Annotated in this window: 55 protein-coding genes and 1 tRNA gene (2 of these 56 only partly in view); 32 read left to right on the top strand and 24 right to left on the bottom strand. The window is 70.7% G+C overall.

The window, feature by feature from the left end; all coding sequences use genetic code 11:
* A protein-coding gene (gene trxB / locus BXU09_RS02050; RefSeq protein WP_078300280.1) for a thioredoxin-disulfide reductase crosses the window boundary here: on the top strand, nt 1–258 show its 3' end. It extends 726 nt beyond the left edge of the window; the window shows 258 of its 984 coding nt (coding positions 727–984); the start codon falls outside the window, past its left edge; it ends in the stop codon at nt 256–258.
* 67 nt (nt 259–325) lie between these two features.
* The gene (locus tag BXU09_RS02045) at nt 326–841 is read left to right on the top strand and encodes an HD domain-containing protein (RefSeq protein WP_078300278.1); all 516 of its coding nucleotides are present in this window, start codon (nt 326–328) and stop codon (nt 839–841) included.
* Nucleotides 842–925: 84 nt separating this feature from the next.
* On the opposite strand, the gene BXU09_RS02040 is transcribed toward BXU09_RS02045, so the two are convergent.
* Nucleotides 926–1,405 carry a peptidylprolyl isomerase gene (locus BXU09_RS02040; protein WP_055363866.1) on the bottom strand — a complete coding sequence of 160 codons (480 nt, stop codon included), beginning with the start codon at nt 1,403–1,405 and terminating at the stop codon, nt 926–928.
* Nucleotides 1,406–1,501: 96 nt separating this feature from the next.
* Nucleotides 1,502–2,635, bottom strand: coding sequence for a CAP domain-containing protein (locus BXU09_RS02035; protein ID WP_078300276.1), 1,134 nt, complete (start codon nt 2,633–2,635; stop codon nt 1,502–1,504).
* Between the two features lie 62 nt (nt 2,636–2,697).
* Here BXU09_RS02035 and glp point away from each other — a divergent pair, with 62 nt between their 5' ends.
* Nucleotides 2,698–3,894 carry a gephyrin-like molybdotransferase Glp gene (gene glp / locus BXU09_RS02030; protein ID WP_078300274.1) on the top strand — a complete coding sequence of 399 codons (1,197 nt, stop codon included), beginning with the start codon at nt 2,698–2,700 and terminating at the stop codon, nt 3,892–3,894.
* Nucleotides 3,895–3,951: 57 nt separating this feature from the next.
* Here glp and BXU09_RS02025 read toward each other — a convergent pair whose 3' ends face one another.
* Both BXU09_RS02025 and BXU09_RS02020 read right to left on the bottom strand, forming a co-directional pair.
* A complete protein-coding gene (locus tag BXU09_RS02025) occupies nt 3,952–5,418 on the bottom strand; it encodes a glycoside hydrolase family 13 protein (protein WP_078300272.1) in 1,467 nt (488 codons plus the stop codon).
* Between the two features lie 55 nt (nt 5,419–5,473).
* Nucleotides 5,474–6,787: an HD domain-containing protein gene (locus BXU09_RS02020; RefSeq protein WP_078300270.1), complete on the bottom strand. Its 1,314-nt coding sequence runs from the start codon at nt 6,785–6,787 to the stop codon at nt 5,474–5,476.
* 94 nt (nt 6,788–6,881) lie between these two features.
* Here BXU09_RS02020 and BXU09_RS02015 point away from each other — a divergent pair.
* The 11 genes from BXU09_RS02015 (at nt 6,882) to BXU09_RS01970 (ending at nt 17,867) form a co-directional block, all read left to right on the top strand.
* Nucleotides 6,882–6,956, top strand: a tRNA-Ala gene (locus tag BXU09_RS02015).
* 150 nt (nt 6,957–7,106) lie between these two features.
* A complete protein-coding gene (locus BXU09_RS02010) occupies nt 7,107–8,732 on the top strand; it encodes a GGDEF domain-containing protein (protein ID WP_078300268.1) in 1,626 nt (541 codons plus the stop codon).
* Between the two features lie 98 nt (nt 8,733–8,830).
* Nucleotides 8,831–9,586 (top strand): sulfite exporter TauE/SafE family protein, encoded by a 756-nt coding sequence (locus BXU09_RS02005; RefSeq protein ID WP_205684151.1) that lies wholly within the window; start codon nt 8,831–8,833, stop codon nt 9,584–9,586.
* Nucleotides 9,583–9,873 (top strand): hypothetical protein, encoded by a 291-nt coding sequence (locus BXU09_RS02000; protein ID WP_078300265.1) that lies wholly within the window; start codon nt 9,583–9,585, stop codon nt 9,871–9,873. The genes BXU09_RS02005 and BXU09_RS02000 overlap by 4 nt, the downstream gene beginning before the upstream one ends.
* 54 nt (nt 9,874–9,927) lie before the next feature.
* Nucleotides 9,928–10,845 (top strand): phosphotransferase, encoded by a 918-nt coding sequence (locus BXU09_RS01995; RefSeq protein WP_078300263.1) that lies wholly within the window; start codon nt 9,928–9,930, stop codon nt 10,843–10,845.
* Nucleotides 10,846–10,889: 44 nt separating this feature from the next.
* Entirely contained in the window at nt 10,890–13,235 is a 2,346-nt protein-coding gene (locus tag BXU09_RS01990; protein ID WP_078300260.1) for a 3-hydroxyacyl-CoA dehydrogenase/enoyl-CoA hydratase family protein, read from the top strand.
* Between the two features lie 17 nt (nt 13,236–13,252).
* A complete protein-coding gene (locus BXU09_RS01985) occupies nt 13,253–13,654 on the top strand; it encodes a four helix bundle protein (RefSeq protein ID WP_078300257.1) in 402 nt (133 codons plus the stop codon).
* Entirely contained in the window at nt 13,651–14,841 is a 1,191-nt protein-coding gene (locus BXU09_RS01980; protein WP_078300255.1) for an alpha/beta hydrolase, read from the top strand. Before BXU09_RS01985 ends, BXU09_RS01980 begins: the two co-directional genes overlap by 4 nt.
* Entirely contained in the window at nt 14,838–15,386 is a 549-nt protein-coding gene (locus tag BXU09_RS20040) for a hypothetical protein (RefSeq protein WP_144011934.1), read from the top strand. Before BXU09_RS01980 ends, BXU09_RS20040 begins: the two co-directional genes overlap by 4 nt.
* On the top strand, nt 15,379–16,572 hold the full coding sequence (locus BXU09_RS01975) for a thiolase family protein (RefSeq protein WP_078300253.1): 1,194 nt from the start codon (nt 15,379–15,381) through the stop codon (nt 16,570–16,572). The genes BXU09_RS20040 and BXU09_RS01975 overlap by 8 nt, the downstream gene beginning before the upstream one ends.
* Nucleotides 16,573–16,661: 89 nt before the next feature.
* Entirely contained in the window at nt 16,662–17,867 is a 1,206-nt protein-coding gene (locus tag BXU09_RS01970) for a 23S rRNA (cytosine(2499)-C(5))-methyltransferase (protein WP_078300251.1), read from the top strand.
* 21 nt (nt 17,868–17,888) lie between these two features.
* Here BXU09_RS01970 and BXU09_RS01965 read toward each other — a convergent pair whose 3' ends face one another.
* The 4 genes from BXU09_RS01965 to BXU09_RS01950 are packed head-to-tail and all read right to left on the bottom strand — an operon-like array spanning nt 17,889 to nt 19,791.
* The gene (locus BXU09_RS01965; RefSeq protein ID WP_078300249.1) at nt 17,889–18,347 is read right to left on the bottom strand and encodes a DUF6691 family protein; all 459 of its coding nucleotides are present in this window, start codon (nt 18,345–18,347) and stop codon (nt 17,889–17,891) included.
* A gap of 4 nt (nt 18,348–18,351) precedes the next feature.
* Nucleotides 18,352–18,918: a YeeE/YedE family protein gene (locus tag BXU09_RS01960; RefSeq protein ID WP_078300247.1), complete on the bottom strand. Its 567-nt coding sequence runs from the start codon at nt 18,916–18,918 to the stop codon at nt 18,352–18,354.
* Nucleotides 18,911–19,504 carry a hypothetical protein gene (locus tag BXU09_RS01955; RefSeq protein ID WP_078300245.1) on the bottom strand — a complete coding sequence of 198 codons (594 nt, stop codon included), beginning with the start codon at nt 19,502–19,504 and terminating at the stop codon, nt 18,911–18,913. Before BXU09_RS01955 ends, BXU09_RS01960 begins: the two co-directional genes overlap by 8 nt.
* Nucleotides 19,504–19,791: a hypothetical protein gene (locus BXU09_RS01950; RefSeq protein ID WP_055364617.1), complete on the bottom strand. Its 288-nt coding sequence runs from the start codon at nt 19,789–19,791 to the stop codon at nt 19,504–19,506. The genes BXU09_RS01955 and BXU09_RS01950 overlap by 1 nt, the downstream gene beginning before the upstream one ends.
* Before the next feature lie 313 nt (nt 19,792–20,104).
* Here BXU09_RS01950 and BXU09_RS01945 point away from each other — a divergent pair, with 313 nt between their 5' ends.
* Together BXU09_RS01945 and BXU09_RS01940 are read left to right on the top strand one after the other, a co-directional pair.
* Complete coding sequence (locus BXU09_RS01945) at nt 20,105–22,051, top strand: S8 family serine peptidase (RefSeq protein WP_078300243.1); 1,947 nt, start codon at nt 20,105–20,107, stop codon at nt 22,049–22,051.
* A gap of 37 nt (nt 22,052–22,088) precedes the next feature.
* Nucleotides 22,089–22,787, top strand: coding sequence for an HAD family hydrolase (locus BXU09_RS01940; protein ID WP_078300241.1), 699 nt, complete (start codon nt 22,089–22,091; stop codon nt 22,785–22,787).
* 55 nt (nt 22,788–22,842) lie between these two features.
* On the opposite strand, the gene ppsA is transcribed toward BXU09_RS01940, so the two are convergent.
* Nucleotides 22,843–25,242, bottom strand: coding sequence for a phosphoenolpyruvate synthase (gene ppsA / locus BXU09_RS01935; RefSeq protein WP_078300239.1), 2,400 nt, complete (start codon nt 25,240–25,242; stop codon nt 22,843–22,845).
* Between the two features lie 171 nt (nt 25,243–25,413).
* Between ppsA and BXU09_RS01930 the strand changes: the two genes are divergently transcribed.
* Complete coding sequence (locus tag BXU09_RS01930; protein WP_078300237.1) at nt 25,414–26,256, top strand: pyruvate, water dikinase regulatory protein; 843 nt, start codon at nt 25,414–25,416, stop codon at nt 26,254–26,256.
* A 133-nt stretch (nt 26,257–26,389) separates the two neighbouring features.
* On the opposite strand, the gene pgi is transcribed toward BXU09_RS01930, so the two are convergent.
* Nucleotides 26,390–28,024 carry a glucose-6-phosphate isomerase gene (gene pgi, locus BXU09_RS01925; RefSeq protein WP_078300235.1) on the bottom strand — a complete coding sequence of 545 codons (1,635 nt, stop codon included), beginning with the start codon at nt 28,022–28,024 and terminating at the stop codon, nt 26,390–26,392.
* 217 nt (nt 28,025–28,241) lie between these two features.
* Here pgi and BXU09_RS01920 point away from each other — a divergent pair, with 217 nt between their 5' ends.
* The 3 genes from BXU09_RS01920 to BXU09_RS01910 all read left to right on the top strand — a co-directional run bounded on the left by BXU09_RS01920 (nt 28,242) and on the right by BXU09_RS01910 (nt 31,437).
* Complete coding sequence (locus BXU09_RS01920; RefSeq protein ID WP_144011933.1) at nt 28,242–28,472, top strand: hypothetical protein; 231 nt, start codon at nt 28,242–28,244, stop codon at nt 28,470–28,472.
* A 299-nt stretch (nt 28,473–28,771) separates the two neighbouring features.
* Complete coding sequence (locus BXU09_RS01915; RefSeq protein WP_078300231.1) at nt 28,772–30,067, top strand: thiolase family protein; 1,296 nt, start codon at nt 28,772–28,774, stop codon at nt 30,065–30,067.
* A 23-nt stretch (nt 30,068–30,090) separates the two neighbouring features.
* The gene (locus BXU09_RS01910) at nt 30,091–31,437 is read left to right on the top strand and encodes a 3-oxoacid CoA-transferase (protein WP_078304587.1); all 1,347 of its coding nucleotides are present in this window, start codon (nt 30,091–30,093) and stop codon (nt 31,435–31,437) included.
* A gap of 28 nt (nt 31,438–31,465) precedes the next feature.
* Here the strand turns inward: BXU09_RS01910 and BXU09_RS01905 are convergent, their stop codons facing one another.
* A complete protein-coding gene (locus BXU09_RS01905; RefSeq protein ID WP_078304589.1) occupies nt 31,466–32,125 on the bottom strand; it encodes a TetR/AcrR family transcriptional regulator in 660 nt (219 codons plus the stop codon).
* A gap of 284 nt (nt 32,126–32,409) precedes the next feature.
* Here BXU09_RS01905 and raiA point away from each other — a divergent pair, with 284 nt between their 5' ends.
* The 4 genes from raiA to tsaD all read left to right on the top strand — a co-directional run bounded on the left by raiA (nt 32,410) and on the right by tsaD (nt 36,076).
* Nucleotides 32,410–32,979 (top strand): ribosome-associated translation inhibitor RaiA, encoded by a 570-nt coding sequence (gene raiA / locus BXU09_RS01900; protein ID WP_055362512.1) that lies wholly within the window; start codon nt 32,410–32,412, stop codon nt 32,977–32,979.
* Between the two features lie 400 nt (nt 32,980–33,379).
* Nucleotides 33,380–34,462, top strand: a complete 1,083-nt coding sequence (locus tag BXU09_RS01895) for a butyrate kinase (protein WP_078300228.1) — start codon at nt 33,380–33,382, stop codon at nt 34,460–34,462.
* A gap of 1 nt (nt 34,463) precedes the next feature.
* Nucleotides 34,464–34,838, top strand: a complete 375-nt coding sequence (locus BXU09_RS01890; RefSeq protein WP_078300226.1) for a hypothetical protein — start codon at nt 34,464–34,466, stop codon at nt 34,836–34,838.
* Nucleotides 34,839–35,041: 203 nt separating this feature from the next.
* Entirely contained in the window at nt 35,042–36,076 is a 1,035-nt protein-coding gene (gene tsaD / locus BXU09_RS01885) for a tRNA (adenosine(37)-N6)-threonylcarbamoyltransferase complex transferase subunit TsaD (protein ID WP_078300224.1), read from the top strand.
* Nucleotides 36,077–36,157: 81 nt separating this feature from the next.
* On the opposite strand, the gene BXU09_RS01880 is transcribed toward tsaD, so the two are convergent.
* Nucleotides 36,158–37,870 carry a long-chain fatty acid--CoA ligase gene (locus BXU09_RS01880; protein WP_078300222.1) on the bottom strand — a complete coding sequence of 571 codons (1,713 nt, stop codon included), beginning with the start codon at nt 37,868–37,870 and terminating at the stop codon, nt 36,158–36,160.
* A 293-nt stretch (nt 37,871–38,163) separates the two neighbouring features.
* Between BXU09_RS01880 and BXU09_RS01875 the strand changes: the two genes are divergently transcribed.
* The 4 genes from BXU09_RS01875 to BXU09_RS01860 all read left to right on the top strand — a co-directional run bounded on the left by BXU09_RS01875 (nt 38,164) and on the right by BXU09_RS01860 (nt 40,011).
* Entirely contained in the window at nt 38,164–38,706 is a 543-nt protein-coding gene (locus tag BXU09_RS01875; protein ID WP_078300220.1) for a nucleoside deaminase, read from the top strand.
* 263 nt (nt 38,707–38,969) lie between these two features.
* Nucleotides 38,970–39,467 carry a DUF1999 domain-containing protein gene (locus BXU09_RS01870; protein WP_078300218.1) on the top strand — a complete coding sequence of 166 codons (498 nt, stop codon included), beginning with the start codon at nt 38,970–38,972 and terminating at the stop codon, nt 39,465–39,467.
* Nucleotides 39,467–39,691: a heavy-metal-associated domain-containing protein gene (locus BXU09_RS01865; RefSeq protein WP_078300216.1), complete on the top strand. Its 225-nt coding sequence runs from the start codon at nt 39,467–39,469 to the stop codon at nt 39,689–39,691. Before BXU09_RS01870 ends, BXU09_RS01865 begins: the two co-directional genes overlap by 1 nt.
* A gap of 2 nt (nt 39,692–39,693) precedes the next feature.
* Complete coding sequence (locus BXU09_RS01860; RefSeq protein WP_055362108.1) at nt 39,694–40,011, top strand: DUF503 family protein; 318 nt, start codon at nt 39,694–39,696, stop codon at nt 40,009–40,011.
* A gap of 86 nt (nt 40,012–40,097) precedes the next feature.
* On the opposite strand, the gene lepB is transcribed toward BXU09_RS01860, so the two are convergent.
* Nucleotides 40,098–40,880 carry a signal peptidase I gene (lepB, locus tag BXU09_RS01855; protein ID WP_078300214.1) on the bottom strand — a complete coding sequence of 261 codons (783 nt, stop codon included), beginning with the start codon at nt 40,878–40,880 and terminating at the stop codon, nt 40,098–40,100.
* A gap of 50 nt (nt 40,881–40,930) precedes the next feature.
* Nucleotides 40,931–41,728: a patatin-like phospholipase family protein gene (locus BXU09_RS01850; protein ID WP_199084090.1), complete on the bottom strand. Its 798-nt coding sequence runs from the start codon at nt 41,726–41,728 to the stop codon at nt 40,931–40,933.
* 229 nt (nt 41,729–41,957) lie between these two features.
* On the opposite strand from BXU09_RS01850, the gene BXU09_RS01845 reads away from it, so the two are divergent.
* Entirely contained in the window at nt 41,958–42,710 is a 753-nt protein-coding gene (locus BXU09_RS01845) for a serine/threonine-protein kinase (protein WP_078300210.1), read from the top strand.
* Between the two features lie 67 nt (nt 42,711–42,777).
* Here the strand turns inward: BXU09_RS01845 and BXU09_RS01840 are convergent, their stop codons facing one another.
* The 8 genes from BXU09_RS01840 to BXU09_RS01805 form a co-directional block, all read right to left on the bottom strand.
* Complete coding sequence (locus tag BXU09_RS01840) at nt 42,778–44,373, bottom strand: alpha-amylase family glycosyl hydrolase (protein ID WP_078300208.1); 1,596 nt, start codon at nt 44,371–44,373, stop codon at nt 42,778–42,780.
* 127 nt (nt 44,374–44,500) lie between these two features.
* Entirely contained in the window at nt 44,501–45,643 is a 1,143-nt protein-coding gene (locus tag BXU09_RS01835; RefSeq protein WP_078304585.1) for an LCP family protein, read from the bottom strand.
* 231 nt (nt 45,644–45,874) lie between these two features.
* Nucleotides 45,875–46,063: a GNAT family N-acetyltransferase gene (locus tag BXU09_RS21285; protein WP_240500933.1), complete on the bottom strand. Its 189-nt coding sequence runs from the start codon at nt 46,061–46,063 to the stop codon at nt 45,875–45,877.
* A 473-nt stretch (nt 46,064–46,536) separates the two neighbouring features.
* Entirely contained in the window at nt 46,537–47,013 is a 477-nt protein-coding gene (locus tag BXU09_RS01825; RefSeq protein ID WP_078300206.1) for a hypothetical protein, read from the bottom strand.
* Nucleotides 47,014–47,213: 200 nt separating this feature from the next.
* On the bottom strand, nt 47,214–49,454 hold the full coding sequence (locus tag BXU09_RS01820; protein WP_078300204.1) for an AAA family ATPase: 2,241 nt from the start codon (nt 49,452–49,454) through the stop codon (nt 47,214–47,216).
* Nucleotides 49,455–49,608: 154 nt separating this feature from the next.
* Nucleotides 49,609–49,926: an ATP-dependent Clp protease adapter ClpS gene (clpS, locus tag BXU09_RS01815; protein ID WP_055362890.1), complete on the bottom strand. Its 318-nt coding sequence runs from the start codon at nt 49,924–49,926 to the stop codon at nt 49,609–49,611.
* Between the two features lie 121 nt (nt 49,927–50,047).
* The gene (locus BXU09_RS01810) at nt 50,048–50,584 is read right to left on the bottom strand and encodes a desiccation-associated late embryogenesis abundant protein (protein WP_078300202.1); all 537 of its coding nucleotides are present in this window, start codon (nt 50,582–50,584) and stop codon (nt 50,048–50,050) included.
* Nucleotides 50,585–50,682: 98 nt separating this feature from the next.
* The gene (locus tag BXU09_RS01805; protein WP_055362892.1) at nt 50,683–51,054 is read right to left on the bottom strand and encodes a hypothetical protein; all 372 of its coding nucleotides are present in this window, start codon (nt 51,052–51,054) and stop codon (nt 50,683–50,685) included.
* Nucleotides 51,055–51,160: 106 nt separating this feature from the next.
* Between BXU09_RS01805 and BXU09_RS01800 the strand changes: the two genes are divergently transcribed.
* Together BXU09_RS01800 and BXU09_RS01795 are read left to right on the top strand one after the other, a co-directional pair.
* Nucleotides 51,161–52,132, top strand: a complete 972-nt coding sequence (locus BXU09_RS01800) for a DUF1517 domain-containing protein (protein ID WP_078304583.1) — start codon at nt 51,161–51,163, stop codon at nt 52,130–52,132.
* 78 nt (nt 52,133–52,210) lie between these two features.
* A complete protein-coding gene (locus tag BXU09_RS01795) occupies nt 52,211–52,537 on the top strand; it encodes an HNH endonuclease (RefSeq protein WP_078300200.1) in 327 nt (108 codons plus the stop codon).
* 57 nt (nt 52,538–52,594) lie between these two features.
* On the opposite strand, the gene BXU09_RS01790 is transcribed toward BXU09_RS01795, so the two are convergent.
* Complete coding sequence (locus BXU09_RS01790; RefSeq protein ID WP_078300198.1) at nt 52,595–53,356, bottom strand: c-type cytochrome; 762 nt, start codon at nt 53,354–53,356, stop codon at nt 52,595–52,597.
* A 152-nt stretch (nt 53,357–53,508) separates the two neighbouring features.
* Nucleotides 53,509–54,336, bottom strand: coding sequence for a phosphatase PAP2 family protein (locus tag BXU09_RS01785; RefSeq protein ID WP_078300196.1), 828 nt, complete (start codon nt 54,334–54,336; stop codon nt 53,509–53,511).
* 105 nt (nt 54,337–54,441) lie between these two features.
* Between BXU09_RS01785 and BXU09_RS01780 the strand changes: the two genes are divergently transcribed.
* On the top strand, nt 54,442–54,525 hold the 5' portion of the coding sequence (locus BXU09_RS01780; RefSeq protein WP_078300194.1) for an ABC transporter ATP-binding protein. It continues 1,494 nt past the right edge of the window; only the first 84 of its 1,578 coding nucleotides appear in the window; it begins with the start codon at nt 54,442–54,444; its stop codon lies off the right edge, out of view.

The following is a 54,525-nucleotide window of genomic DNA, read 5'->3' as shown; positions in this document are numbered from 1 at the left end:
GACGGCGTGTTCATCTTCATCGGCCACACCCCCAACACCGAATTCGTGCAGGACACCGTCAAACTCCGCCCCGACGGGTACGTGGACGTCACCGACGAGATCTACACCAGTGTGCCGATGCTGTTCGCCGCCGGTGACGTCAGCGACTACATCTACCGCCAGCTGGGCACCAGCGTCGGCGCCGGCACCCGCGCCGCCATGAGCGCCGAACGCGCCTTGGCCGCCCTGGAACTCGAAACCGAGACCGCAGCGGATTAAGAACACCTCAGCCTGCGGCGGGACGCTCCGGTGGTGGCCGGGCGTCCCGCTCCCTTATGCTCGGCACATGCCTCACCGCACCTTCATGAGCCGCCTGCGCCGCAAGGCGAACGGGTACGCGGCCAAGGTGCGCCGCCTCCTGCGCAGCCTGCGCGCCAGCGACGCCCACCCCGACGACCCCTGGGCGCAGACCCACCTCACTCCCGAAGAGGCCCGCGTGTACCGCGCCATGGACCCCCGTGACCGTGAACACGCCTGCCGCGTCACCCGCCACCTGATCCGCGAGCACCCGCAGGCCGACCCGGAACTGATCGCCGCCGCCCTGCTGCACGACTGCGGCAAGAGCCTGCGCCCCTACTGGCTGTGGGAACGCGTGCTGGTCGGCCTGATCCCCAACCGCCTGTCGCGCGTGCTGCCGCCCGTCGGGGCCATCGGCATCCGCGCGCACCACCCGGAACTCGGCGCGCGGCTCCTCGCGCACGCCGGAGCGCGCCCCCGCGTGGCCCGCCTCGTCGCCCGCCACCACCACCCCGGCGGCGACCCGGACGCCGCGCTGCTGCACCTGTACGACGATCAGGAATAGGCCGCCCAGGGCACACGGACAGCGCCGCCTCTCCCAGTTGGGGAAGGCGGCGCCGTTTCAGGAAGTCAGGCTTCCCGCTGCGGATTACTCGTGGTCGTGGTCGCCGTCGGCGTGCGCGTGGCCGTGCTCGAGTTCCTCGGCCGTGGCGTCACGCACGGCCAGGACCGTCACGTCGAAGTCCAGCACCATGCCGGCCATGGGGTGGTTGAAGTCCACCTGCACGGTATCGCCGTCCACGTTCATGACCGTAAAGGGCAGCACGCTGCCGTCCTCGGCCTGCGCGTAGTACGTCTCGCCGACCTCGATGTCGTCCTCGAAGTCGTCGCGGGACAGGTCCTCGATGTTGTCCTCGTCGCGGGGGCCGTAGCCTTCCTCGGGTTGCACCGTCACCTGCAGGCTGTCGCCGGTCGCCTTGCCTTCCAGCGCGCTTTCCAGGCCGGGAATGATGTTGCTGTGCCCGTGCAGGTACACCAGCGGTTCGCCGGGTTCGCTCTGATCGACGATTTCGCCGTTCACGGTGAGCTTGTAATCGAGTTCAACAACCTTGTCCTGGGTAATGTTCATGCGGTCTCCATTTCCCCGTCCGTCCCTGGAGGTCAGGGAACGCCGGACAGGCTCTGCTGCCCCAGGAGTGTACCCTCTCGGCGCGGGCGGGAACCGTTACCGCACCCCGAAACTCCAGCCGACCCGCCCGGCGGTGGTACCGAAACTCACCTGCACGCGGTCCCCGGCGCGCAGCGGCGCGTGCGGCAGCAGTACCCCCGCGCCCTGCGCGCCCAGCACACCCCGGCCCACCTGCGTGTCGCCCGCCGAGGCTCCCCGGAACGAGGCGGCGCTCAGCAGGCACGCCGGGACAGGCTGCCCGTTCACCTTCAGGGACGCGCCGCGCACCGTGACGCCCGGCCCCATCAGCAGCGCGATGGGGGCGCCCGCCTGACCCAGACCGCAGTGAACCAGTGGGTCCGGCCATTCCGCCGCCGACGCGCTCGCCGGGAATGCGGCCACATCCAGGCCTGACTCCGGGCCGGGGTAACGCACGGGGTAAGCGGCCGACGCCTGACCGTCTGCCACGACCAGTCCCCGCCGGACATCCAGCACGGCCGCCGACCGGAACGCCCCGCCCGCGTCGTGCGCCTCCCCGAACGCCACGCGGGTCAGGCGCGGGTCCAGCAGTTGCGGCAGGTGAAACGCGCCGCCCACCCAGTACGACAGCGCCCGCCGCAGGTCGCTGCCCGGCTGCGACGACACGAAGTAATGCCCCGGCGCGCAGGCCTCGCCCGCCGCCGACCGGAAGGGACTGGCGGGCTCCTCGCGGTGCTCGGCGCGGTCGGCTCGCACCAGATACCGCGCGTGTGCCGCGCAGCCCGCCTGCCAGTCCGGTTCGGCCTGCACGGCGCCCACGCCCGCCCCGGCCCGCAGGCGGTTCAGGAGAGGCAGGACCGACCCACTGGCCTCCAGAGGCCCGGTCACCGCCGGATCGACAGCCGGGGCAGAGGCAGCGGGAGGGACCGGGCGGGGCGCTGGTGCGGCGGTCGTCCTGTCCGTCGGCGCTGGTGGCCGCGGGAGCGTCACGTCCGGCAGGGGAGGCGCGGCCTGCCCATCGGTCTGTCCACCGGGCAGCGGGGCGGTCGCCGGGGCGGACATGGTCGGCGCGGGCGGCGGCGCGTCCGCCTGCGGTCCGGGCAGCCACCCGGCCGCCCGCAGGCCCAGCCACGCCAGAGCCAGCAGGGCCAGCAGCCAGACGAGCGCCCACGCGGCCCGCCGCGCCGCCCACCGCCAGGAGAAACCGTCCATGAATGCCTCATGGTACGGATGGCCGCGTACCGGCAGGCCTGCCCGGCCCCTATCCTGCCTTCATGACTGCGCCGCTCCCCCCGTTCCCCATGCATGTCAGCGTGGACGAGGCCCGCACCCTGCTGGCCGCCCTGCTGCCCGACCGCCGCACCGAGACCCTGCCGCTCGCGCAGGCGGCCGGACGGACCCTGGCGGGCGATCTGCGCGCCCTGGTCAGCCATCCCAGCGCCACCGAGAGCGCCCTGGACGGCATCGCCGCCCGCGAGGCCGACACGCTGGGCGCTGCGCCGGACGCCCCGGTGCGCCTGCGCGTGATCGGCGAGAGCCGCGCCGGGGCGGCCTTCACCGGCACGGTCGGCGCGGGCGAGTGCGTGCGCATCTACACGGGTGCGCCCCTGCCGCCCGGCGCGGACGCCATCTGCCCGGTCGAACAGCTTCTCGACGACGGGCCGGACGGAGTTCACCTGCGCCGCCCGGCCAGTCCCGGCGACGTGCGCCACGAGGGCGGCGACTTCCGCACGGGCGAGGTCGTCATGACCGCCGGGCCCCTGCTGACCGCGCCCCGGCTGGCGCTGGCCGCCGCGCTGGGGCACCCGCAGGTGCCGGTGCTCGCGCCGCTGCGCGTGGCGCTGCTGTCCACCGGCGATGAGGTTGTCCCGCCCGGTCAGCCCCTGACCGCCGGGCAGGTGTACGACAGCAACTCCGTGGGCCTGCGCGCCATGCTGATCGAGGCCGGGTGCGAGGTCATTCCCCTCGGGCACGCCCCGGACAGCCCCGAGGCGCTCCAGGCCGCCATCGAGCGGGCGGGCGGCGCGGACGTGCTGCTCACCAGCGGCGGCGTCAGCATGGGCAAGTACGACTTCATGCGCGACCTGCTGGTCGAACAGGGCCGCGTGAGCTTCTGGAAGGTCCGGATGCGCCCCGGCGGGCCCGCCATCCTGGGCGGCTGGAACGGCCTGCCCGTCTTCGGCCTGCCCGGCAACCCGGTCAGCAGCCTCGTGGTGTTCCACATCATCGTCCGGCCCGCCCTGACCGGCCAGCCTCCGCAGACGCTGCGCCTGCGCGCCGCCACGCCCTTCCGCGCCCTACCCGACAAGACCGCCTTCTGGCGAGCCACCCTCCAGAACGGCGTGGTCAGCGATTACGGCCAGCAGGGCAGCGGCATCCTCCGGTCCCTCAGTGAGGCCGGCGCGCTCGTCATCGTGCCCGAAGGCCAGCCCGTCCAGCCTGGGGATGATGTGGACGTGATCCTGCTGTGAGGTGAGCGGGGCACGGGGGGCAGGTTGCAGTGAACCGCCGCCCGCGCCCCATATCCCTTACGCCAGCGGCACCAGCACCAGCGCCCCACGGGCCGGGACGCTCAGGGGCGTGTCGGTGGTCAGGGTCAGGGTGCGGCCCGTCAGGACGTCGCGGTACTGGCCGGGCGTGACCCCCGTGACCGGCAGGTGCGCCTCGTGCGGCGCGGCGTTCAGGGCAATGTGCGCGTTGCCGGCGTCGTGGCGGCGCATGAACACCACGCCCTCACCCTGCGCGTGCGTGACCTCGAAGGTGCCGCGCGTCAGGGCCGGCACGGTGCGGCGCGCGGCGATCAGGGTGCGGGTCAGGGTCAGGGTGTCCGCATCCCAGTCCTGCTCGTCCCAGGGGAACGCGCGGCGGCAGTCGGGGTCGGGACCGCCGGGCAGGCCGATCTCGTCACCGTAGTAGATGCAGGGCGCGCCCACGTACGTCATCTGGAACACGGTCGCCAGCCGGTACGCGGTCGCGTCGCCGCCCACGGCCGTCAGGAAGCGGGCCGTGTCGTGCGAGTCCAGCAGGTTCAGCTGCGCGCGCACGATGTCCGGGTGGTACATGCGCGTCACGTCGGTCATGCGGGCCGCGAACGCCTCGGCCGTCATGGGGTCCACGCGGCCCGTGCCGCTGCGTTCGTTCATGGGGTGGTCCAGCGTGCGCGCCCCGAAGAACGCCAGACACGGCCGCGTGAAGTGGTAGTTCATGACCGCGTCGAACTGGTCGCCCTGCAACCAGCGGTGCGCGTCCCCCCAGATCTCCCCGACGATGTACGCCTCGGGATTCACGGCCTTCACGCGGCGGCGGAACTCCTGCCAGAACGAGTCGTCGTCGATCTCGTTCGGCACGTCCAGCCGCCAGCCGTCGATCCCGAACCGCATCCAGTACTCGGCCACGTCCCACAGGAAGTCCCGCACCGCCGGGTTGGCCGTGTTGAATTTCGGTAGGGCGCGGTTCCCCCACCACGCGGCGTAGTTGGCGGGGCTGGTGTCGTCGTACGGTTGCAGCGGCCAGCCGTCCACGTGGAACCAGTCGCGGTACGCGCTCGCCTCGCCCTGTTCCAGCAGGTCGTTGAACTGGAAGAAGCCCCGGCTGGAGTGGTTGAACACGCCGTCCAGTACCACCCGGATGCCGCGCGCGTGCGCCTCGTCGATCAGGGCACGCAGCGCCTCGTTGCCGCCCAGCATGGGGTCCACCTGATAGTAGTCGTGCGTGTGGTAGCGGTGGTTACTGGCCGACTGGAACACCGGGCAGAAGTAGATGGCGTTCACACCCAGACTCTGGATGTGATCCAGCCGCTCGATCACTCCCCACAGGTCACCGCCCATGTACTTATGAAAGTGCGGCGTGTCGCCCCAGGGTTGCAGGTTCAGGCCCGTCACGCGGCCCGAACGGGCGAAACGGTCGGGGAAGATCTGGTAGAACACCGCGTCCGCCACCCAGTCGGGCGTGATGGGATGCGTGTCGTGGGAATGGTCGGTGCGCAGCGGATTCATCTCTGCGGCAGCATAGCGGGGATTCCCTGGCAATCCCCTGACAGCGGACCCGCGCTCACATCAGAGTTGTGGAGTCCCCGCCCGCCCAGGCGCGCACGAACGCCCGCGCCCCGTCCGGCGTGGTCACCTCGCCCAGCGCGGCCGCCTCGGCCAGGGCGCGCGCCGCCATGCCCACGCGCGGGCCGGGCGGGATGCCCAGCAGCGCCATGATCTCCTGCCCGTCCAGCAGCGGCGGCGGCGCAGAGGGCTGCTCCTCCAGCGCTGCCAGAACCCGCTCGAAGCCCCGCGCGTACGCCCGCCGGGACGCCTCGCTGCTCGACGGGCCGCGCGCCGCCTCGCGGTCCGCCAGCATCAGGGACAGCAGGTCCGGCAGCAGCTCCCGCCGCCGGTGCACGAACCGCCGCGCCTCGCGCTCGTTCGCCGGGAGCGGCAGCATGTGCGCCCCCACCAGCGCCGACACCCGCCGCACCTCGTCCCCCGGCAGTTTCAGGCGGGTCAGGATCCCGGCACTCAGCTCGGCGCCCACCCGCTCGTGCCCATGAAACGACACGCGACCCGTCACCGGGTCCACGGCGCGCGTGCGGGCCTTGCCCACATCGTGCAGCAACGCCGCCCAGCGCAGCGCCAGCGGGGCATCCGGCCGGCGCGCCAGCAACTGATGCAGCGCCTCCAGGCTGTGTCCGAACACGTCCAGGTGATGAAAGCCGCCCTGCGCCACCCCCCGCCCCTCGCGCAACTCCGGCACGGTCAGGACCAGCAGACCCAGATCCTCCAGGCGCGCCACGCCCCGCGCCGCGTCCGGCGACCCCAGCAGCGCATGCAGTTCGTCCCGCACCCGCTCCCAGGCAGGCAGCGGCAGGCGGCCCGCGCCCAGATCCACGGCCACCTCCCGCACCGCCGCCTCCGTGCCCGCCTCCAGCCGGAAGCCCAGCGTGCCCTCAAACCGCGCCGCGCGCCACGCCCGCAGCGGGTCGGCCCGCAGGTTCTCCCGCGACACCATCCGCAGCCGCCGCGAGCGCAGGTCCGCGCGGCCACCCGCCGGGTCCAGCACCCGCCCGTCCGCCCACACACCCAGCGCATTCACCGTGAAATCCCGCCGCAACAGGTCCGCCGTCACGTCGCCCGGCAGCGGCACCAGATCATGCTGCACGCCACCCGGCGCCGACACCCGCCAGTACCCCCGGTCCACATCCAGCGGGAAAGCCGCCCCCCCCGACACCCGCGCCAGCTCCTGCGCCGCGCCCGCCGGGTCCGGCACCGCCCAGTCGAAATCCTTCGCCGGCACACCCCGCAACCAGTCACGCGCCGCGCCGCCCACCAGCAACGCCCCAGGCGGAAACTCAGGCAGTGGCGCGCGACGACCGAACATCCCCCCATGCTACCCACCCGCCGCCGCCCACGCCTGCGCCATCTGGCCCACACTTGCCAAACCCCCCGCAAGCTGCTAAAGTTCACGGCGCTGAGGGGGCTTAGCTCAGCGGGAGAGCATCCGCTTTGCAAGCGGAGGGTCTGGGGTTCGAATCCCCAAGCCTCCACCAATACGGGGAAGGGCCAGGAGTTTCGACTTCTGGCCCTTCCTCTTTGCGGCTGGGGTGCGTGTGGGACGGTGCTGCCGACCTCTGGACGGTGCGGGTGTCAGATGGATGTGTGGTGGTATTCCTTAAGGTACGCGTGGTTGTGACCCTCTGATGACGAACCGGTTCTCCCTCCCCTGGATGTTCGCGCCGCTGCTTGTGCTGGCAGGCGCGTACACGGCGCTGCTGGCGTGGGGCGTGCTGACCGGGGTGGATCTGCCGTGGCTGGACCTGCTGTACGGAGCGGTGCCGGTCGTGGCGGTGCTGGCGGTCGGGCAGGCGTGGTGCGCGCAGATGCGCTTGCAGGGCGGGTGCCTGAACCTGAGCGGCTGGCGTGCCAGTGGCCGCCTGGGGTGGGCGCTGCTGAGTCTGCTGGCGCTGGCGGCTGCCGAGGTGGCGTACGTGCTGCTGTTCGACCTGCCGGGCGTGGACGCCCCGGACGTGTCGTTCGTGGACGGCCTGTACTACCTGTACTACCTGGGCCTGCTGGGCGTGCTGTGGATGGACCGCGTGGCCGGGTCGCAGCCGGGGCGGCCGCTGTCGCGCGGGGTGCTGGGCGCGTGGCTGCTGGACAGTCTGATCACGGTGGTCGTGGTGGGCGAGGTCTCGTGGGTGCTGGCCGTGTCGCCGCTCCTTCAGGATTCGGGGGCGTCCGTGGTGTTCAAGGCGGTCAGCGCGTCGTACGTGGTGCTGGACCTGACCCTGCTGACCGTGGGCCTGCTGCTGTTGCGGCGGCGGCTGGAACCGGCGCGGCTGCCGCTGGTTCTGGGGCTGATGGTGTACGTGGGCGCGGACCTCGCATACCTGCTGCTGGGCGATCAGTACCAGCCGCGCGGCGCGCTGGACGCCCTGTGGGTGTGGGGAACGGTGGGGCAGGCGGTCGGCGTGACCCTGCTGACCCGCCTGCAGGCGGTCCCGGCAGACGCCGCGAACGTCACGCGGGGCGGCGGGTGGCTGGACACGCTGCTGCGGGCGCTGCCGTACGCGGCCGTGGCCGTGGCGTGCGCGCTGCTGATCCTGCGCGGCGCGGCGTCCGACCTGACCGGGCGCGGCGTGGCTTGGTTCACGGTGACGGTATTCATGCTGGTCATGCTGCGCCAGGGGCAGGGGTTCGTCGAGACGAGCCGCCTGAACCGCCGTCTGACCGAGCAGGCCGCCGAACTGAAACGCAGCCGCGACGAGATGGAACACCTCGCGCATCATGACGGCCTGACCGGACTGCTGAACCGCGACGGCTTCTACCGCCTGCTGAAGGGCGCGCCGGACCACGCGGAAATGACCATCCTGATGATCGACCTGGACGGCTTCAAACCCGTGAATGACACGCACGGACACGCGGCCGGAGACACGGTGCTGCGCGAGGTCGGCGTGCGCCTGCGGGCGCTGGCCGGGCAGGGGTTCGTTCCGGCGCGGTTGGGCGGCGACGAGTTCGCGCTGGTCAGCCTGGACCCGCGTGGCCCGGTGCTCGCGCCGCCCCTGGCGGGGCAGGTGGTGCAGGCGCTGGGCCGCCCGTACGCGGTGCCGGGCGGGTCGGCGCAGCTGGGCGCGTCGGTCGGGGTGGCGTTCCGCACGGCCAGTACGGCGGCAGCCAGCGGTGGCGTGGTGGGCAGTGGCGCGGTAGGCAGTGAGGTCATCCTGCAACGGGCGGACGCCGCCCTGTACCGCGCCAAACGCGGGGGTGGAAACCGGCTGGAGGTCGAGGCTTTCACGCACGGTTCCACTCCCGGTGCGGGCGGTTGAAACGCTGCTCCCGGCCCGGTCAACGGCCCGGTCGGAGCCCCGGCAGCCGCCCGGAAATGCGCTAGGGTTCTGAACGTGATTCCCTGGTGATCAGCGCGATGATGGTGGCCGTGATCGGCGTGGGCCTGCTGGCGGGCGTGCTGGGCGCGATTCTGGGTCTGGGGGGCGGCGTGATCGTCGTGCCGGCTCTGGAGTTCGTGTTGCCGCTGTTCGGGCGGGAGATCACGATTGCGCAGGCGGTGGCGGTCAGTCAGATCGGGGTGCTGGCGGTCGGGCTGAGCGGCGCCGCCAGTTACCTGCGGCAGGGGCTGGTGCGCGCCCGGACGGGGTACCTGCTCTCGCCGTACACGATTGTGGGTGGGGCGGCCGGGAGTTTCCTGGGGCTGATCCTGCCGGCCCGTGCGGTGGCGACGGTGTTCGCGTTGCTGCTGCTGTACTCCGCGTTCAACCTGCTGCGCGGCCTGAAGCGGGTGGAGGTCGAGCGTCCCCCCAGTCGCCTCGTGCCGCCTGCCATGACGTTCGCGGGGGTCATGAGCGGTCTGCTGGGCATCGGCGGGGGCACCGTGCAGGTGCCGGTCCTGAACCTGCTGGCGGGTGTGCCGATCCGGCAGGCGATTGCCACGAGTACCTTCATCATGGGCCTGACGGCCGTGGGGAACGCGCTGGTGTATCAGGCGGGCGGGCTGCTGGACATTCCGCTGGCGGCCGGGATCGCGCTGGGCGTGCTGATCGGCGCGCGGGCCGGTGCGACCCTGCAGAGCCGCATTCCGGCCGCGCAGCTGAAGCTGTTCTTCAGCCTGCTGCTGATCTTCACGGCCGGGCAGTTGCTGTGGAAGTACTGGGGGCAGGCGTGAGCGCCCCGCAGTCGCCGCCCCCGCAGAAGCCGGACACCGAGCTGGCGGGGCTGCCCGCGTGGCTGTACCCGCTGGGCTTCTGGGTGGGTGTGGTCCTGCTGGCGGGCGGGGTGCTGCTGCCCGCCTATGCGTGGGTGGGTGTGGTGTGGATCGCGTCGGTGCCGGTCCTGGCGGCCGTGTGGGTGGCGCTGGCGGGGTGGCGCGTGGACCGCCGCCTGAGCGTGGCGGCGGTGCTGGCGCTGGCCGGGCTGGCGCTGGTGGTCGTGGTCCGGCAGTTCATCGGGTAGGTCCGGGCGGCGCACGTGGGGCGCGTGGCGGGACGGGTGTGGTGCAATGAGCGGGTGAATCGACTGGCACTCCCGGTCCTGAGCGCGGCGCAGGTGGCGGCGCTGCTGCCGGACGCACCCGCCAGGGTGTCGTGGCTGGGCATGGGCAGTGATCACCACGCCTTCGCGCTGGATGGGGCGCGCGTGCTGCGCCTGCCCCGCTGGCCGGGTGGGGGAGAGGCGCTGCGCCGCGAGGCCCGGCTGCTGGCATGGCTGGCCCCCCGGCTGGGGGGCGCGGCGCTGCCGGAGGTGCGGCACCTGGGTGTCGCCTCGCCGCTGGCCCCGGAGGGCTTCAGCGTGGCGCGGCGTGTGCCGGGTCGGTCGGCACTGGGGTTCGCACTGACCGATCCGGTCGCGCTGGGTGGGGAGCTTGGGCGCTGGCTGGCGGATCTGCACGCCCTGAACCCGCAGGGGTCCGGGCTGACCGTGGACCTTGACCCGTCCGGGCACGACTGGCGGGATGCTGCGCTGGACGATCTGGAGGCGGCGGCAGGGGCAGGTGTCCTTCCTGGGGCCGACGCCTGGGCGGCCCGCGTGCGCGCCCTGCCCGATCTCCGGAAGGTCCTGCCGGTGCCCATCCACGGGGATTTCGCGGCCGAGCACGTCTCCCTGGACGGGCAGGGGCGACTCTCGGGCGTGCTGGACTGGTCGGACGCGGCGCTGGGCGATCCGGCGCGGGATCTGGCGGGCCTGATCCACTGGGGGGACGCGGCGCTGCTGGCGGCGGCCCGCGTGGCGTATCCAGCGGCCGGCCCGTCCTGTGGGGCGGTGTGGGAGCGTGCGGCGTGGTACGCGCTGTGCCGGGCGCTGGCCGATCTGGCGTTCGGTCTGACCGGTGGGGCCGCAGGCGGTCAGGAGGCGTACCTACGGGCGGGACGGCGCGCGCTGGACGGACTGCGGGTGTGGTGGACAAACGCCCCGATCCCGCCGTAAACTTGAACCGAGTCTAATTTTAAGTGAGCCCCTCAGGAGGTCGCATGAAGATACAGAAAGCTGCCGTTATCGGCGCGGGCGTGATGGGTGCCGCCATCGCCGCGCAACTCGCCAACGCCGGGATTCCCGTGATGCTGCTGGACATCGTCCTGCCGGACAACCCCGACCGGAACTTCCTGGCCAAGAGCGGCCTCCAGCGCGCCCTCAAAGCCCGCCCCGCCGCCTTCATGGACCCGGCCCGCGCCGCCCTGATCCAGGTGGGCAACCTCGAAGACAACCTCAAGGACCTCAAGGACGCCGACTGGATCCTCGAGGCGATCATCGAGAAACTCGACGCCAAACGCAGCCTGTGGGAACGCGTGGAGAAGGTCGCCAAGAAGACCGCCATCATCAGCAGCAACTCCAGCGGCATCCCCATGCACCTCCAGATCGAGGGCCGGGGCGAGGACTTCCAGCGCCGCTTCGTGGGCGCGCACTTCTTCAACCCGCCCCGCTACCTGCACCTGCTGGAAGTCATCCCCACCCCCAAGACCGACCCCAAGGTCACCGAGGCCTTCAGCGAGTTCGCGCAGACCACCCTCGGCAAGGGCGTGGTCGTCGCGAACGACGTGCCGGGCTTCGTCGCCAACCGCATCGGCGTGTACGGCATCGTCCGCGCCATGGACCACATGCAGCGCGCCGGCCTGACCCCTGCGCAGGTCGACCAGCTGACCGGTCCCGCGCTGGGCCGCGCCAGCAGCGCCACCTTCCGCACCGCCGACCTGTCGGGCCTGGACATCATCTACCACGTCGCCAGCGACCTCGGTAAGGCCACCCCCGACGACGAGGACTTCACCCTGACCCCCGCCTTCCGCACGCTGGTCGAAGAGAAGAAGATGCTGGGCGACAAGACCGGCAGCGGCTTCTACAAGAAAACGAAGGGCGCCGACGGCAAGACCAAGATCCTGAACCTGAACCTCGACACCTTCGAGTACGAGGACCAGGGCCGCGTCAAGGTCGCCGCCGTGGACGCCGTCAAGGGCCAGCCCCTCGCCGCCCGCGTGAAAGCCCTGTACGCCGCCGAAGGCAAAGAAGGCGAGTTCCTGCGCGGCGTCATGAACGACGGCTTCTGGTACGCCGCCAAGATGGCCGGCAACGTCAGCAACCGCCTCCAGGACATCGACAACGCCCTCAAATGGGGCTTCGGCTGGGAACAGGGTCCCTTCGAGACCATGGACACCCTGGGCGTCCAGACCGTCATCGCCAACCTGGAAGCCGAGGGCCGCACCCTGCCCCCCCTGCTGGCCGCCATGAAAGCCAGTGGCCGGGACGCCTTCTACGCGGGCGACGAGACCGTCACCCCCGAAGGTCAGCCCACGAAGTACGAGGCGCCGTACTTCATCCTCACCGACCTGAAAAAAGACGCCACCAAGGTCATCAAGAAACGCGCCGGAGCCAGCGTCATCGACCTCGGCGACGGAGTGCTGCTGGCCGAATGGCACGCCAAGATGAACGCCCTCGGCGAGGACCAGCTGCGCACCGTGCAGGACGCCCACAAGCTCGTGCAGGACATGGGCTACCACGGCCTCGTCATCGGCAACCAGGGCGAGAACTTCAGCGCGGGCGCGAACCTCCCCCTGATCCTCTCGCAGGCCCAGGCGGACGAGTGGGACGAACTGGACGACATGATCAAACAGTTCCAGCAGGTCACCACCAGCCTGCGCTTCAGCCCCCACCCCACCGTCGCCGCGCCCTTCGGCCTGACCCTCGGCGGCGGCGCGGAATTCACGCTGCACGCCGACCACGTCGTCGCCAGCGCCGAACTGTACATGGGCCTCGTCGAAGTCGGCGTGGGCCTCATCCCCGGCGGCGGCGGCACCAAGGAAATGCTGCTGCGCTTCACCGACATGCAGCAGCCCGGCCAGCAACTCGGCGCCACCCTGCTGCCCGCCGTGCAACGCGCCTTCGAACTCATCGGCACCGCCAAGGTCAGCACCAGCGCCCTCGAAGCCCGCAAACTCGGGTTCCTGCGCGACACCGACACCGTCGCCATGAACAAGAACCACATCCTGCAAGACGCCAAACGCCAGGTCCTCGCCCTGGCCCCCGGCTACGTGCAACCCACCCCCCGCCAGGACATCCCCGTCATGGGCGACGCCGCCATCGGCGCCATCAAGAGCGCCCTGCACGGCATGCACCAGGGCGGCTACATCACCGACTACGACCTCGTCGTCAGCGAACAGCTCGCCAAAGTCCTCGGCGGCGGCACCGGCAACAACCGCACCGCCAAAGTCAGCGAAGGGCACCTCCTCGACCTCGAACGCGAAGCCTTCCTCACCCTCCTCGGCAAGAAAGGCACCCAGCAACGCATCGAGCACATGCTCAAAACCGGCAAACCGCTCAGGAACTGAGCGAAGGCGGATAGCAGATGGCAGAAGGCAGAAGGCAAAACTCAGCTCTCAGCGCGGCGGGATTCTTCCCGTTCGAGGACCTTGAGGTCTACCACCTCTCGGTGGAGTTCGCTGCGGGCATCTACGTCCTGACCCGCCATCTGCCTGCCGAGGAACGGTTCGGGCTGACCAACCAGATCCGGCGTGCCGCCACGTCCATCACGCTCAACATCGCCGAAGGACGCGGCCGGGGAACGGACCGGGATTTTGCCCGGTTCCTGACCCAGGCACGCGGCTCGCTCTACGAGGTCATCAGCGGTCTCCACCTGTCCACCCGACTGGAATTCATCGCCGCGACGGACACCACCCAGCTCAACGAGCAGGGACGCGTGCTTGCCGCCAAACTCACAGCCCTGATCAATAAGCTGGGAACCACATGAGCCATCTGCCATCCGCCATCCGCCATCCGCGCCGCACACTCCGCCCACGGCATCTCGGCTGGGCCGCCCTGGCTTACGCCGGGGTGGTGCTGGCGGGTGCGTTCCTGGGTGCGGAGATCACGTTGCGCAGTAAGACGCGCCGCGTGAAGGGCGTGATCGTGCCGGTGGGTCGGCGGGGGAACAGTGTGTTCCTGCCGGCCAGTGCCGAGACGCTCTCGCGCGGGCCGATCGGAATCGTGCCGCTGCTCCCGAACAAGGGGCACGCGGTGCTGGGCGAGCGGAAGGTCGTGGGGACGCTGGTGCGCCGCGAGGTGACGGGCGAGCGTGGCGTGCTGCCGAACGGGGCGCTCGCGTGGGCCAGTACGTTCGTGTACAACGGCACGCCCGCGCAACTGGGCGTGGCGTTCGAGCACACGGCCGTCAGCACGCCGCTGGGCGACATGCCCGCGTGGCACATTCCGCCCAGTGGGGACGCGCCGGGCCGCGCGGACACGCTGGTGATCGTCATTCACGGGCACGGCGGTCAGCGCGCCCAGGCGTTGCGGATGCTCCCGGCCTTGCAGCGCACCGGGACGGGCAGCCTGTTCGTCACGTTCCGCAACGCGCACGGCGCTCCGGCCTCCCCGCAGGGATACCTGACGCTGGGCGACCAGGAAGCCGAGGACGTACTGGCCGCGCTGCACTGGGCGCAGGACGCCGGGTATAAACGCGCCGTGCTGCACGGATTCTCGATGGGTGGCAATGTCGCCCTGAGCGTCCTGCGGCAAAAGCACCGTCCGTACCCGCTGCCGATCCTGGGCGTCATGCTGGACTGCCCCGCGCTGGACTGGCGGGACACCATCCGCTCGCAGGGCGTCCGCGTGGGCATCCCGGCGTTCATGGCGCGGCACGTGGCACGCTTCGTCGAACGGATCGTCACGCGCCGCAGCGGTCAGGACTTCGACACCGTCGACCAGATCGCTGCAGCGCCCACCTTCGACGTGCCCATGATCCTGTGGCACGGCACCCGCGACCGCACCATTCCCGTCGGGCAGGCCGACCGTCTGGCCGCCGCCCGCCCCGACCTCATCGAATACCACCGCGTGGAAGGCGGCAAGCACATCCGCGTGTGGAACATCGACCCTGAGCAGTACGACGCCCAGCTCGAAACCTTCATCGCCCGCGTGGTGCCGGAGGTGGAAGCGTGAGGGAAGAAGAGAGACAGATGGCACAGGCATTGGCGACTCTCTGGGACACCTTTATTCGCAGTCCACTCGAAATCCCTTCAAACTTGGCTGCCGTCGGTCTGGAGCGTTATAGTGGCCGATCCAATTTCAATGGTTGGGACGGCGCTGGAGACTTCTACGGAAGGTCGGACGTATGGCTGACCCGTCAAGACGGTGTCGATTTTGTGTGGACGGTTGCCGTGCTTTACGAACAGGGATCGAACGATGGTGAGTTCTTCCAGCAAGGTTGCGCTTATGCGTATGCCTCCACCGTACCGGGCGGAACTGGGGCAAATGTTGGCTTATACAACATCGGTGATGTCCAATTGCCGGATCACCGTCTGACATTCAGAGATTTGCCTGACTTTGCCAGTGAAATTGTCCGGCTTTCGGAACGCTGTTTCGACGATCTGTCTTTCGTATATCAACACAATCTCTTCGACAATCTTCTTTCTCTCAGTGATCAGAGAATCAACGGTCAAGACCAGTGGGAGTCGAATCCCCTAAGGAGTAACCAAAATGCGTGACGCTGTTATTGTTTCTGCTGTTCGGACGCCCGTTGGGCGTGGTATCAAAGGCACCCTGGCGAACACCCGCCCCGACGATCTGGCGGCGCTGGTGCTGAACGAGGCCGTGAAGCGTGCCGGGATCGACGCGGCGCTGGTCGAGGACGTGTACTTCGGGTGCGCGATTCCGGAGGCCGAGCAGGGCCTGAACATTGCGCGTCTGGCGGCGCTGCGTGCGGGTCTGCCGGACAGCGTGGGTGGTGTGACCATCAACCGTTTCTGCTCCAGCGGCCTTCAGACGATTGCGATGGCGGCGGCTGCCATTCAGACCGGGCAGGCGGACGTGATGCTGGCGGGCGGCGTGGAGAGCATGAGCATGCTGCCCATGAGCGGCCATAACCCCAGCCCGAACCTGGACCTCGTGGACGCCCGTCCCGGCGCGTACATCGGCATGGGCATGACGGCCGAGAATGTCGCCGCGAAGTACGGCATCAGCCGTGAGGATCAGGATGCGTTCGCGTTCCGCAGTCACCAGCGGGCGGCGGCGGCGCAGGACGCCGGGAAGTTCGACGCCGAGATCGTGCCTGTGCCGGTGCGCGTGGACAAGGTCAAGGGCACGAAGGTGAAGTCCGAGACCGTTAACTTCGATAAGGACGAACTGATCCGTCGGGACGCGAACCTCGCGGATATGGCGAAGGTGCGCCCGGCGTTCAAGGCGACCGGTTCGGTCAGTGCGGCGAACAGCAGCCCGTTCAGTGACGGCGCGGCCGCCGTGCTGATCATGAGTGCCGAGAAGGCGCAGGAGCTGGGTCTGAAACCCCTGGCGAAGTTCGTGGGCTTCGCGGTGGCGGGCGTGGACCCGGAACTGATGGGTATCGGCCCCGTCAAGGCCGTGCCGAAGGTGCTGGCGCAGACGGGCCTGACCCTGGCCGACATCGACCTGATCGAACTGAACGAGGCGTTCGCGGCGCAGTCCCTGGCCGTCGCGCGGGAACTGGGTCTGAACGAGGAGATCATGAACGTGAACGGCGGCGCCATCGCGCTGGGTCACCCGCTGGGGTGCAGCGGCGCGAAACTCGCCACGACCGCCATCTACGAACTGGGTCGCCGGGGCGGCGGCAAGGCCCTGATCACCATGTGCATCGGCGGCGGCATGGGCGCGGCCGGCGTGCTGGAAGTGTACGGGCAGGAGCAGGCCGCCGACTGACCGGCGCGGTCCACCCGTGATACGCAGGCCGCCCGCAGCAGGGGCGGCCTGTTCGCTTGCCGGACTGGGCGGTGCGGTACGCTGGGGGGATGCAGGACGCCGCTCCCACCCCCCGTTCCCGCCTGAGACTGCGGGTCTCTCCGGCCGCCGAGACGCACATCCGCGCCGGGCACCCCTGGGTGTACGAATCGAGCCTGCGCGACCAGAACCGCGAGGGTGACGCCGGGGAACTCGCCGTGATCTACGACCGCCGCGACCGCTTCCTGGCGATCGGTCTGTTCGACCCGGACAGTCCGCTGCGCGTGCGGGTGCTGCATCACGGGGCGCCCGCCACCCTGAACGACGACTGGTGGGCCGCCCGCCTGGACGCGGCCCTGCTGCGCCGCGCGCCGCTGTTCGGTCCGGACACCGACGGGTACCGCGCCGTGAACGGCGAATCGGACGGCTGGCCCGGACTGGTTGTGGACCGCTACGCGGACACGCTGGTCGTGAAGCTGTACACCGCCGCGTGGTTCCCGCACCTGGAACGCGTGCTGGACCTTCTGGAATCCCGCTTTCCCGGCGCCGGGGTCGTGCTGCGCCTGAGCCGCAACATTCAGGTGCGCGCCGCCGCCGCCGGCCTGCACGACGGTCAGGTGCTGGCCGGCGCGGTCCCGGACGGCCCGGTCGTGTTCCACGAGACCGGACTGGCTTTCGAGGCGGACGTGCTGCGCGGCCAGAAGACCGGCTTCTTCCTGGATCAGCGGGACAACCGCCGCCGCGTGGAGCGGTACGCCCGTGACCGCCGCGTGCTGAACGCCTTCTCGTTCAGCGGGGGGTTCAGTCTGTACGCCGCGCGGGGCGGCGCGGCCGACGTGGTCAGCCTGGACCTGAGCGCGCACGCCCTGCGAAGCGCGCAGCGCAACTACGCCCTGAACCCGAAACTCGGTGCGCCGCACGAGACGATGCAGGCCGACGTGTTCGAGTGGCTGACCGGAACGAGCCGCGAGTTCGACCTCGTGATCCTGGACCCGCCCTCGCTGGCGCGGCGTGAAGCGGAACGCACGGGCGCGATCCGCGCGTACGGCAAACTGGCTGCCGACGGCATCCGCCGCCTCGCGCGGGGCGGCATTCTGGTCAGCGCGTCGTGCTCCGCGCACGTCAGCGCCGACGAGTTCTGGGCGGCCGTGCGCGAGGCCGCCGACCGCAGCGGCCGCCCCTGGAAGGAACTGCACACCAGTCAGCACGCCCCGGATCACCACGCGACCTTCGCGGAGGCGCAGTACCTCAAGGCGATCTTCCTTCAGCTGGACTGACCGCGTCGGGGGCCGGATGGGTTACAGCCGGTGTTGCACGGCGCCGTATGCCCAGGTGCCGACCAGCGCGGCTGTCAGCACGATCAGCATGGGCAGCAGGTGGCTGCCCAGCAGCGCGAAGATCGGGCCTGGGCACACGCCGGCCAGTCCCCAGCCCAGTCCGAAGATCAGGCCGCCCAGCACGTAGCGGCGGGTGGGGCCTTCCTTGGCCGGTACGTGGATGGTCTCGCCGTTCAGGGCGTGCAGTCCGGAGCGGCGCAGGAGGGTGGTGGTGATCAGGCCGGTCAGGACGGCGCTGCCGATCAGGCCGTACATGTGCACGGACTGGAAGCGGAACATCTCCTGAATGCGGTACCAGCTGGCGGCCTCGGATTTGATCAGCAGCACGCCAAACAGCAGTCCGGCGATCAGGAACGGCCACTGCCGCAGCAGGTGCGTGCCGGAAGCGGTGGTGGTGGGGGTGGGCGTGGTGCTGATCATGGGTTCACCTCAGGAACAGCGGGAGCAGCAGGTTAGCGCTCAGGATCCCGCCCGCGAAGAAGGAGGCCGTGGCGATCAGGCTGGGTGCCTGAAGGGTGCTGAGGCCCGTGATGGCGTGCCCGCTGGTGCAGCCCCCGGCGTAGCGGGTGCCGAACCCCACCAGCAGGCCCGACAGGATCAGCAGCCCCCACGTGGCGGGGCGACTCAGGTCGGTCAGGACGGCGGGCAGCAGGCCCGGTTGCACGGTCACGCCCAGCGTGCCGAGGCTCTGCACAGCCGCGCCGGACAGCGCGGTGGGGGCGGGGTCGCGCAGCAGCGTGGCGGCCAGGACGCCGCCCAGGATCATGCCGGCGGCGAACAGCAGGTTCCAGCTCTGGGCGCGCCAGTCGTGGCGGAACAGCGCGGGTTTCAGGCGGTCCGGCAGCAGGACAGCGCAGGCGTGGCGCAGGTTCGAGGAGATCCCGAAGGCGCGGTTGCCCAGCAGCAGCAGCAGCGGCACGGTCAGGCCGATCAGGGGGCCGCTCACGTACCACGGCCAGGGTTCCTGGAGCAGGCGCAGCAGCTCAGGCACGCGCGGCCTCCTGCGCGGCGTGCGCGGCCAGACACTGCGCGAAGGCGTCTTTCAGGGCGCTGCCGGCCTGCTCGTGAATGACGAGCTTGATCTTGGCAGCCATCTTGGGCACCAGGGCGCCGAGTTCGGTCAGGTCGCGGCACGCCGAGATCTGCGCCACGTACGGCGCGGCCCGGCCGCCCAGGTGCTCGGTCAGGACGCCGCGCAGGTGGGCGGTGATGTCCGGCAGGGTGTGCGGGAACACCGGAGCCTCGGGCTGTCCGGCGGCGACTGGCGGCGTCTGGAAGCCCGTGCCGGGCAGGGCGTCGTCGGGCAGGGCGTTCAGGGCCGCCTGGGCTTCCTTCATCAGCTGCTCCTGCAATTGCGCGGGCAGCGGGGCGGTGGGCTCAGCGGGCGTGGCGGCGGGGGCCAGCAGGTTCAGCTGTTGCAGGTCCTTCAGGGCGCTCTGCAGTTCGTTCAGCGGCAGGCGGGTCAGCGCGGCGACCTCCTCCAGGGCGCGGCGGCCGTTACACATCATGTAGACCCGCAGCTGTTCCCGCGTCAACTGAAGGCCGTCCGGGCGGGGAAGTCGCTCGTAGATCATCATTATTCCAGGGTTCCCAGCACGTCCCGCACGAGGTTCAGGACCAGAATCACGAACACGGCGCCCAGCAGCAGGATCACGGACAGGATCAGCATCGAGCTGTCGGCGGGACGGCCGAAGGTCAGGGCGCCCACCACCAGGTAACTCAGGGCGAACGCGGCGATCATGGCGAGCAGCTGCGTGAGGCGCGTGCCGATCAGCCCGCCGGACGCCCGCGACTTCAGCTGGTACCCGAAGAAGGTGCTGTAGGCCATGATGAGAAAACCGGCGGCGATGAGTGCAATGGTCATGGGTGGAACTCCTTGAACAGACGAGAGGGCGGGGGAACGCGGGGCGACAGGACACCGCAGCCGCCCGGCAGGGGAGGCGTCCGGAGGTGGTGACCTGAGTGGTGCCTACCTGAGTCCTTCGATCTCAAAGTATGAAAAATCTCTCTTACGGCGTTATGACACGCTACCCCCGCTGGGGACGCACCCAGCGGGGGTTTTTTAGACTCCGGGGGGGGGACTTGCCCCGGAGCGGGCACCCTGTCGGCGCAGGCGGCGTGAGCAGGTGCCAGAGTTGCGGCCCCGTCGCCGGCCACCGTCCCCTACCCTGAAGGGGATGCCCGTGTCCTCTGCGCCCCTGACCCGTTTCCTGGCCCTGTCCGTCCTCACCGGCGCCCTCCTGAGCGCCTGCGGCGGAGGTGGTTCGGGGCCGTCCCAGACGACTCCGGCCACCCCGAATCCCACGCCACCAGCGCCCGTCACCCCCGCACCCGTCACCCCGGCACCCGTCACGACCTTCAGCGTGAGCGGAGTCCTGACGTTCCCCGGCGCGACCGGCGCGGCCACCGACGGCAGCCCGGACGTCCACGCGGCCCGCACGACGCCGACCACCGCCGGGACCGGCGAGATTCCCGGCGAGTACCTGATCGTGACCCGCCCCGGCCTGAGCGTGCAGGGCCTGGGGACCCTGACCGTGACCACCCCGGATGTGGGTGTGACCACGCTGCGCCGCGTGACCGGCTCCAGCGCCGCCGGACTGGCCCTGTACCGCAGCGAACAGACCCTGAGCGGCCCGCAGTCGCGGCTGGTCGCGCAGACGCTGCTGGGCCAGCCGGGCGTGCAGGGCGTCACGCCCAACCGCCGCCTGCACGCACTGGCCACCCCGAACGACCCGTACTACCCGGTGCAGTGGCAGTACCCGGCCCTGAACCTGCCTGCCGCCTGGGACCGCACGACTGGCGCGGCCGTCACGGTGGCCGTCGTGGACAGCGGCGTGGTACCGCACGCGGACCTGCGCGACCGCACGCTGCCCGGCATGGATTTCGTGAGCGACCCCGACCTGGCCGGCGACGGGAACGGCGTGGACCCCGACCCCACCGACCTGGGCGGCGACACCGACTACCACGGCACGCACGTGGCCGGGAGCGTGGCCGCGCACACCGGGAACGGCCGGGGCGTGGCGGGCGTCAGCTGGGGCGCGCGGATCGTGCCGGTCCGGGCGCTCGACACGACCGGCGGCGGCAGCCTCGCGGACATTCTCGGCGGGGTGCTGTGGGCGGCCGGCGTGACCGTGGACGGCGTGCCCGTGAACCGCCACCCGGCGCGCATCGTGAACCTCAGCCTGGGGGGTCCGGGCGCCTGCTCGGCCGCCGAGCAGCGCGTCTTCGCGGAACTCCGCGCCCGGCAGGTCGTCACGGTCGTCGCGGCCGGGAACGACGACGTGAGCGCCTCGACCAGCTCTCCTGCCAACTGCGCGGACGTGATCACGGTCGGCGCGACCGGCCCGGACGGCCGCCGCGCGCCGTACTCCAACCACGGCGCCCGCATCGACGTGATGGCGCCCGGCGGGAACTCGCGCCTGAGCGTCAGCGTGAACGGCCGCGCCTACCCCGGCGGGATCCTCAGCACCGTCCGGGACGCCCAGAGCGGACAGGACGCGTACGCCTTCATGGACGGTACCTCGATGGCGGCCCCGCACGTCGCGGGCGCCGCCGCGCTGCTGCTGGGACAGGAGCCCACCCTGACACCCGATCAGGTCCGCGCGCGCCTGCGGGCCAGCGCCGCGCCGCTCGGCAGCCGCTGCGACGTCAGCGGCGGCTGCGGCGCCGGCCTGATCGACGTCAACGCGCTGCTGGGTGGCTCGTCCCCCGCTGCGCCCGCGCCCACACCGCCGGTGACGAACACGGCCGTCGTGGTCGCGGCGCTGTTCATGGACGGCGACACGCTGGACGCCAGCCGCAGCGAATTCACGGAAGTGCCGGGAAGTACCCTCAGACCCCCGTACACCCTGCGGAACCTGAAAGCCGGCACCTACCTCGTCGCCGCGTGGCAGGACACCAACGACGACGGACAGGTGAATGATGGCGAACCCTTCGGCGTGTACCCGGACTCCCTGACCCTCAGCGGCGCCGGCCGCGCCCTGACTGGCATCGACCTGACCATGGAGGCCGCCGCCGTGACGGGCGCCAGCCTGACGGGCAGCGTGACCGCTGAGCGGGCGCGTCAGGCACGCGCCGCACTCCGCGCCATGACCGGAAGCGCCGGGAAGCAGACCACGCGCTGAGCTGCGCTGGGCGGCGCGGAACGCTACAGTTCGGCGCATGACCCGCCCGCAGGCCGTGATTCTCGATCTGGACGACACCCTCTTCGACGACTCGGCCTGCACGCACGCGGGCCTGCGGGCCGTGGCGCACGCGCACGGCCTGAGCGTGGACCCGGCCGAGCTGTTCGCGCGGCACGCGGCGCACATCCGCGCCATCGACCCGCTGCTGTTCAGCGGTCAGCTCAGCGCCCACGGCGCGCGGGTGCGGCGGTTTACGGGCCTGCTGACCGAACTGGGCGCCGCCGACCCGGACGGCGAGGCCGCCACCCTCACGTACCGCGCCGCGTACCGGGAGCACTGGCGACTGCTGCCCGGCGCGCCGGACGTCCTGCGTGACCTGCGGGCCGCCGGACTGCGGCTGGCCGTCCTGACCAACTACGTGCGCGAGGTGCAGGGCCAGAAACTCGCGCACTTCGGGCTCGGCGCCCTGGTGGACGCGGTGCTGTGCGTGGAGGACGTGCCCGCCGCCAAGCCCGACGCCCGCGCGTACCACGCCGCCTGCGCCGCGCTGGACGTCACGCCCGCGCAGACCGTGATGGTCGGGGATTCCTGGGAGAAGGACGTGCAGGGCGCCCGCGCCGCTGGACTGCGGGCCGTGTGGGTGAGCCGGGCCGGGCTGCCTGCCCCGGAACCCGGTGTGCCGGTCGTGTCCCGACTGGCGGACCTGCCCGCCGCGCTGGGCCTCGTGCCCGCCTGATAGTCGGGAGGGGACGGAACACGCTCCCGCGTTCCGCCCCCCGCCCTGCCCGGCTTCAGCCCTGAACGGTGGCGCGCGCCTCGGCGCCCTCACCGGCCAGGTGCAGCCAGGTGCCCAGCACGCTGTCGGGGTTCAGGCTGACCGAGTCGATGCCCTGCTCCATCAGCCAGCGGGCGAGGTCCGGGTGGTCGCTGGGGCCCTGCCCGCAGATGCCCACGTACTTCCCGGCGCGTTTGGCCGCCGCGATGGCCTGTGCCATCAGGGTCAGGACCGCCTCGTTCTGCTCGTCGAACAGGTCCGCGACCAGACCCGAGTCGCGGTCGAGGGCCAGGGTCAGCTGCGTCAGGTCATTGCTGCCGATGGAGAAGCCGTCGAAGTGCTCCAGGAACTGGTCGGCCAGGATGGCGTTGCTGGGGATCTCGCACATCATGATGATCTTCAGACCCCCATCTCCATCAACAGCACTGTCGCCGCGTTTCAGGCCGTTTCGCCTCAGGATCTCGATGATCTGCGCGGCCTCGCCGACGGTACGGACGAAGGGAATCATGACCTGCACGTTGGTCAGGCCCATGTCGTCGCGGACCTCGCGGATGGCCTCGCATTCCAGCGCGAAGGCCGCCGCGAAGTCCGGCGAGCGGTAGCGGCTGGCACCCCGGAAGCCGATCATGGGGTTCTCCTCGTGCGGTTCGTAGGCGGCCCCGCCGATCAGGTGCGCGTACTCGTTGCTCTTGAAGTCGCTCAGGCGCACGATCACGGGTTTCGGCGCGAACGCGGCGGCGATACTGCTCACGCCCTCGGCCAGTTTCTCGCGGAAGAAGTCGCGCGGCGTGGCGTACCCGGCGGTCTTCTCGTCGATCTGGGCGCGCACGTCCTCCGGCACGTCGGGGTAGTCCAGCAGGGCGCGCGGGTGAATGCCGATCACGTTCGAGCAGATGAACTCCACGCGGGCCAGTCCCACGCCCTCGTTCGGCAGGGCCGCGAAACTGAAGGCCCGGTCGGGGCTGGCGACGTTCATCATGATCTTCATGCCGACCTCGGGCATGTTCCCCAGTTCCACGCGGTTCACGCGGAACGGCACCGGCCCGGCGTACACGAAGCCCGTGTCGCCCTCGGCGCAGGACACCGTGACCGTCTGCCCGCTGCTCAGCTCGCGGGTGGCGTTCCCGCTGCCCACCACGGCCGGAATGCCCAGTTCGCGCGCGATGATCGCGGCGTGGCAGGTGCGCCCGCCCCGGTTGGTCACGATGGCGCTGGCGCGTTTCATAACCGGTTCCCAGTCGGGGTCGGTCATGTCGGCCACCAGCACGTCGCCGTCCTGCACCTGACTCATCTGCGCGAGGTCCGTCACGACCCGCACCACGCCCGACCCGATGCGGTTCCCGACGGCGCGGCCCTCGACGAGCACCTCGCCCCGGCCGGTCAGTTCGAAGCGTTCCATGATCTGCCCGGCGCGGCTCTGCACGGTCTCCGGGCGCGCCTGCAGGATGTAGATCAGGCCATCACGACCGTCCTTGCCCCACTCGATGTCCATGGGGCGGCCGTAGTGGTCCTCGATGGTCACGCACTGCCGCGCCAGTTCGGTCAGGTCGGCGTCCGACAGAGAGAAGGCGCGCTGCTCGGCGGGCGGCACCTTGACGGTCTGCACGCCACCGCCCGGCGCGTACTCCATGCGCTTCGCCTTGCTGCCCAGCGTGCGCCGCAGGATGGCCTTCTTCCCGCTTTTCAGGGCGGGTTTGTACACGAAGAACTCGTCCGGGTTGATGGCGCCCTGCACGACCAGTTCACCCAGTCCGTAGGCGCTGGTGACCAGCACGGCGTCGCGGTAGCCGCTCTCGGTGTCCAGCGTGAACGCCACGCCCGACGCGCCCAGGTCGGTGCGGACCATGCGCTGCACGCCGGCCGACAGGGCCACGTCCGCGTGCGAGAAGCCCTGATGCACGCGGTAACTGATGGCGCGGTCGTTGTACAGGCTGGCGAACACCAGCCGCACGTGGTGCAGCACGCTCTCGATGCCGCGCACGTTCAGGAAGGTCTCCTGCTGCCCGGCGAAACTCGCTTCCGGCAGGTCCTCGGCGGTGGCGCTGGACCGCACGGCCACGTCGGGGTCGCTCACGCCGGACTCGGCGGCCAGCGCGGCGTAGGCGTCCCGGATGGCCCCCTCCAGCGCGGCGGGCAGCGCGGCGGCCTCCACCTGCGCGCGGATCTCCCGGCCCGCCTGGGCCAGTGCCACCACGTCGTTCACGTCCAGCGCGCTCAGGCGGGCATTGATGCTCTCCTCGATGCGGTTTTCCTGCAGGAACAGCCGGAAGGCGTCGGCGGTCGTGGCGAACCCGCCGGGCACGCGCACACCGGCCCCGGCCAGTCCCTGGATCATCTCGCCGATGGAGGCGTTCTTGCCGCCCACGATCTCCACGTCGGTCATCCTTAGTGTATGGAACACACGAATCATATCCATTGCTTTTCTCCGATGTAGAGGGAATCCAGAAGACTGGAAACGCGCGAATTAGTGTTGCCTTGCACCGCCAGCTTACCCGAGGTGGCCGCCCCGCTCCGCCACTTGTCCAGTGACACGGGCCGCCTGTCTGGGCAGCCGCCCCCACCGGCCCTCCCGTGTCACCCTGAACGCATGACCCAGGCAGACGCCACGCCCGGCCCCCCACCCCCGCACCCCCGCACGGTCGTCATCGTCAGCGACCACACCGGCCTGACCGCCGAGAACATCGCCCGCGCGCTCCTGGCCCACTTTCCCGGCCAGTCCCTGCGCTACCTGCGCCGCCCCTTCACCGCCGACCTCGCCGCCGCGCAGGCCGTCACCCGCGAGGTCCGCGCGCTGGCCGAGCGCGGCGAACACCCGCTGGTCTTCACGACCGTCACCCGCGCCGAGGTCCTGACCGAACTCCAGACCTGCCCCGCGCAGGTGTTCGACCTGCTCGGCCCCGGCCTGAGCGCCCTGGAACACGAATTCCAGCAGAGCGCCACCCGCATCGTGGGCCGCCACCACGACATGCACGACACCGACGCCTACCTGTCCCGCATGGACGCCCTGGACTTCGCGCTCGCCACCGACGACGGCGTGGGCGACAAGCAGTACGGCCTGTCCGACGTGATCCTGGTGGGCGTCTCCCGCGCCGGCAAGACCCCCACCAGCCTGTTCCTGGCCCTGCAACACGGGGTGCGCGCCAGCAACTACCCGCTGGCGGAGGACGATTTCGACCGCAGCGGCCTGCCCATCCCCCTCGAGGCCCACCGCCACAAGTTGCACGGCCTGACCATCGACCCCCGGCGCCTGCACGCCATCCGCACCCAGCGAAAGGCCGGCAGCCGCTACGCCAGCCTCGAACAGTGCGAACACGAGGTCCGCCGCGCCGAACGCATGTTCCAGCGCGCCGGCATTCCCGTGCGCGACACCACCAGCGCCAGCGTCGAGGAAATCGCCGCCGGGATCCTCAACACCCTGCGCAAGGCCTGAACAGGACACCGGCCGGACGGGAGCGGGAGGCGGGCATGGAGTCCAGGTCGTTCCGGGTGGCAGGCCGCTGCCGGCTGACGCAGAAGCGGGAGGCGGCCACCTGCGTGGGTCACGCCTCCCGCTCCTGCGCGGCTTACCGGCGCGTGCGGTAGCGGCGGATCAGGGTGTTCGTGGAGCTGTCGTGCTGCAGTTCGGGTTCGGCGTCGGCGTGCAGTTCCGGCACGATCTTCCCGGCCAGCACCTTGCCCAGTTCCACGCCCCACTGGTCGAAGGAATTGATGTCCCACACGGCGCCCTGCACGAACACCTTGTGCTCGTACAGCGCGATCAGCGCGCCCAGCGTGTGCGGGGTCAGGCGGTCGGCGAGGATGGTGTTGGTCGGGCGGTTCCCGTCGAACACGCGGTGCGGCGCGAGGTCGGGCTGCACACCCTCGGACAGCACGGCGTCCAGGCTCTTGCCGAAGGCCAGTGCCTCGGTCTGCGCGAACACGTTCGCCATCAGCAGGTCGTGGTGCGGCGCGCTGTCACCCAGCGGCAGCGGGTTCAGGGTCTGGCAGAACCCGATGAAGTCCGCCGGGATCAGCTTGGTGCCCTGGTGGATCAGCTGGTAGAAGGCGTGCTGGCCGTTCGTGCCGGGCTGCCCCCAGATGACCGGGCCGGTCTGGTAGTCCACGGGCTGCCCGCCCAGGGTGATGTGCTTGCCGTTGCTTTCCATGTCCAGCTGTTGCAGGTACGCCGGGAAGTACGCGAGGTACTGGTCGTACGGCAGCACGGCGTGGCTCTGCGCGTCATGGAAGTTGTTGTACCAGATGCCCAGCAGCCCCAGCAGGACCGGCAGGTTCCCTTCCAGCGGCGCCGTGTGGAAGTGCTCGTCCATGGCGTGAAAACCCGCCAGCAGCTCGCGGAAGCGGTCGGGGCCGACGGCCAGCATCAGGCTCAGGCCGATGGCGCTGTCCATCGAGTAGCGGCCGCCCACCCAGTCCCAGAAGCCGAACATGTTCGCGGTGTCGATCCCGAACTTCTGCACGGCGTCCGCGTTCGTGGACACCGCCACGAAGTGCCGCGCGACCGCCGATTCGTCCCCCATCGCCGCGAGCAGCCAGGCGCGCGCACTCTGGGCGTTCGCCATGGTCTCCTGCGTGGTGAAGGTCTTGCTCGACACGATGACCAGCGTCTCGGTCGGGTCGAGGTCACGGGTCTTCTCGACCAGATCCGTGCCGTCCACGTTCGACACGAAGCGCAGCGTCAGGTCCCGCTGCGCGTAGTGCCGCAGGGCTTCGAAGGCCATGACCGGTCCCAGGTCGCTGCCGCCGATGCCGATGTTCACGATGTTCCGCAGGGGCCGCCCGGTGTGGCCCAGCCACGTCCCGGCGCGCACCTGATCCGCGAAGGCCGCCATGCGGTCCAGTACCTCATGCACGTCGGGAACGACGTTGCGGCCGTCCACCATGACGGTCGCGCCTTTCGGGGCGCGCAGGGCGGTGTGCAGCACGGCGCGGCCCTCGGTCACGTTGATCTTCTCGCCGGCGAACATGGCGTCGCGGCGGGCCTCCACGCCCGTCTCGCGGGCCAGGGCCAGCAGCAGCCCCAGGGTCTCGTCGGTCACGCGGTTCTTGCTGTAGTCGAGGTAAAGCCCGGCCCCCTCGGCGTTCAGGCGTTCGCCGCGCTGCGGGTCGGCGCTGAACAGGTCGCGCAGGTGCAGGTCGCGGGTGGCTTCGGCGTGGGCAGTCAGGTCCTGCCAGCTGCGGAACTGGGTGATGGTCGGCATAGGGTGTCCTCCCGGAGCGGCGGTCCTCTGGGGGCCGCGCGCCCTGTACGCCCGCGAGCATACCGCCCGCCAGGGACGGTCCGCGGGGGCTGTCTGGGCGCGTTCACGCTCTTCTCGCGCGCCGCTCATGAGGACTGGCTCCGGCCAGCTGCCGACTGGCACGACCTTTCAATGTTCAGTCAGAGAATTGTGCGATTGTCCTCATTACTCTGAGGGCATGACCAGGAAGGTGAGGGACGCAGAACAATCCAGTTGGGCCCAGTGGGGGACACCCTACCTGAGGGAAGAACCCCGCGTTCAGGCGCCCGGCGCGGCGTACCGCCCTGCCCCCGCCGAACTTCCCACACAGCCGCTGTCGGCCGAGGCCCTGCGCCGCGCCCTGCTGGCCGAGGAGCAGCGTCAGGTGTTCGCGATTCTCAACCGCCTGCGCCGCGCCCGGCAACCCTGAACAATCCCCCTCCGTTCTGACCTTCCACGCCCGCCGTCGCCGGAAATCCGCGCTTCTGCGGGCGTGACCCGTGTGGCGGCCTTGCGGGAGCAGGGGAACGGCCAGTCCGCTCACCTGTGACCTGACAGCGAAACAGACGGAATCCGTATCAGCTGGCAGGGCCGCCCGGAACTCCGGCGTCCGGCTGCCCCTTCCAATCCGGTCTCCGGCGCGCTTGAATGCGGCGGTCGACAACCGGGCCTCAGGTCCTCTCCGCGTCCTGCGGGGTGGTCGTGTCCTGCGGCCCGAAGGAGGAACCCATGACCCAGCCCGCTGCCCCCCTCTCCCTGAACAGCCTGCCGGACCGTGACGTGGTGATCGTCGCGGCCGTCCGTACGCCCATCGGCGCCATCCGTGGCAGTCTCTCCACCGTCCGGCCCGACGACCTCGCCGCGCACGCCATCCGCGAGGCCGTCGCGCGCAGCGGCGTCCCGGCCGATCAGATCGAGGAGGTCATTCTCGGCTGCGCGAACCAGGCGGGCGAGGACAACCGCAACGTGGCCCGCATGGCGGCGCTGCTCGCGGGCCTGCCCGACACCGCAGCGGGCCTGACCGTGAACCGCCTGTGCGCCAGTGGCCTCTCGGCCGTGAACACGGCGGCCCGCGCGATCCGCAACGGCGACGGCGACGTGTACGTGGCGGGCGGCGTGGAGAGCATGACCCGCGCGCCGCTCGTGATGCCCAAGGGCGCGCAGGCCTTCGCGAACGGGAACGTCACCGCGTTCGACACCACGCTCGGCTGGCGCTTCCCGAACCCCGCCATGGAGGAATTGTTCCCGCTGGAGGCGATGGGGGAGACCGCCGAGAATATCGTGGGGCGCTCCCGCGAGGGTGCCTACCAGGGCGGTGAGATCACCCGCGAGGACCAGGACGCCTTCGCGCTGGAGTCGCAGCGCAAGGTCATGGACGCCCTGAACGCCGGACGCTTCCGGGACGAGATCGTTCCCGTGCAGGTGAAGGGCCGCAAGGGCGTCACCGTGTTCGACACCGACGAGCACCCGCGCGTGAAGCGGGAGGGCGAAGGCTTCACCCTCGCCACCGACGGGGCCACCCTGGCGGGCCTGAAACCCGCCTTCCGCAAGGGCGGCAGCGTGACCGCCGGGAACGCCAGCGGCCTGAACGACGGCGCGGCGGCCCTGGTCCTGATGAGCGCCGCGAAGGCCCGCGAATTGGGCGTCACGCCGCTGGCCCGCTGGGTGGGCGCGGCAGCGGCAGGCGTGGAGGCGCGCGTGATGGGCCTGGGTCCGATTCCCGCGACCCGCAAGGTTCTGGAACGCACCGGGTTGAGCGTGCAGGATCTGGACCTGATCGAACTGAACGAGGCCTTTGCCGCGCAGGCCCTGGCCTGCATCCGCGAGCTGGAGTTGCCGCAGGAGCGCGTGAACGTGAACGGCGGCGCGATCGCGCTGGGCCACCCGCTGGGCATGAGCGGCGCCCGCCTGATCGTGGCGCTGACGCACGAACTGGCCCGCCAGGGGGGTCGCTACGGACTGGCGACGCTGTGCGTGGGCGTCGGACAGGGCGAGGCGGCCATCATCGAGAGGGTGGAGGCATGACGGCCACGGCAGCCCCGACGGGTCTGAAGCACGTCCCGGTCATCACCGCCACCCAGGCCGCCGCGCTGGTGAAGTCCGGGCAGACGCTGCTGGTGGGCGGCTTCGGCATGACCGGGAATCCCGTCCACCTCGTGCACGCGCTGGCGGAGACGGACGTGCGCGACCTGACGTACGTGGCCAACAACGTGGGCGAGGCGGGCCTGAGTGGCGGGCGGCTGCTGCGCAACGGGCAACTGCGTAAGGCCGTCGGGTCGTTCTTCACCAGCAACCGCGAGGCGGTGGCGGCCGCGCAGGAGGGCCGCCTGGAGGTGCAGCTCATCCCGCAGGGCAGTCTGGCCGAGGCGCTGCGCGCCGGGGGCGCGGGCATCGGGGGGTTCTACACCCCCACCGCCGCCGGAACCGTCATTGCCGGGGACGCGGACGTGCGGGTCCTGAACGGCCGGGAGATGATCTTCGTGCCCGCCCTGCGCGGCGACGTGGCCTTCGTGCGCGCGTGGCGGGCAGACGAGGCCGGGAACCTCCAGTACCGCCTGACCGAGCAGAACTTCAACCGCGCCATGGCGACCGCCGCCGACCTTGTGATCGCGGAGGTCGAGGAGATCGTCCCGGTCGGCACCATCCCGCCCGAGCAGGTGCACACGCCGGGCCTGTACGTGGATTATCTGGTGCAGGCGACCCTGACCGCCGAGGCGCTGGGCAGCAGCGCGGACGTCAGGGGCAGCGCCAAGAAGGTGGACGAGGCGAGAATGCACATGGCCCGCCGCGCCCTGCAGGAACTGCGGCGCGGGGACGTGGTGAACCTCGGCATCGGCATTCCCACCCTGGTCGCGGACCTGATCACGCCCGCGCACGGCGTGAACCTGCACACCGAGAACGGCATGCTGGGCGTCGGCCCCGCCCCCGAACAGGGCGGCGCGCTCGACTACCCCGTGAACGCCGGGAAGGTCCCGGTCACCGCGCTGCCCGGCGCGAGTTACTTCGACAGCGCCGACAGTTTCGGCATGATCCGGGGCGGGCACGTGGACGTGGCGGTGATGGGCGGCCTGCAGGTGGACGCCCACGCGAACCTCGCGAACTGGGCGGTGCCCGGCAAGCCGCTGCTGGGCGTGGGCGGCGCGATGGACCTCGCCAGCGGCGCGCGGCGCCTGATCGTCCTGATGACCCACACCGACCCCGACGGCACGCCGAAGGTGGTGCCCGAATGCACGCTGCCGCTCACGTCGCGCGGCGCGGTGAGCCTGATCATCACCGACCGGGCCGTATTCGAGTTCCGCTCGGGGCAACTCACCCTGACCGAACTGATGCCCGGCGCCACCCTGGACGAGGTGCGCGTCAGTACCGGCGCGGCGTTTGTCGAGGCCCTGGACTGACACCAACCCGGACGGCTGGAGCCTGCGCTCAGTTCTGGCTGTCCAGGTCGCGTAACTGCACGCCGGGGGCCAGCGCCCCGTGCATCAGCAGGCTGAACCGGTCCTGCCAGTCGCGCAGCACGTCCCGCTGGTCGCGGTGCCCGCCGTGCAGCAGCGCCAGGATGAAGGCGTCCACCAGCAGCACGCTCAGCATGTTGACGTTCGCCTCCGGGCGCAGGCGTCCCTGCGTCTGCATGGCCAGCAGCACGGGCTGCACCAGCGCCGCCAGGGTCAGCGCGGTGCGCAGGCCGTCGCCGGGCGCGCGGTCCACGGTCGCGCCGGGCCTCTCCGCCTCCGGCGCGGCGCCCAGGACCGCCTGACCCACGGCGCCCACCAGATGGCGGTAGCGCACGCCCAGGTCGGCCATGCGGCCCGTGACCTTATCCCAGACCTGCTGGGGGTTTGCGCCGGCCCGCAGGCGTTCCAGGGCGTCGTCCCGGCTGGCCTGCACCGCCTTCTCGAAGTGCGCCAGCAGCATGTGCACCTTGCTGGGGTAGTAGCGGTACAGGTTGGTGCGGCTCACGTACGCGGCGCGCGCGATGTCCTGCGCGCTGATGGCGTCCAGGCCGCTGCGCGCGAACAGCTCGAAGGCCGCGCGGGCAATCCGGTCGCGGCGCGCCTCTTCCTGTTCCTGCCGGTCTACCTTCACGCGTTCAGAATACAGCCGGGGCCGGGCCACGCGCACGCAGTGGATCTTCATCTGACTGGTAGACACCCACCCCAGGCCGGGGCGTCTGCGCGGCGGCATGAGGCGGCACAAGGGGGTTGCCGTACGGCACCGCCGCAGCGACGCCCGTACTCTCTGTTCCGGAGCATACCCCGAAATGCCCGCGCGGCGCAGTGAGCTGTTCGCCTGACACGGCGCTGACCTTGGGCCTAGAGTGAATCACCGGAGCCGATCCCACCCTCCGGGAAAAGGAAGAGGTGAAAGCCGTGCACATCTACAAGCTGTCAGGCCGGAACGTTGAAGTCACCGACGCCATGCGTGATTACGTGCAGGAGAAACTCACGCGACTGGACCGTTACAACGATCAGATCACTGACGCGCGCGTCACCCTGACCGTCCGTGACGTGCGGGACTCCGGCCGGCGAAACAGGGTCGAGGTGCAGCTGAACGTCCCCAGCGGCATCATCCGCGCCGAGGAACACCACGCGGACATGTACGCCGCCATCGACAAGGCCAGCGACGTGCTCGAACGCCAGCTGCGCAAATTCAAGACCCGTTACCTCAAGAGCCGCCACGAGGTCACGCCCCAGCCTGAACCCGGCCCCGCCGAGGCGGACGTGAACGCCGGCCTGGACGACGTGAGCGAGTTCATGCCCGAGATCGTCCGCATGAAACGCTTCGACATGCGACCCATGAGCCCCGAGGACGCCGTGGCGCAGATGGAAGCACTGGGTCACGACTTCTACGTGTTCATGCACATGCAGACGAACACCTGCGGCGTCGTGTACCGCCGCAAGGACGGCCACTACGGCCTGATCGAACCCAGCGTGCAGTGATACGGATTCCGTTTGTTTCGCTAACAATCCGGAACTTCACCGGATTGCCAGCTCCACGTCCGGAACCCGCCCTGCTCCCACTCGCATCCGCTCGGATTGAATGGTCTTTGCAGCCCATTCAATCGGAGTCCGTATGACCCCCCCCTGACAGGGCCTAAGGCCCGCCACCTGAACACGCAGCAGAGAGGCAGACGACCAGCAGTGGCGTCTGCCTCTCTGCTGCGTGTGGCCCAGCGAAGCCGGGCGGGCGTGCTCATGATCGGGCGCCGTCTGTTTCGCCCGCTACCCGGACCGCCACGAGATTGCCAGCGAAACAGACGGCAGTCCGCATGAGAAGACCCTGATCAAGTCCTCATTTGTCCCGGCGTTCCCGGCGGGCGATCTGGTACGCTGCGGCGTTGTGATCGCCCATGTGATCAATCCAGGAACCAGTGGGATCAAGCTCGCCTGCGCGAGCATCGAACCCAGCGAGAATCCGGCGCTGCCCGGACAGCTTCGCCTGACCCTCACGCGCGCCGACCTGCCGCTGGTCATCCCGCCCACCGCCGAACAGGTCCCGGACCTCGCCCGCGCCGTGCTGGCCCTGACCGCCGACTGGCCCGCCCCGGACGCCATCGTCGGGCGCGGCGGCCTGATCGGACAGGTCGCCACCGGCACGTACCGCGTCACGCCGGAACTCTCCGCGTACGCCGTCAGCGGCAGCGGCGCCACCTACCCGCCCAACCTGGGCGGCCCGCTCGCGCTGGCCACCGCGCAGGAACGCGGCGTCCCGGCCTTCATCGTCGACCCGCAGAGCGCCGATGAACTGCTGCCCGAAGCGCGCCTGACCGGCCTGCGGGGCGTGCGCCGCACCGCCGAATTCCACGCCCTGAACGCCCGCGCCGTCGCCCGCCGCGCCGCACACGAGGTCGGCAAACGCTTTCAGGATGCCCGCGTGATCGTCGCGCATCTGGGCGCCACCACCAGCGTCACCGCCTTCGACTGCGGCCGCGCCATCGACACCACCGGCACCGGCCCCGACGGCGGCCCCATGGGCGCCATGCAGAGCGGCCCCATCCCGCCCCGCGCGCTGCTGGCCCTGGCCCGCGACCTGGGCGAGGCCGGCACCCTCACCCGCCTGAGCAGCGAGGGCGGATTCCTGGCCCTGACCGGCAGCCGCGACCTGCGCGACCTGGAACAGCGGCTCCCCGGCGACGCCGACGTGCAGGCCGTCGCCGCCGCGTTCGTGCATCAGGTCTGCAAGGCGCTGGGCGAGCAGACCGGTGCGCTCAGCGGCCGCCCGGACGCCCTGGTCATCACGGGCGGCATTGCCCGCTGGGACGAACTGGCCGACCGCATCGAGCGGCGCGTCGCGTGGATCGCCCCGGTCCTCGTGATCCCCGGCGAACTGGAACTCGAAGCGCTCGCCGAGGGTGCCGGCCGCGTCCTGCTGGGCCTCGAACAGGCCCGCGACTGGCACCCGCCCCGCCCGGCCGGCAGCTGACATGCCGCGCCGCCGCCCCCCCAGAACCGCCCCGGAACCCATCCGCGCGACCAGCATGTGGCGCGTCGATCAGGTCTTCCTGGCCCGCCGTGGTCTGCGCGTCGAGGTGACCTGCTCCATGGTCAACGACCAGGGCGGCCTGCGGAACCTCAGCGTCACCGCCCCCACCGAGGACCCCCACGCCGCTGTCCGCCACGCCGCGCGGTTCATCGCCGGACGCGGCAACGTCAGCAGCGCCCGGCAGGCCCGCGTCCGCTGGACCCGTGAGCAGGCCACCACCGAACAGGACGCCCTGATCCGCGACCGCGCCCTGGAAGACGACTTCCTCGACGAGTTCGAGGAAACGCTCGCCGCCGTGCGCGACCAGCAACGCTGACAGGGGGCAGCGGGTAGTGGGGTGTAGGCCGTAGGGCGTAGATGGGCTTGACCGGGGCGGGTCCGCCGCGTACACGCTGTTGACCATCCGCCATCCGCCATCCGCCATCCGCCATCCGCCATCCGCCATCCGCCATCCGCCATCCGCCATCCGCCATCCGCCATCACCGTTCGCGTCTGGCGTGACTGCTACACTCCGTCCCGATGAGTGTTTCTGCCGCCTCCCTGCCGTCCGTTCCGCCTGGGCCTGTCCGTGTTCTGGGAATAGACACCTCCTGTGACGACACCGGGGTCGGTATCGTGGAACTCCTGCCGGACGGGCGCGTGAACCTGCTGGCGAACCGGGTGTGGTCGCAGACGGTGCATGCCCGCTACGGCGGGGTCATGCCGGAACTGGCGAGCCGCGAGCACGTGGAGCGTATCGACGAGGTCATGGGCGACGCGCTGCGTGAGGCGGGCCTGACCGTGAGCGACATCGGCGCGGTGGCCGCCACGTCCGGCCCCGGCCTGGTCGGCGCGTTGCTGGTCGGCCTGATGTACGGCAAGGGGCTGGCGCAGGCGCTGAACGTGCCGTTCCACGCGGCGCACCACCTGGAAGGGCACATCTTCGCGGCGGCCAGCGAGGCCGAACTGCGCGCCCCCTTCCTGGCGCTGGTGGTCAGCGGCGGCCACACGCACCTGTTCGACGTGCCGCGCGACGGCGAGTACGTGCTGGTCGGCGCGACCATGGACGACGCGGCGGGCGAAGCTTTCGACAAGATCGCCCGGCTGGCCGGGCTGGGCTACCCGGGCGGCCCGGCCATCAGCGAGGCCGCTACGCGCGGCAACCCGGACGCCGTGCCGTTCAAGGAGCCGTTGCAGGGGCAGAAGACCTTCAACTTCAGTTTCAGCGGCCTGAAGACGGCGGCGCTGCTCGCCCACCGGGGAGGGGCCGCGCCGGAAGATCTCGCCGCCAGTTTCCAGCAGGCCGCCGTGAAGGTTCTCGTGAAGACCACGTCCCGCGCCGCGCACGCCCACGGGCGCGGCACCGTCGTCGTGTCCGGCGGCGTCGCCGCGAACACCGCGCTGCGCGAAGCCTTCAGGGCGACCGACCTGAACGTCGTGTTCCCCGGCCGGGGTCTGAACACCGACAACGGCGCCATGATCGCCCTGGCCGGAGCGGCCGCCATCCGCGCCGGCCGGCCCGCCAGCCCACTGGACGGCGGCGCGACCGCCTACGCGCCGCTGGCAAACGCTTAACTGTGGAGTAGAAACAGATAGAAGCGGGGCGTGACCGTTGAACCGGCACGCCCCGCTCCTGTGTTGCCTTACTGCTCCCTGTCAGGCGCTCTTGGCCTTCTGGGTGTCGCGGGCTTCCTGGGCCAGCTGGCGGCGCAGGATCTTCATGGCGGCCGTCTTGGGCAGTTCGGTGCGGAACTCGACGCTGCGCGGCACCTTGTAGTTGCTGAGCAGGCCCTTGCAGTGCGCGATGATGTCGGCCTCGCTGGCGGTCGCGCCGGGTTTCAGGGCCACGACGGCGTGCACGCTCTCGCCGCGGTAGTCGTCGGGCACGCCGACGGCGGCGGCTTCCAGGACGGCTGGGTGGCTCATCAGGACTTCCTCGACCTCGCGGGGGTAGATGTTGAAGCCCCCGGCGATGATCAGGTCCTTCTTGCGGTCCACGATCCGGAAGTACCCGTCGGCGTCCATGGTGGCCATGTCGCCGGTCATCAGCCAGGTGCGGCCGTGGGCCTCGCGCAGGGTCTTGGCGGTCTCGTCGGGGCGCTGCCAGTAGCCTTTCATGATCATGGGGCCGGCGATCCACAGTTCGCCGACCTCGCCGGGCGCGACGATCTGCCCGTCGTCGTTCACGACGATGGAGTCCACGCCGGGGAACGGCACGCCGATGCTCCCTTCGCGCTGCTCGCCGAAGATGGGGTTGGTGTGTGTGCAGGGGCTCGCCTCGGTCAGGCCGTAGCCCTCGACGAGGTTGGCGCCGCCCGTGATCTCCTTGAAGCGGCGGGACGTTTCGAGCAGCAGGGGCGCGCTGCCGCTGATGCACGCACGGATGCTGGTCAGGTTGTGTTTGGGCGTGTCCGGGTGGTTGTTGATGGCGTTGTACAGCGTGGGCACGCCGGGGAACAGCGTGGCGCCGGACGACGTGATCTGCGACAGGACCATCTTGATGTCGCGCGGGTTGGGCACCAGCGCCAGGGTCGCGCCGGTCAGGACGCTGAGGTTCATGGCGACCGTCATGCCGTACACGTGGAAGAACGGAATGGCGGCCAGCGTGACCTCCTGCCCGTCGCGCAGGTCACTCATCCACATGCGGGCCTGCTCGCAGTTCGACACGAGGTTCCCGTGGGTCAGCATGGCGCCCTTGGGCACGCCGGTGGTGCCGCCCGTGTACTGCAGCAGGGCCACGTCGTCGGGGCGGATGGTGACGCTGGGCGCGGCGGCCGCCACCTGGGAGGCCAGCACCTTCGGGTACGACAGGACGCGCTCGTCGAACGGCACCTTCACCCAGGTGCCCTCGCGGCGCGCCTTGACCGGGTACAGCAGGTTCTTCGGGAACGGCAGGGCGTCCTGCACGCCGGTCACCAGCGTCCGCTTGACCGGCACGCGGGCGCGGATCTCCTCGTAGCGGGGGTAGAAGGTGTCCAGGATGATCAGCGTCTCGCTGCCGCTGTCCTTGAGCTGGTGTTCCAGTTCGGACGGCGTGTACATGGGGCTGGTGTTCACGGCGACCGCGCCGGCCAGCAGCGTGCCGTAGAAGCTGGTCACGAACTGCGGGGTGTTCGGCAGCATGATGGACACGCGGTCGCCGGGGCGCACGCCCATCTTGTGCAGCGCGGCGGCGAAGCGCTGGGCGTCCTTGTACAGCTGGCCGTAGGTGGTGTTCGCGCCGATGAAGGACATCGCCACGCGGTCCGGGTACTTCTCGGCGGTGCGGCGCAGCAGGTCCGGGAGGGTCAGGCCGCTGGGCGTGAAGGTGTGGGGCACGCCGGGTTCGTAGCTGCTGAGCCAGGGGCGGGTGGGGTTGGGTTGGGTCATGGCTCTCCTGGGGAAACTGGGGGCGCCCCGGACTCGGTGGATGAGCAGGCGGGGGAGGGGGGGTGAAACCTGTCCCGGCAGGGCGCCTGGGCGTGCAGCGCGTGACCCCGGTGGGTCTGAAGCGGAACAGATCGATTCGAAGTTGAACTCAGTATAAGCAAAAATGAAGCTGCATCAAGAGACCCCCGGCCCCCGCGCGGCTGGCCAGCACCTGCCCTGAAGCGGGCCTTCATACACGGGCAGAACCCAGTCCAGCGCACAGAATTCTGCCGGGCGCCCTTCAGACTGCCGTCATGCCCCCCCAGACCCCCACCCCCGACGACCGCCGCTGGCTGCGCCTCACCCTCGACCTGGCCCGCGAGGCCCAGCAGGCCGGCAGCGCCCCGGTCGGCGCGGTCCTGATCGACGCCAGCGGCCACGAGGTCGCGCGCGGCCGCAACCGCGTGGGCGAGGCCCAGACGCCCGAACACGTCGGCAAGGCCAGCGTCGCGCACGCCGAGATGGACCTGTACTTCAGCGTGGGCAAACTGGAGAACCCCGAGACCCTGACGCTGTACACCAGCCTGGAACCCTGCCTGATGTGCGGCGGCGCCAGCGCCCTGCTCGGCGTGGGCCGCGTCGTGTGGGTCACGGACGACCCCTGGGGCGGCTCCGGACGCCTGATCGCCTGGAGCGATCACCCTGCCATGCAGGAAACCGAGGTGGTCCCCACCCCCGATCCCGAACTGGAACGCGAGGGCGCGCGGCTGTTCGCCCCGGAAGCCCGGCGCGCCTTCCCCGACGAGGGCTGGCAGCTGTGGCGCCGCCGCTACCCCACCGAGACCGCCGGGCTGTGATACGGACTCCGATGGAATGGCTTGCAAAGCCGCTGGGTCCGAGCGGATGCAACTCGTAGAGCTGCTCCGCAGAGTGGGAGAGAAACGCCCCTCCGGACGTGGAGCTGGCAATCCGGTGAAGTTCCGGATTGTCAGCGAAACAAACGGCAGTCCGTATGGCACCCCGCACCGGCCCGGTGCGCCCCGTTGTTCCCCGCGCGGTTCCACCCGCCCCTGCACGCCACTTCACGGTCCGGCCGCCCCGCATGGGCTAGCCTGCCCGCATGCGTTACCGCACTTTCACCGAGGCCGACTACCCGGCCATGCAGGCCCTGGACCTGCGCCTGCAACGCCACCACGACCCGGCCTTCGACACCCTGCCGGAACGGGAACGTGACGGCCGCACGCACACCAGCCTCCCCGCCCTGAAATTCTACGAACGCAGCGAACACTCCTTCGCCGCCGAGCAGGGCGACACCCTGATGGGCTTCATCCTGGCGCAGTCGGTCTGGCAGGGCGACCGGCCCCTGGTGCTGGTCCGCACCGTCGCCGTCGCCCCCGACGCCCCGGAGGGCACGCACGAGGGCCTGCTGCACGCCGCCGTGAAAAGCGCGTACGACACCGCCGTGTACGAACTGCACTTCACCCTGACGCCCGAACTGCACGCCGCCGCGCTGGCCGAGAGTGCCGTCGTGACTGGCCAGAGCGCCGTGTGCCACCTGGGTACCCGCGCCGATACCGCCCCCGGAATTCGCCTGCGGACCGGGCCGCAGGGCGCATAATGACAGGCATGACCAACACCGCCACCCGCGTGCTGCTGGGCGTGCGCGGCATGACCCGCGACGCCGGAACGGGCGTCGCCGCCGCACTGACCGCCCTGCCCGGCGTGAGCCGCGCCACGCCCGACGACGGCCAGATCGAAGTGCACTACGACCCCTCACAACTGACCGTCATGGATCTCGTGCGCGCCGTGCGCCGGCAAGGATTCCTGGCCGGCATGCTCTGAGCGTGGCCCTGGGCTACGTGGGCGTCCTGACCATCCGGGTCGAGATGCCCTGGGTCGCCAGCCTCAAAGAGAAACGCGCCCTGGTCCGCCCGGTCGTGGAGCGCCTGAAGGCCCGCTACCCGCTGACGGTCGCCCGCCTCGACGGCCTGGACGCCCACGACTGGGAAGTGATCGGCGTGGCGACCATCAGCAACGATTACGCCTGGGTCGAGGAAACGCTGCGCATGGCCGCCGACTACATCGCCAGGGAAGGACCGTACCGCGTGACCAGCGAGCACACCGAGATCACGCCGCTGGGTGCGGAGGACGAAGAGGACTGATCCGAAGCCCGCACAGAGAAAAGTCCCCCAGATACCAGTTGATCCGGGGGACTTTCCTTGCGGCGGGGATGGCGGCGTGGTGCGGGTTACGGCGTGACGGGGGTCTTCAGGGCGTCGAAGCCGGCGGGCGGGGTCAGCAGACGCCAGTTCAGGACGTTGTCGCCGCTGAATTCCGCGACCGCTCCGGCCGAGCAGTCGTACGTGACGTTCGCCTTGCGCATGATGGGCCACACGACGGCGGCGGCGCGGCCCGCCACGTCGCGGCGCTCGACGGGGCCGATCATGCGGGAGTCCTCGGAGCCGTTCTGGGTGCGGTTGTCGCCCATCACGTAGTAGCGGCCCTCCGGCACGGTGAATTCCTTGCGGTCCTGCACCACGCCGTAGTTCACGGAGGCCGTGGCGTTGTTCGCCAGGTCGCTCTGGGTGTCCCAGCAGCCCTGCTGCTGCCAGTAGTCGGTCGTCCAGCTGGAATCCAGCGGCGTGCCGTTCACAGTGACCTCGCCGCCCGTGATGCTGATGCGGTCGCCGGGCAGACCGATCAGGCGCTTGATCAGGAACGGCCGGTAGGTCCACAGGCCGAAGGCACTCTTGTTCAGGTTCGAGATGCCGGCGCTCGCCTCGCGCGGCGGTTTGAAGATCAGGATGTCCCCGCGTTTGAATTCACCCACGCCGGCCTTGTGCAGCCAGGTCTCGTACTTGGGTACGAAGACCCGCTCGCCGTTGCGGAGGTTGGGCATCATGCTCACGCCGTCCACGCCGACCAGCGTCGCAACGAACTGCGTGATGACCACCGCGAACGCGATCGGTTCGAGCAGTTCCTTCCACAGCTTCTGGAGGGCGGTCGGTGCAGGTCTGTCAGGTCTGGTCATGCACCGGGCAGAATACCGGATGCGGCCGGGCCGCATGTCTCCGGCGCGGATCAGCCCAGCAGCGCGCGAATGCGGGGCAGTTCGGCCAGGGCCGCGTCCCGCCCGGCCTGGGTGGCCTGTGCGGCGCGGTTGAAGTTCATCAGGTCGATGTCACCCAGGTGCGGGCGCAGCAGCACGTCCGGGCGGTACAGGCTGATGCGGGCGTCGGTCAGTTGCGCCTGCATGATCTCGACCGAGCGGCGCAGCGCCCGCAGCGGCCCCAGGCTGGCCTCGCGTTTCCAGAGCAGCACGCGCCGCTCGTGCAGTTCCAGCGGGTCCGGGGCGGTCACGTCGACCGCCAGCACGCGCCGCGCGCCCAGGAACAGCGCCGCGTCCACCGGCACCTGATTCAGGATTCCGCCGTCCGAGAGCAGCATGTCGTCGACCGGCACGGGTTCCAGCGCGCCGGGGTACGCAGTCGTGGCCCGCAGCGCGGTGTGCAGGTCCCCGCGCGTCAGGTACACGGCGCGGCCCGAGAGCATGTCGGTCGCGGTGATCGCCAGCGGCCGTTTCAGTTCCTCGAAGGTGGGGGGCAGGTGGTGGGCCAGCCACGCGGTCAGGCTGGACGTGCGGATCAGGCCGGGGCCGGGCCGCAGGTCCAGCAGTCGCCGCCACGACACGGACCGCGAGAGGCGCTCGAGTTCCTCGCCGCTGTACCCGGCCGCAATGAACGCCCCCACCAGCCCGCCCATGCTGGTGCCGGCGACCACGTCCGGCAGCACCCCGCGTTCCTCGAGAACCTGCCACACGCCCACGTGCGCCAGTCCGCGCGCGCCGCCGCCACCCAGGACCAGTCCGTACCCGCTCACGCCGCCACGCTCACGCACAGGGTGCCGGGGCGTGTCGGGGGCCGGGGACGGGCAGGACGCAGGGGCATGCCCCGATTCTACGGCGTGCGCGGCCATGTTGAACCGGGTTCAGTTCGGACGGACGGAGCCGCTGCCGGCGCTCTTTTCGGCCGCGCAGAGCCGGGCGCGGCGCGGGCCGGGACTGCCGGGGCCTACCCGCCCCGCGCGCCCCTGGGGTAGCCTGTGCGGGATGCCGCTTGCAGGACAGATCGTGGGTGACGGAGTGAGGCTCATCCGTCCCGTCGGTCGCGGCTCCCACAGCCTGGTGTACTTCGGGGTGGCCCGCGACGGTCAGCCCTGCGCCGTCAAGATCTTTCCCGCGCATCTGAGCAGTTACGCCGACCGCGAGTACCAGCACGCGCACGACCTGCACCACCCCCGGTTGGTGCGGGTGCTGCACCGCGCCGTCGTGGACGACCAGCCCGCGCTGGTGGGAACCCTGGCGCGCGGCGAGGTGCTGTTCCAGCGCTTCACGCAGCGGCCCGCCGCCCGGACCGAACGCCGCGCGTTCCTGCTGACCATCGTGCACCTGCTCGACGCCCTGGCGTACCTGCACGGGCGCGGCCTCGTACACCGCGACATCAAGCCCGAGAACATCATGGTCGACGAGGACGGCAGCGCCAAACTCGTCGATTTCGACCTGTCCGGCCCGGCCTTCGAGACCTTCGACACGCCCGTGCGCATGGGTACGGCCGCCTTCCAGAGCCCGGAGGCGGCGCGCGGCGAACCGCTCGGCCCGGAAAGCGACCTGTACGGCGTGGGCGTCCTGCTCGGCTGGGGCATTCACGGGGCGCTGCCCGACCCGGACGAACCTCAGCCGCTCAGTGGCGATCCGCTGGGCTCCCTGCATGCCAGCCTGATCCGGCCCCACCGCGCCGAGCGTCCCAACGACGCGGGCCGCGTCCGGCAGGAACTGCTGCGGCTGGCCCGGCTGCCGTACTGACCGGCCGGCACGGCAGGAGGCGGGACGGGCGCTGTCGGCTGATCCGTCCCGCCCCGCGTATCACCGTTCAGCGCAGGATGCGGGCCTCGTTCGGGCGCAGGGCCGCGCCGCTCTCGGGCCGGTCCCCGTGGCTGCTCAGGAGGGTCTCGCCGCGCGCCAGTGCGCCGAGGTCGTGGGTCTGCGCGCCGAAGTTCAGCAGGACGGTCAGGGTCTCGCCGTGGCCTTTGCGCACGAAGGCGAACACGCCCTCCGGGGCGTCCACGCTGCGGTACGTGCCGCCGATCAGCGCGGGGTGTTCCTGGCGCAGGCGGGTCAGCGCGCGGAAGTAGTTCAGGTCGCTGGCCGGGTCACTGTCCTGTGCCTGCACGTTCAGGGTGGCGGCGTCGTCCGCCAGCGGCAGCCAGGGAGTCGTGCCGTCCGCGCTGAAGCCCGCATTCACGGAAGCGTCCCACTGCATCGGGGTGCGTTCCGGGTCGCGGCCCGCCTCGGGGCTGTCCGGCTGTTGCAGCGCGGCCGGGTCCACGATGCGGTCGGCGGGGATGGTCACGTCGCGCATGCCGATCTCGTCGCCGTAGTACACGGTGGGCGTGCCGCGCAGCGTCAGCAGCAGCGTCTGCGCCACGCGGTACTGGTCGTCGCCCACGCGGCTGCGGAAGCGGTGCTGGTCGTGGTTGCCCAGCACCCAGTTCGGCCACGCGCCCGCCGCGAGGCACGCCGCGTCGTAGCCATCCGCGAACTGCCGGACCTCGGCGGCGTTCCAGGGCAGCAGGATCAGGTGGAAGTTGAACGGCAGGTGCACCATCCGGGCGTCCTCGGTGCCCGAGTACGGCAGCAGGCGGTCGACCGGCAGGTAGATCTCGCCGACCATCATGCGGTCATCGAATTCGTCCAGTACGGCGCGCATCTCGCGGATGTACCCGTGTGTCTCGGGCTGGTCCTGCGTGTACGGGTGCAGCAGGCTCCAGTGTTCGGGCTGACCGGGCTGCCAGTCGGGGTTCTCGGGTTCGTCCAGGTAGCGTTCGTCCTCGGCCAGCAGCCAGATCACGTCCACCCGGAAGCCGTCCACGCCCCGGCGCATCCAGAAGCGCAGCACGTCGAACATCGCCGCGCGCACGGCCGGGTTCCGCCAGTTCAGGTCCGGCTGGCTGGGCAGGAACTGGTGCAGGTAGTACTGCCCGCTCGCCTCGTCCAGCGTCCAGGCGGGGCCGCCGAAGAAGGACTTCCAGTTGTTCGGCACGCCGCCGTCCGGGGCCGGGTCGCGCCACACGTACCAGTCGCGTTTCGCGCTGCCTGGGCCTGTCAGCGCCTCCTGGAACCAGGCGTGGTCACTGGACGAGTGGTTGGGCACGTAGTCCAGCATGACCTTCAGGCCCAGGCGGTGCGCCTCGGCCACGAAGGCGTCGAAGTCCTCCAGCGTCCCAAACAGCGGGTCGATGTCGCAGTAGTCGGCCACGTCGTACCCGAAGTCCCGCATGGGGCTTTTGAAGATGGGGGAGAGCCACACGGCCCGCACGCCCAGGCTCGCCACGTACGGCAGGCGGCGCGTGATGCCGCGCAGGTCGCCCACGCCGTCGCCGCTGTCGTCCTGGAAGGAACGCGGGTAGATCTGGTAGATGATGCCGCTCTGCCACCACTTCAGTTCGCCGGTCAGGGAGGAGGTCATACCCAGCACAGTACGATCTGAATCGTTTCAGATCAAGGGGGTACAGAGCGCGGGAAGCAGGGCACCCTGAAAGGTCAGTGCCTGCTGTTATTCCCGCGAACCGCTCTCCGCATCCCGCGCACCAGTCTCAGGGCGCGGGCGTGTCCGATCCCAGGCGCACCGTCACGTCCGCGCCCGCCGCGACCGGCTGATCGCTGACCGTCCCGAAGCCCACGTCGCGCAGCACCCGCGCCGCCGCCGCGCCGGACGCGGTGGTCTGCGCCGGGCCGCGCGGCTCGTTCACGATCCAGACGTTCGAGTACCCCAGGCCCTCCAGTCGCGCCTTCAGGCGGCCCGCGCTGCCGTCCGGGGCGTCGGTGTTCACGACCGCCACGCCCAGCGCCCGCACGTCGTCCGGGTCACGGAACTGCTTGGCGATCAGGGCGCCCAGGGCCGCGCGGTCCACCTCCCACACGCTCGCCGCGCCCCGGAAACCGAAAGTGCCCGGCACGCTGAACGTCTGCACCTGCGGCCCGCGCAGCGCCGCGCCGGTCAGGGCCGCCACCTGCGCGCGCGTCAGGTCGGTCTTCATGTTGCGGTCCACGGCGCTCACCATCATCGGCAGTCGCCACACGTTCAGCGGGTTACGGACCTGCGCCCCCAGCGCGGACACGAACTGCTGCTGCCGCGCGATCCGCCCGATATCGCCCAGGTTGTCGTGCCGGAACCGCAGGAACCCGGCCGCCTGCTCGCCGCTCAGGCGCTGCCGCCCCGGCTTCAGGTCGATATGCAGGTTCCCGGCGTTGTCGTCGTACTTCATGGCCTGCCCCACATCCACTGTCACGCCGCCCGCCGCGTCGGTCATGGCGGGAATGGCGTTCAGGCTGACGAGCGCGTAGGCGTCCATCGGCACGCCCGTCAGCTCCTGCACGGCCCGCATCAGCATCTCCGGGCCGCCGTGCACGTTCGCGCCGTTGATCTTGCCCCACCCGTAGCCCGGCATGTTCACCCACGAGTCGCGCGGTACACCCAGCACGTTCACCCGCCCGTCCGGCCACACCTGCGTGAGCATGATGGTGTCCGTGCGGGTCGTGTACGACTCGGCCTTGGCGGGCCAGGGCCACACGGCGGCGCTGTCGTCGTAATCCACGTCCACGCCGGCCAGCAGCACCGTCACCGGGCCGTCGGCTGCGCGCGGAACGGCCGCGTACCGCGAGAGAAACGGAGCGGCAGGGGCAACGACCGCTGCCAGACCCGCCGCCACAACAAGAACCCAGACAATGCGGCGCACGCCGCCGAGCATAGCGCCCACACGCCGCGCGCGGATCAACCGGACGGATGATACGGACTCCGATTGAATGGGCTGCAAAGACCATTCAATCCGAGCGGACGCGACTCGTAGAGCTGCCCCGCAGAGTGGGAGCAAAACGGGTTCCGGGCGTGGAGCTGACAATCCGGTGAAGTTCCGCATTGTCAGCGAAACAAGCGGAATCCGTATGACGCAGGGCGCAGGCGGCGCGGGTCACCCCGGCAGCGTCCAGACCATGTGCGTGTACGTGCCCCCGGCCAGGGTGCGTGTGCCCGCCGCGCGGAAGCCCATGCGTGCGTACAGCGTGGCGGCGCGGTTGCCGTCCTCGACCAGCAGGCCCACGCGGTCCAGGCCCCGTGCCCGCGCCTGCCCGGCCGCCGCCTCCAGCAGCGCGGCCCCCACGCCCCCCCGCGCGCCGCTTCAGTCACGGCCAGCGTGTCCACGTACAGTTCGCCGGGCGTGCCCTCGGACTCCACCTGCGCGGGTCGCCCCAGCGACGCCAGTCGCTCGCGGAAGGGATCGTCCAGCGCGTGGGCGTCAGCGCCGGGGTAGGCCAGCAGCAGCCCCAGCGGCTCAGGGCCACGCGCGGCGATCAGCACGTTCTCGTAACTCAGGCGGTTGCCGCGCAGCGGAAAGAAGCCCAGCATCGCCCGCGCCGCCCCGGTGTCCGAATCGGCGCCGGTCAGGGCCAGACCGACCCGGCCGATGGTCTGCTGCACCAGCGGAACGGCGAACGCCGCGTCGAAGGCAGCGGCGGGGCGGATCACGAGGGGTTCGGGCATGCCGCGCAGCATAGCGCTGCCCCAGGCCGGAGCCGGCCGACACAGAACAAACCGGACCCCCGCAGGAGTCCGGCTGTGCATGATCCGGGTGGATCAGTTCAGGGTGATCTTGTTGGCTTTCAGGGTGCTGGCGGCCTCGTCGATCTCGCCCTCGACGGCGATGCTGGCGTCGGCGCGGTCGGTACCGAAGAACTCCTCGGCGGTGGTGGCGCCACCCTCGAACACGGTGGACTCGTCGACGGTCACGGCGTAGTTGGCGTCGTTCTCGTTCAGCGTGAAGGTCTGGGCGGTGCCGTCGAATTCGGTCACGGTGCCTTCCAGGCCGTCGCCGACGGCCATGTCGACTTCCTCGCTGGTGTTGGCGTCGTCGTCGTTGGTCATGGTGCTGTCGACGCCGGGGTCGGCGGCGTCATCCATGGCGCCCTCGCCTTCAGCGATGGGGTTGTCCACGCCGGGCTCGTTCGTCTCGGTGGAGACGGTGCCGGTGTCGGTCGTGGTGGTCGCTTCTTCCTGGGGAGCGCAGGAGGCGAGGAGGGCAGCGGTCAGCAGGGCCAGCAGGGTGGGTTTCATGCCCTCATCTTCACCGCTCGCCCTGCCCGTCAGATGAGGAGAATCGCAGGAAGTCTTTACGTCCAAGACGATGAAAATCCGCTCGGGAACGTGAACATTCCGTGAACTTCCCGGCCCGGATCAGCGCCGGGCGAAGCGGCCGGATGTGCTACGGCAACGGCCCTCGCCGCGCCCGGCCGCGCCTTCATCCGAACGGGCCCTCAGCTGAACGTGAATTCTCCGTTCCGCACGCCCACCTTCACGGTTCCGCCGCCCTTCAGTCGCCCGAACAGCAGCTCGTCGGCCAGCGGTCGCTTGAGCCGCGTCTCGATCACGCGGCCCAGCGGACGCGCACCCATCGCCGGGTCGTACCCCAGTTCGGCCAGTCGCGCGCGCGCTGCCGGGCTGACCGTGACCGTCACGCCCCGCTCGGCCAGCTGCGTCTGCAACTCCCGGATGAACTTGTCCACCACGCCGCCCATCACGGCCTGCGACAGCGGCGCGAAGTGCAGTACCGCGTCCAGGCGGTTACGGAACTCCGGCGTGAAGGTCCGCCTCACCGCCTCGGCCTCCTCGCCCGCGCGGCCCACCCGCCCGAAGCCCAGCGCGGGCCGCGACGCGTCGGCCGCCCCGGCGTTGGTGGTGAAGATCAGGATCACGCCGCGCCCGTCCACCTTCTTGCCGGTGTGGTCGGTCAGGGTGCCGTGATCCATCAGTTGCAGGAAGACGTTGTACACGTCCGGGTGCGCCTTCTCGATCTCGTCGAGCAGCACCACCGCGTGCGGGTGCTTCGCCACCGCGTCCGTCAGCAGGCCGCCCTGATCGAAGCCCACGTAGCCGGGCGGCGCCCCGATCAGGCGCGCGACCGTGTGCGCCTCCTGGTACTCGCTCATGTCGAAGCGCGCCAGGTGAATGCCCAGCCGGTCGGCCAGCGCGCGGGCCAGTTCGGTCTTGCCCACTCCGGTCGGCCCGGCGAACAGGAACGCCCCCTGAGGTTTCTGCGGGTCGCGCAGGCCCGCGCGGGCCAGTTTCACGGCGCTCGCCACGGCGTCCACCGCCGCGTCCTGCCCGAACACCCGCGCCCGCAGGTCCGCGCCCAGCGTCGCCAGCGACGTGACCTCCTCGGCCCGCACCGCGCCCACAGGAACGCGCGCCATGCGGGCCACCGTGCCCTCGATGTCCGGCACGTCGATCACGCCGCCCTTCCCGCCGCTGGAGCGCGCCGCGCCGGACTCGTCGAGCACGTCGATGGCCTTGTCCGGCAGGAACCGGTCCCGCAGGTAGCGCACCGAGAGCCGCACCGCCGCCTCCAGCGCCCCCGGCGTGAACGTCACCCCGTGGTGCGCCTCGTAACGCCCGGACAGCCCCTGCACGATCTTCAGGGCGTCCTCCTCGGACGGCTCGGGCACCTCGACCGTCTGGAACCGCCGCCACAACGCCCGGTCCTTCTCCAGGAAGCGCAGCTCGGCGGGCGTGGTCGCGCCCAGCACCCGCAGCCCATGCCCGTGCGCGCTGCCGCGTGCCAGGGCCGGCTTCAGGAGGTTCGCGGCGTCCACGTTCCCGCCCTCGGTCGCCCCGGCCCCCACCAGCGTGTGCAGCTCGTCGATGAACAGCACCGCGTTGCGCCCGTCCAGCGCCGAGAGGACCGCCTTCAGCCGCGCCTCGAAATCCCCGCGGTACCGCGTGCCCGCCAGCAGGGCCCCCAGGTCCAGCGCGAACACACTGGCGCCCTTCAGGAAGCCCGGCGCCCGCCCGTCCGCGACCCGCTGCGCGAGCCCCTCGGCCAGCGCCGTCTTGCCCACGCCCGGCTCGCCGACCAGCACCGGGTTGTTCTTCCCGCGCCGCGCCAGCACGTGCACCACGCGCTCCAGCTCCGCCTCACGCCCGATCACCGGATCGAACTTTCCGGCCCGCGCCAGTTCCGTCAGGTCCGACGCGTACGCCTCCAGCGGGTCCACCTCCGGCGCCGCGCCCTCAGCGCCGTCCGGGGCCGCGCCGTCCACGCCCGCCACGCGCCGCTCCCGCTCACGGCCCGGCACCTTCGCCGCCCCGTGAGACACGAAATTCAGCACGTCCAGCCGCGACGCTCCCTGCGCCTCGATGGCCGCGCGCGCCGGACTGTCCTCCTCCTCCAGCAGTTCGACCAGCACGCGCGCGCCGTCCGCCTCCTGCCCGCCCCGGCCGCTGGCGTGCAGTTGCAGCACCGCGCCCTCCACGACCCGGTGAACGCCCAGCGTGAAATCCGGCTCGGCGTCCGGCACGGTGTCCAGCGCCGCCAGCACCGCCTTCAGGTCGTCCCGCAACCGCTCCACGTCCACGCCCACCGCCAGCAGCGCCTCGCGCCCCTCCGGGTCGTGCGTCAGGGCCAGCAGCAGATGCTCCAGCGTCACCAGTTCATGCCCCGCCTCGCGCGCATAATCCGCCGCGCGGCCAATCGTCACCTGCAGGTGATCACTGATCATAGGAACTCCGGTTGAACGGTTTGCAAAAACCGCTGGGTCCGAGCGGATGCGACTCGTAGAGCTGCCCCGCAGAGAAGGAGCGGAACGGGTTCCGGGCGTGGAGCTGGCAATCCGGTGTAGTTCCGGATTGTCAGCGAAACAGACGGAATCCGTTTCATTCGCCCGCCTCCGGTTCGGCCACCACGCGCAGTGGGAACCCTTCGTGCCGCGCGGCCGCCATCACCTGCGCCACTTTCGTCTCGGCCACGTCCCGCGTGTACACGCCCGCCACGCCCTGCCCCTTGTGATGCACGGCCAGCATGATGAGTTCGGCTTCCTGCTCGGACTTGCGGAAGAAGCGGCGCAGCACCTCCACCACGAACTCCATCGGGGTGTAATCGTCGTTCAGCAGCAGTACCCGGAACAGCCGGGGCCGCTGCGTTCGCGTGCGCTCCAGCGTCTGGGTTCCAGAGTCAAGGTCCCGGCGTGTCATGCCGCCGAGTGTAGCGGCCCCGCGCCGCCCCTGCCGGAGCCAGCGTCACGGTCCAGCGGGGCAGATCAAGAGGCCGCGCCCCCTCCGGTGGGGGAGGGGGCGCGGCACTGGCAGGAATGGATCAGGATTTCTTGGCGTCGCGGGCCGCGCCCTTGACGTCGTTGGCGGCCTTCGTGGCGTCGGCCTTCACGTCGGCGACCTTGGCCTGCGCGTCGGCCTTGACCTCAGCGGCCTTGTCGGCAGCGGCGTCCCTGGCCTTGTCGGCCACGTCGCCCGCCTTGTCGCTGGCGGTCGCGGCCGTGTCCTTGGCGGCGTCGGCAGCCTTGCCCGAGGCGTCGGCCACGGCGCCTTTCACGTCACCGGCGACTTCCTTGACCTTGTCGGCGGCGGCCTGCGCGCCACCGGCGGCGGCGTCCTTGACCTCGCCGGCCTTGTCGGCAATGACGGCGCCGGCATCCTTGGCGGCGTCCTTCGTCTTCTCCCAGCCCTTGGTGACGCTCTGGCCCACGTCCTGAGCGGCGTCCTTGAGGCCCAGTTCAGCCAGTTTGGAATCCAGGGCGCGGCGGTTCTGCTCGCGGCTGAAGTAGTACGCGCCGGCGCCGACCAGCGCACCCAGGACCAGCAGACGTTTCACGGGGAAATGACGATCACTTTTCATGAGAGTCAGCCTACGCCCGCCTCATCTGTGCAGGATGAGCCGCGATTCACGCGCAGTTCACGCCCCCCACCCGGACCGGCCGCACCCGACCCGGACGGTCAGAGCAGGCCCAGGCGGCGCGCCAGTTCCTGCCCCAGAATCCACTCCTCGGGTTCCTCGGTGTCCTGCACGCGCACCAGCACGCACTCGCGGCCCAGGTAGAACGCCACGATCTTCTCCCAGGCTTCCTCCTCGGTGTCCGCCGTCTCCTCGATGTCCTCCAGGGTGCCCCACACGTCGCCGTCCACGTCGGCGCTGCGCAGCGCCTCGGCGTGACCGCTCATCACGTACGCGTCCACGACCTCGTCGCGGCGGTACGTTTCGCCTTCACGGCGCAGGTCCAGGCGGTCGTCCCGCTCGAACAGGCTCTCCAGAAGGGCGTCCCACTGCCCGGCACTCAGGGTAATCACGTCGCGTCGCTCGTCACTCACGCGCGCAGTGTACCCGCCCGGCCCCCACCGGCCGCACTCCCACCGAAAGAACACGTGAAGGCGGGCCGTTCAGGTGCGTGCCCGCGCCGCCCCGTACACTGCGGACATGCAGCCCGCACAACGCAACCCTGGCGTTCCCCGCCGCCTCTTGTCCCTGGGCGTCCTGCTGCTCTCGCTGCTGACGCTGCTGGCCCTGCTCTCACCGCTGGCGCAGGCGCAGTCCGGCGGCGGTTTCGGCGGCAGTTCCCGCAGTTCCGGCGGCAGTTCCGGCGGCAGCTTCGGCGGGTCCGGCAGCAGCCGGGGCGGCGGGTACAGCGGCGGTGGCTACAGCGGAGGCGGGTACAGCGGCCCGATCATCATCAACGGCGGCGGCGGGTACGGGTACAGCAGCGGCGGCGGCGGCGGCCTGATCACCATGATCATCTTCGGCGTGGTGATCTTCGTGGTGATCAGCGGCATGCGCCGCAGTCTCGGCGGCGGCGGACGGGGCCTGGCGGGCCTGAGCGGCACCGCCCAGGCGCTCAGCGTGCAGATCCTGATGGCCGAGGGTGACGAGGTCAAACGCGCCCTGCAACGCGTCGCGCAGACCGGCGACCCCGACACCAACGAGGGCCTGACCCGCATGATGCAGGAAGCCGCGCTGGTCGTCCTGCGCCACCCGGAACGCTGGGTGTACGGCAACGTGCAGCGCGCCCAGGGAGCCGCGAACACCGCCGACAGTCAGGTGGGCGCCTGGGCCACCGAGGCCCGCGCCGCCTTCACCGAGCAGACCACCAGCAACTACCAGAACAACGACCCCGCCAGCGGCTACGCCCGCCGCGACGACTACACCTTCAAGCACGACGCCGCCGACCAGTACCTCGCCGTGACGCTGGCCGTCGCCGCGCACACCCTGGCCGCCCTGCCGCCCGCCGGAGCCACGAACGCCGACGAGGCCCGCGCCGCGCTGCGCGCCATCAGCGCCGTCACGCCCAGCGACCTGATCCGCGCCGAGGTCGTCTGGAGCCCCGACGCCGAGGGCGAATTCCTCAGCGAGGACGAGGCCATCCAGAAGTACCCCGCCCTGACCCGCCTGTAGCTGCACTGTCGCGCCCCGCCCGGCCGGACTGTTCAGCGTCAGACAGTCAGGCCTCCAGGTGCACCCGTATCTTCACGCATGGCCCGCCGGCACCCTCCCAGCACCTGGCCCCCGCCGCCCAGGCCCGATCCGACCTGCGCGCTGTGCCAGCGGGCCGTGCCGAACCTGACCGAACACCACCTGCTGCCCCGCTCGCAGGGCCGCCGCCAGGGCGTGCGCGTGGCCGACCTGCCCACCACCCTGCTGTGCCGCCCCTGCCACAGTTTCCTGCACCGCACCTTCAGTAACGCCGAACTGGCCCGCGACTACCAGGACATCGGCGCGTTGCTCGCCCATCCGGAAGTGCAGCGATTCGTGCGCTGGCTGCGCACCCAGCCCGCCACCAAGAGCGTCCGCGTGCGCTGATAGGGAAGCAGGAAGTGGCCCGCCGCTGCGGTGCAGGGCGGGCCACTTCCCCGTGCGTCACTTCAGGGTGGCGACGTACGTGGCGACTGCCGTCAGGTCGGCGTCGGTCATGGGCGTCAGGGCGATGTGCATGGCGTCGGGATAGGGAATGCCCGTGACAGGGCCGCTCTTGTAGGCGCGCAGCTGCGCCAGCACGGACGCGGCGGTGCGGCCCGTGATGGCGGGCACGCCCACGTCCTCGGCCCCGGCGCCGGTCTCGCCGTGGCAGACCGCGCAGGCGATCACGCCGCGCGCCGCCGCGCCCACCTGATACAGCGTCTCGCCAGTTGCAGTCGTTCCGGTCGTCGTCGGGGGCGGCGTGACAGGCGGAGGCGTGACGGGGGGAGTGGTCGCCGGGGGTGGCGTGACGGGTGCCGGGGTGACGGGAGGGGTGGCCGGTGCAGGGGCTGGCGCAGTGGCCGGCGCGCTGCTGTCGCCGGAGTAGAACGCGGCGATATCCACGATGTCCTGGTCGCTCAGGCGGGAGGCGACGTTCTGCATGGTGCCGTTCGGCCGGGTTTTCGCGCGGAATGCCAGCAGCGCCGTGCGGATCTGCGGGGCCGGGTCGCCCTTCAGGACCGGGGCGCGCCCGGTGGGGGCGTGACACCCGGCGCAGCTGCCGCTGAGGGTCTCGCCACGCGCGGCGCTGGGCGTCAGGCCGGCCAGGGCGCTGTCCGTGGTGGCCGGAGATGTGGCCGTCTGCGCCAGCACCAGCGGAGCGCCGAGGGCCAGCAGGCCGGGAAGAAGGAACCGTGAGAGCCGTCCGCGTCTGATCTGCATGTCCCTGACCTCCACTCTGAACAGGGCGGCGTTTCCCGCCTGAACAACGCCTGCAACGACCTGTCGCCCTGCAACTCCCGGTCGTCCCGCGATACTTGTTGAAACGCCTGACAGTGTACTCCCTCCTACCGTTCCGGGTGTGCGGGGGCTGCTCAGGCCGTCACGCGTTCCGGGGCGGCGCGGCCCCGGACTTCACCGACCGGCAGCCAGCGGCGCAGCAGCAGCGGGACACCCTCGGCCGCCACCAGCACCAGCAGCGCGTAGCGCAGCGCCCGCACCAGCCCGACCTCCTTGACCCCGTCCGGCAGCGCCCCCAGCGCGAAGTACACCGCGAACACCACCGCCAGCCCGGCCACCGCCACGATCACGCGGCCCAGCGCCGTCGCGGGCGGCGTGAAGCGCGGCTGCACGAACCAGAACCCGGCGGCCATGCCCAGCCCCGCCGCGAACTCGCGCGGCGCGCCTGCCGGCAGCAGCGCCGCCACGACCAGCGCGCCCAGCGGCGGCCCCCAGCGCAGCGCGCCGCCCTGCGGGAACTGCACGCGGGCCGCCAGCAGCGCGAACAGCACGCCCAGCGTCAGGCCCACGATCACGTCACTGGGGTAGTGCACGTTCAGCACCAGCCGCGACCCGGCGATCAACGCGACGAGCGCCGCCGCCGCCCAGGTCACCCACGGACGGCGCAGCTGCGCCGCCACGCCCCACCACAGGGTCGCGGCCATCTGCGAGTGCCCGCTGGGCAGGCCCGGCCCGCCCGCCGTGGCCCGCGCCGCCTCGGACGCGGCCGCCGGGTCGTTCGTGAACGGGCGCGGCAGGTTCAGGCCGTACTTCAGGGCCGCGTTCAGCAGGTAACTCAGTGCGAACGCTACCCCCAGGTTCCGCCCCCCGACCGGCCGGACCAGCCACGTGTACAGCGCCAGACCCACGATGAAGACCTCGTCCCGCCCCAGATTCGTGACCGCCAACCAGAAAGTTTCCATGACGCCCCACATTCTGACCCACCCGCCGGGCGGGTGCGCGCCACCATCCGCGCGCGCCCGGCCGGGTGCTGCCCAACAGCCTGTCTGGACAGTAAACTGAGGGGTATGACCGTTCCCACTGCCGACGTGCTGCGACAGGTGCAGCACAACTCCCCGAACGCGCTGGAGTTGCGCGGCATCACCAAGCGC

It is taken from the genome of Deinococcus sp. LM3, assembly GCF_002017875.1.
Classification (GTDB): Bacteria; Deinococcota; Deinococci; order Deinococcales; family Deinococcaceae; genus Deinococcus.
Note: the sequence above shows the minus strand (reverse complement) of the source record. Positions and strands in the feature narration are given on the sequence as shown.

Bases quoted from the DNA above. Each gene is read 5' to 3' on its own strand.
- BXU09_RS02045 (WP_078300278.1), top strand. From the start codon at position 326: ATGCCTCACCGCACCTTCATGAGCCGCCTGCGCCGCAAGGCGAACGGG.
- BXU09_RS02040 (WP_055363866.1), bottom strand. From the start codon at position 1,405: ATGAACATTACCCAGGACAAGGTTGTTGAACTCGATTACAAGCTCACC.
- BXU09_RS02035 (WP_078300276.1), bottom strand. From the start codon at position 2,635: ATGGACGGTTTCTCCTGGCGGTGGGCGGCGCGGCGGGCCGCGTGGGCG.
- glp (WP_078300274.1), top strand. From the start codon at position 2,698: ATGACTGCGCCGCTCCCCCCGTTCCCCATGCATGTCAGCGTGGACGAG.
- BXU09_RS02025 (WP_078300272.1), bottom strand. From the start codon at position 5,418: ATGAATCCGCTGCGCACCGACCATTCCCACGACACGCATCCCATCACG.
- BXU09_RS02020 (WP_078300270.1), bottom strand. From the start codon at position 6,787: ATGTTCGGTCGTCGCGCGCCACTGCCTGAGTTTCCGCCTGGGGCGTTG.
- BXU09_RS02010 (WP_078300268.1), top strand. From the start codon at position 7,107: ATGACGAACCGGTTCTCCCTCCCCTGGATGTTCGCGCCGCTGCTTGTG.
- BXU09_RS02005 (WP_205684151.1), top strand. From the start codon at position 8,831: ATGATGGTGGCCGTGATCGGCGTGGGCCTGCTGGCGGGCGTGCTGGGC.
- BXU09_RS01990 (WP_078300260.1), top strand. From the start codon at position 10,890: ATGAAGATACAGAAAGCTGCCGTTATCGGCGCGGGCGTGATGGGTGCC.
- BXU09_RS01985 (WP_078300257.1), top strand. From the start codon at position 13,253: ATGGCAGAAGGCAGAAGGCAAAACTCAGCTCTCAGCGCGGCGGGATTC.
- BXU09_RS01980 (WP_078300255.1), top strand. From the start codon at position 13,651: ATGAGCCATCTGCCATCCGCCATCCGCCATCCGCGCCGCACACTCCGC.
- BXU09_RS01975 (WP_078300253.1), top strand. From the start codon at position 15,379: ATGCGTGACGCTGTTATTGTTTCTGCTGTTCGGACGCCCGTTGGGCGT.
- BXU09_RS01970 (WP_078300251.1), top strand. From the start codon at position 16,662: ATGCAGGACGCCGCTCCCACCCCCCGTTCCCGCCTGAGACTGCGGGTC.
- BXU09_RS01965 (WP_078300249.1), bottom strand. From the start codon at position 18,347: ATGATCAGCACCACGCCCACCCCCACCACCACCGCTTCCGGCACGCAC.
- BXU09_RS01955 (WP_078300245.1), bottom strand. From the start codon at position 19,504: ATGATGATCTACGAGCGACTTCCCCGCCCGGACGGCCTTCAGTTGACG.
- BXU09_RS01950 (WP_055364617.1), bottom strand. From the start codon at position 19,791: ATGACCATTGCACTCATCGCCGCCGGTTTTCTCATCATGGCCTACAGC.
- BXU09_RS01945 (WP_078300243.1), top strand. From the start codon at position 20,105: ATGCCCGTGTCCTCTGCGCCCCTGACCCGTTTCCTGGCCCTGTCCGTC.
- BXU09_RS01940 (WP_078300241.1), top strand. From the start codon at position 22,089: ATGACCCGCCCGCAGGCCGTGATTCTCGATCTGGACGACACCCTCTTC.
- ppsA (WP_078300239.1), bottom strand. From the start codon at position 25,242: ATGGATATGATTCGTGTGTTCCATACACTAAGGATGACCGACGTGGAG.
- BXU09_RS01930 (WP_078300237.1), top strand. From the start codon at position 25,414: ATGACCCAGGCAGACGCCACGCCCGGCCCCCCACCCCCGCACCCCCGC.
- pgi (WP_078300235.1), bottom strand. From the start codon at position 28,024: ATGCCGACCATCACCCAGTTCCGCAGCTGGCAGGACCTGACTGCCCAC.
- BXU09_RS01920 (WP_144011933.1), top strand. From the start codon at position 28,242: ATGACCAGGAAGGTGAGGGACGCAGAACAATCCAGTTGGGCCCAGTGG.
- BXU09_RS01915 (WP_078300231.1), top strand. From the start codon at position 28,772: ATGACCCAGCCCGCTGCCCCCCTCTCCCTGAACAGCCTGCCGGACCGT.
- BXU09_RS01890 (WP_078300226.1), top strand. From the start codon at position 34,464: ATGCCGCGCCGCCGCCCCCCCAGAACCGCCCCGGAACCCATCCGCGCG.
- tsaD (WP_078300224.1), top strand. From the start codon at position 35,042: ATGAGTGTTTCTGCCGCCTCCCTGCCGTCCGTTCCGCCTGGGCCTGTC.
- BXU09_RS01880 (WP_078300222.1), bottom strand. From the start codon at position 37,870: ATGACCCAACCCAACCCCACCCGCCCCTGGCTCAGCAGCTACGAACCC.
- BXU09_RS01875 (WP_078300220.1), top strand. From the start codon at position 38,164: ATGCCCCCCCAGACCCCCACCCCCGACGACCGCCGCTGGCTGCGCCTC.
- BXU09_RS01870 (WP_078300218.1), top strand. From the start codon at position 38,970: ATGCGTTACCGCACTTTCACCGAGGCCGACTACCCGGCCATGCAGGCC.
- BXU09_RS01865 (WP_078300216.1), top strand. From the start codon at position 39,467: ATGACAGGCATGACCAACACCGCCACCCGCGTGCTGCTGGGCGTGCGC.
- lepB (WP_078300214.1), bottom strand. From the start codon at position 40,880: ATGACCAGACCTGACAGACCTGCACCGACCGCCCTCCAGAAGCTGTGG.
- BXU09_RS01845 (WP_078300210.1), top strand. From the start codon at position 41,958: ATGCCGCTTGCAGGACAGATCGTGGGTGACGGAGTGAGGCTCATCCGT.
- BXU09_RS01840 (WP_078300208.1), bottom strand. From the start codon at position 44,373: ATGACCTCCTCCCTGACCGGCGAACTGAAGTGGTGGCAGAGCGGCATC.
- BXU09_RS01825 (WP_078300206.1), bottom strand. From the start codon at position 47,013: ATGAAACCCACCCTGCTGGCCCTGCTGACCGCTGCCCTCCTCGCCTCC.
- BXU09_RS01820 (WP_078300204.1), bottom strand. From the start codon at position 49,454: ATGATCAGTGATCACCTGCAGGTGACGATTGGCCGCGCGGCGGATTAT.
- clpS (WP_055362890.1), bottom strand. From the start codon at position 49,926: ATGACACGCCGGGACCTTGACTCTGGAACCCAGACGCTGGAGCGCACG.
- BXU09_RS01810 (WP_078300202.1), bottom strand. From the start codon at position 50,584: ATGAAAAGTGATCGTCATTTCCCCGTGAAACGTCTGCTGGTCCTGGGT.
- BXU09_RS01800 (WP_078304583.1), top strand. From the start codon at position 51,161: ATGCAGCCCGCACAACGCAACCCTGGCGTTCCCCGCCGCCTCTTGTCC.
- BXU09_RS01795 (WP_078300200.1), top strand. From the start codon at position 52,211: ATGGCCCGCCGGCACCCTCCCAGCACCTGGCCCCCGCCGCCCAGGCCC.
- BXU09_RS01790 (WP_078300198.1), bottom strand. From the start codon at position 53,356: ATGCAGATCAGACGCGGACGGCTCTCACGGTTCCTTCTTCCCGGCCTG.
- BXU09_RS01785 (WP_078300196.1), bottom strand. From the start codon at position 54,336: ATGGAAACTTTCTGGTTGGCGGTCACGAATCTGGGGCGGGACGAGGTC.